42 protein-coding genes are annotated in these 51,638 nt (G+C 72.2%); 22 read left to right on the top strand and 20 right to left on the bottom strand.

The window, feature by feature from the left end; translation table 11 throughout:
- The 6 genes from ACFYY6_RS35060 to ACFYY6_RS35035 all read left to right on the top strand — a co-directional run.
- On the top strand, positions 1-2,778 hold a 2,778-nt coding region (locus ACFYY6_RS35060; RefSeq protein WP_389197304.1), incomplete at its 5' end, for an acyltransferase domain-containing protein.
- A gap of 847 nt (positions 2,779-3,625) precedes the next feature.
- Positions 3,626-4,429, top strand: coding sequence for an ABC transporter ATP-binding protein (locus ACFYY6_RS35055; RefSeq protein ID WP_351520392.1), 804 nt, complete (start codon positions 3,626-3,628; stop codon positions 4,427-4,429).
- The gene (locus ACFYY6_RS35050; RefSeq protein ID WP_389197302.1) at positions 4,429-6,939 is read left to right on the top strand and encodes an FtsX-like permease family protein; all 2,511 of its coding nucleotides are present in this window, start codon (positions 4,429-4,431) and stop codon (positions 6,937-6,939) included. Before ACFYY6_RS35055 ends, ACFYY6_RS35050 begins: the two co-directional genes overlap by 1 nt.
- Positions 6,940-7,112: 173 nt before the next feature.
- Entirely contained in the window at positions 7,113-8,387 is a 1,275-nt protein-coding gene (locus tag ACFYY6_RS35045) for a sensor domain-containing protein (protein ID WP_351633631.1), read from the top strand.
- Positions 8,351-8,995, top strand: coding sequence for a response regulator transcription factor (locus ACFYY6_RS35040; protein WP_073788021.1), 645 nt, complete (start codon positions 8,351-8,353; stop codon positions 8,993-8,995). The genes ACFYY6_RS35045 and ACFYY6_RS35040 overlap by 37 nt, the downstream gene beginning before the upstream one ends.
- A 249-nt stretch (positions 8,996-9,244) precedes the next feature.
- Positions 9,245-10,015, top strand: coding sequence for a thioesterase II family protein (locus ACFYY6_RS35035; protein WP_389197300.1), 771 nt, complete (start codon positions 9,245-9,247; stop codon positions 10,013-10,015).
- 43 nt (positions 10,016-10,058) lie between these two features.
- Here the strand turns inward: ACFYY6_RS35035 and ACFYY6_RS35030 are convergent, their stop codons facing one another.
- The 6 genes from ACFYY6_RS35030 to ACFYY6_RS35005 all read right to left on the bottom strand — a co-directional run bounded on the left by ACFYY6_RS35030 (position 10,059) and on the right by ACFYY6_RS35005 (position 15,413).
- Positions 10,059-11,144 carry a branched-chain amino acid aminotransferase gene (locus ACFYY6_RS35030; RefSeq protein WP_351520386.1) on the bottom strand — a complete coding sequence of 362 codons (1,086 nt, stop codon included), beginning with the start codon at positions 11,142-11,144 and terminating at the stop codon, positions 10,059-10,061.
- 79 nt (positions 11,145-11,223) lie between these two features.
- Complete coding sequence (locus ACFYY6_RS35025; RefSeq protein WP_351520384.1) at positions 11,224-12,042, bottom strand: SDR family oxidoreductase; 819 nt, start codon at positions 12,040-12,042, stop codon at positions 11,224-11,226.
- A 73-nt stretch (positions 12,043-12,115) separates the two neighbouring features.
- Complete coding sequence (locus tag ACFYY6_RS35020) at positions 12,116-13,288, bottom strand: beta-ketoacyl-[acyl-carrier-protein] synthase family protein (RefSeq protein WP_351520383.1); 1,173 nt, start codon at positions 13,286-13,288, stop codon at positions 12,116-12,118.
- Positions 13,285-13,533 (bottom strand): acyl carrier protein, encoded by a 249-nt coding sequence (locus tag ACFYY6_RS35015; protein WP_351520381.1) that lies wholly within the window; start codon positions 13,531-13,533, stop codon positions 13,285-13,287. The genes ACFYY6_RS35020 and ACFYY6_RS35015 overlap by 4 nt, the downstream gene beginning before the upstream one ends.
- Before the next feature lie 32 nt (positions 13,534-13,565).
- A complete protein-coding gene (locus tag ACFYY6_RS35010) occupies positions 13,566-14,678 on the bottom strand; it encodes a radical SAM protein (RefSeq protein WP_351520380.1) in 1,113 nt (370 codons plus the stop codon).
- A gap of 15 nt (positions 14,679-14,693) precedes the next feature.
- A complete protein-coding gene (locus ACFYY6_RS35005) occupies positions 14,694-15,413 on the bottom strand; it encodes a Phenylacetic acid catabolic protein (RefSeq protein ID WP_199883302.1) in 720 nt (239 codons plus the stop codon).
- Positions 15,414-15,769: 356 nt separating this feature from the next.
- Between ACFYY6_RS35005 and ACFYY6_RS35000 the strand changes: the two genes are divergently transcribed.
- A complete protein-coding gene (locus ACFYY6_RS35000; RefSeq protein ID WP_351633619.1) occupies positions 15,770-17,563 on the top strand; it encodes a beta-ketoacyl synthase N-terminal-like domain-containing protein in 1,794 nt (597 codons plus the stop codon).
- Positions 17,564-17,764: 201 nt separating this feature from the next.
- On the opposite strand, the gene ACFYY6_RS34995 is transcribed toward ACFYY6_RS35000, so the two are convergent.
- Genes ACFYY6_RS34995 through ACFYY6_RS34970 form a run of 6 tightly spaced genes read right to left on the bottom strand, consistent with a single transcriptional unit; the run spans position 17,765 to position 27,856 of the window.
- Positions 17,765-18,196: a PaaI family thioesterase gene (locus tag ACFYY6_RS34995; RefSeq protein WP_351520378.1), complete on the bottom strand. Its 432-nt coding sequence runs from the start codon at positions 18,194-18,196 to the stop codon at positions 17,765-17,767.
- Positions 18,189-24,275: an SDR family NAD(P)-dependent oxidoreductase gene (locus tag ACFYY6_RS34990; protein WP_389197298.1), complete on the bottom strand. Its 6,087-nt coding sequence runs from the start codon at positions 24,273-24,275 to the stop codon at positions 18,189-18,191. Before ACFYY6_RS34990 ends, ACFYY6_RS34995 begins: the two co-directional genes overlap by 8 nt.
- Positions 24,265-25,740 carry a FecCD family ABC transporter permease gene (locus ACFYY6_RS34985; protein WP_389197296.1) on the bottom strand — a complete coding sequence of 492 codons (1,476 nt, stop codon included), beginning with the start codon at positions 25,738-25,740 and terminating at the stop codon, positions 24,265-24,267. The genes ACFYY6_RS34990 and ACFYY6_RS34985 overlap by 11 nt, the downstream gene beginning before the upstream one ends.
- Positions 25,737-26,771 (bottom strand): FecCD family ABC transporter permease, encoded by a 1,035-nt coding sequence (locus tag ACFYY6_RS34980; RefSeq protein ID WP_389197294.1) that lies wholly within the window; start codon positions 26,769-26,771, stop codon positions 25,737-25,739. Before ACFYY6_RS34980 ends, ACFYY6_RS34985 begins: the two co-directional genes overlap by 4 nt.
- Positions 26,772-26,774: 3 nt before the next feature.
- Complete coding sequence (locus ACFYY6_RS34975; protein WP_351520370.1) at positions 26,775-27,209, bottom strand: hypothetical protein; 435 nt, start codon at positions 27,207-27,209, stop codon at positions 26,775-26,777.
- On the bottom strand, positions 27,176-27,856 hold the full coding sequence (locus ACFYY6_RS34970; protein ID WP_389197292.1) for an ABC transporter substrate-binding protein: 681 nt from the start codon (positions 27,854-27,856) through the stop codon (positions 27,176-27,178). Before ACFYY6_RS34970 ends, ACFYY6_RS34975 begins: the two co-directional genes overlap by 34 nt.
- Before the next feature lie 108 nt (positions 27,857-27,964).
- On the opposite strand from ACFYY6_RS34970, the gene ACFYY6_RS34965 reads away from it, so the two are divergent.
- The 4 genes from ACFYY6_RS34965 (at position 27,965) to ACFYY6_RS34950 (ending at position 32,380) form a co-directional block, all read left to right on the top strand.
- A complete protein-coding gene (locus tag ACFYY6_RS34965) occupies positions 27,965-29,638 on the top strand; it encodes an ATP-binding cassette domain-containing protein (RefSeq protein ID WP_389197290.1) in 1,674 nt (557 codons plus the stop codon).
- Positions 29,635-31,305 carry an ATP-binding cassette domain-containing protein gene (locus ACFYY6_RS34960; protein WP_386609781.1) on the top strand — a complete coding sequence of 557 codons (1,671 nt, stop codon included), beginning with the start codon at positions 29,635-29,637 and terminating at the stop codon, positions 31,303-31,305. Before ACFYY6_RS34965 ends, ACFYY6_RS34960 begins: the two co-directional genes overlap by 4 nt.
- Positions 31,306-31,311: 6 nt before the next feature.
- The gene (locus ACFYY6_RS34955; protein WP_389197288.1) at positions 31,312-31,713 is read left to right on the top strand and encodes a hypothetical protein; all 402 of its coding nucleotides are present in this window, start codon (positions 31,312-31,314) and stop codon (positions 31,711-31,713) included.
- Between the two features lie 70 nt (positions 31,714-31,783).
- Positions 31,784-32,380, top strand: coding sequence for a GNAT family N-acetyltransferase (locus tag ACFYY6_RS34950; RefSeq protein ID WP_351633593.1), 597 nt, complete (start codon positions 31,784-31,786; stop codon positions 32,378-32,380).
- 613 nt (positions 32,381-32,993) lie between these two features.
- On the opposite strand, the gene ACFYY6_RS34945 is transcribed toward ACFYY6_RS34950, so the two are convergent.
- Together ACFYY6_RS34945 and ACFYY6_RS34940 are read right to left on the bottom strand one after the other, a co-directional pair.
- Positions 32,994-33,398, bottom strand: coding sequence for a hypothetical protein (locus ACFYY6_RS34945; RefSeq protein WP_388652306.1), 405 nt, complete (start codon positions 33,396-33,398; stop codon positions 32,994-32,996).
- 160 nt (positions 33,399-33,558) lie between these two features.
- Positions 33,559-34,155, bottom strand: coding sequence for a TetR/AcrR family transcriptional regulator C-terminal ligand-binding domain-containing protein (locus ACFYY6_RS34940; RefSeq protein ID WP_351520359.1), 597 nt, complete (start codon positions 34,153-34,155; stop codon positions 33,559-33,561).
- Between the two features lie 93 nt (positions 34,156-34,248).
- Here ACFYY6_RS34940 and ACFYY6_RS34935 point away from each other — a divergent pair, with 93 nt between their 5' ends.
- Genes ACFYY6_RS34935 through ACFYY6_RS34925 form a run of 3 tightly spaced genes read left to right on the top strand, consistent with a single transcriptional unit; the run spans position 34,249 to position 37,651 of the window.
- Entirely contained in the window at positions 34,249-35,637 is a 1,389-nt protein-coding gene (locus tag ACFYY6_RS34935) for a carboxylesterase family protein (protein ID WP_351633589.1), read from the top strand.
- A gap of 41 nt (positions 35,638-35,678) precedes the next feature.
- Positions 35,679-36,851, top strand: coding sequence for an NAD(P)/FAD-dependent oxidoreductase (locus ACFYY6_RS34930; RefSeq protein ID WP_351520356.1), 1,173 nt, complete (start codon positions 35,679-35,681; stop codon positions 36,849-36,851).
- Positions 36,852-36,859: 8 nt separating this feature from the next.
- Entirely contained in the window at positions 36,860-37,651 is a 792-nt protein-coding gene (locus ACFYY6_RS34925) for an alpha/beta hydrolase (protein ID WP_351520354.1), read from the top strand.
- 90 nt (positions 37,652-37,741) lie between these two features.
- Here ACFYY6_RS34925 and ACFYY6_RS34920 read toward each other — a convergent pair whose 3' ends face one another.
- A complete protein-coding gene (locus tag ACFYY6_RS34920) occupies positions 37,742-38,086 on the bottom strand; it encodes a hypothetical protein (protein WP_351520353.1) in 345 nt (114 codons plus the stop codon).
- A gap of 939 nt (positions 38,087-39,025) precedes the next feature.
- Here ACFYY6_RS34920 and ACFYY6_RS34915 point away from each other — a divergent pair.
- Positions 39,026-39,601, top strand: coding sequence for an N-acetyltransferase (locus tag ACFYY6_RS34915; protein WP_351520351.1), 576 nt, complete (start codon positions 39,026-39,028; stop codon positions 39,599-39,601).
- Positions 39,602-39,721: 120 nt separating this feature from the next.
- Here ACFYY6_RS34915 and ACFYY6_RS34910 read toward each other — a convergent pair whose 3' ends face one another.
- Together ACFYY6_RS34910 and ACFYY6_RS34905 are read right to left on the bottom strand one after the other, a co-directional pair.
- A complete protein-coding gene (locus ACFYY6_RS34910) occupies positions 39,722-41,020 on the bottom strand; it encodes a hypothetical protein (protein ID WP_351520350.1) in 1,299 nt (432 codons plus the stop codon).
- On the bottom strand, positions 41,017-43,047 hold the full coding sequence (locus tag ACFYY6_RS34905; protein WP_386609774.1) for a transglycosylase domain-containing protein: 2,031 nt from the start codon (positions 43,045-43,047) through the stop codon (positions 41,017-41,019). The genes ACFYY6_RS34910 and ACFYY6_RS34905 overlap by 4 nt, the downstream gene beginning before the upstream one ends.
- 691 nt (positions 43,048-43,738) lie before the next feature.
- Between ACFYY6_RS34905 and ACFYY6_RS34900 the strand changes: the two genes are divergently transcribed.
- Entirely contained in the window at positions 43,739-44,425 is a 687-nt protein-coding gene (locus tag ACFYY6_RS34900; protein ID WP_389197285.1) for a DUF4328 domain-containing protein, read from the top strand.
- A 281-nt stretch (positions 44,426-44,706) separates the two neighbouring features.
- Here the strand turns inward: ACFYY6_RS34900 and ACFYY6_RS34895 are convergent, their stop codons facing one another.
- Positions 44,707-45,114 (bottom strand): nuclear transport factor 2 family protein, encoded by a 408-nt coding sequence (locus ACFYY6_RS34895; protein WP_389197283.1) that lies wholly within the window; start codon positions 45,112-45,114, stop codon positions 44,707-44,709.
- A complete protein-coding gene (locus ACFYY6_RS34890; RefSeq protein ID WP_351520345.1) occupies positions 45,111-45,512 on the bottom strand; it encodes a hypothetical protein in 402 nt (133 codons plus the stop codon). Before ACFYY6_RS34890 ends, ACFYY6_RS34895 begins: the two co-directional genes overlap by 4 nt.
- Positions 45,513-45,588: 76 nt before the next feature.
- On the opposite strand from ACFYY6_RS34890, the gene ACFYY6_RS34885 reads away from it, so the two are divergent.
- From ACFYY6_RS34885 to ACFYY6_RS34870, 4 genes are all read left to right on the top strand, one after another.
- Positions 45,589-45,765: a hypothetical protein gene (locus ACFYY6_RS34885; RefSeq protein WP_351636014.1), complete on the top strand. Its 177-nt coding sequence runs from the start codon at positions 45,589-45,591 to the stop codon at positions 45,763-45,765.
- 67 nt (positions 45,766-45,832) lie between these two features.
- Positions 45,833-46,180: a helix-turn-helix transcriptional regulator gene (locus ACFYY6_RS34880; RefSeq protein WP_351520343.1), complete on the top strand. Its 348-nt coding sequence runs from the start codon at positions 45,833-45,835 to the stop codon at positions 46,178-46,180.
- Entirely contained in the window at positions 46,177-47,394 is a 1,218-nt protein-coding gene (locus tag ACFYY6_RS34875; RefSeq protein WP_351520342.1) for an MFS transporter, read from the top strand. The genes ACFYY6_RS34880 and ACFYY6_RS34875 overlap by 4 nt, the downstream gene beginning before the upstream one ends.
- Before the next feature lie 251 nt (positions 47,395-47,645).
- Complete coding sequence (locus tag ACFYY6_RS34870) at positions 47,646-48,422, top strand: methyltransferase domain-containing protein (protein ID WP_389197281.1); 777 nt, start codon at positions 47,646-47,648, stop codon at positions 48,420-48,422.
- A 221-nt stretch (positions 48,423-48,643) separates the two neighbouring features.
- On the opposite strand, the gene ACFYY6_RS34865 is transcribed toward ACFYY6_RS34870, so the two are convergent.
- Positions 48,644-49,564: a LysR substrate-binding domain-containing protein gene (locus tag ACFYY6_RS34865; protein ID WP_351520340.1), complete on the bottom strand. Its 921-nt coding sequence runs from the start codon at positions 49,562-49,564 to the stop codon at positions 48,644-48,646.
- Positions 49,565-49,825: 261 nt separating this feature from the next.
- Here ACFYY6_RS34865 and ACFYY6_RS34860 point away from each other — a divergent pair, with 261 nt between their 5' ends.
- Together ACFYY6_RS34860 and ACFYY6_RS34855 are read left to right on the top strand one after the other, a co-directional pair.
- Positions 49,826-50,317 (top strand): GNAT family N-acetyltransferase, encoded by a 492-nt coding sequence (locus ACFYY6_RS34860; RefSeq protein ID WP_351520338.1) that lies wholly within the window; start codon positions 49,826-49,828, stop codon positions 50,315-50,317.
- Positions 50,318-51,255: 938 nt separating this feature from the next.
- On the top strand, positions 51,256-51,638 hold a 383-nt coding region (locus ACFYY6_RS34855), incomplete at its 3' end, for a transposase (RefSeq protein ID WP_389197279.1).

Below are 51,638 nucleotides of genomic sequence, written 5' to 3'. Positions count from 1 at the left end.
GAGCCGTCGCGGAAGGTCGACTGGGGTTCGGGGCGGGTGCGGTTGTTGACGGAGGGGCGGGAGTGGGTGCGGGGGGATCGTCCCCGTCGTGCGGGTGTGTCGTCGTTCGGGATCAGTGGTACGAACGCGCATGTGATCCTGGAGGAGGCCCCCGACGAGGACACCCCCGTGCACGACGGGACCGAACCCCACGCCCCCGCCGTGGTGTTGCCGCTGTCCGCCCGCTCCGCGCGCGCCCTTCCCGCCCAGGCCGAACGGCTGCACGCCTTCCTGGAGGATCGTCCCGGGCTGCCGCCGTCCGCCCTCGCACGTGCCCTGGGCACCCGCCGCGCCGCGCTCGGCCACCGGGCCGCCGTCACCGGCACCGACCGGGACCGGCTCCTGGCCGGCCTCCAGGACCTCGCCACCGGCCGCCCCTCGCCCGGCGTCGTCACCGGACGGGCCCGCACCGGCGGACGCACCGCCTTCCTGTTCACCGGGCAGGGTGCCCAGCGCCCCGGCATGGGTCTCGAACTGCGCGCCCACTACCCGGTGTTCGCCGCCGCCTTCGACGAGATCGATGCCCTCCTCGGGCTGGACCTGGTGGGCGTACTGGGTGGCGACGACCCGGAGGCGGTGCACCGTACCCAGTACGCGCAGACCGCCCTGTTCGCCTACGAGGTCGCCCTGTTCCGGTTGCTGGAGTCGTTCGGCGTCCGGCCCGACGCGCTGGCCGGGCACTCCGTCGGCGAGATCGCCGCCGCCCATGTCGCCGGGGTGCTGGACCTGGCCGACGCGTGCGCCCTGGTCGGTGCCCGCGGCCGGCTCATGCAGGCGCTTCCCGAGGGCGGCGCGATGGTCGCCGTACAGGCGGGCGAGGACGAGGTGCTCCCGCTGCTGGACGACCGGGTGGGGCTCGCGGCGGTCAACGGACCGGATTCGGTGGTGCTGTCCGGGGAACGCGACGCGGTGCTCGCCGCCGCCGCGACGTTCCCGAGGACCAAGCGGCTCAGTGTCTCGCACGCCTTCCACTCGCCCCTGATGGACGGCATGCTCGACGACTTCCGCGAGGTCGCCGGACGCCTGGCCTTCCGCGAGCCGCGCGTCGAGGTGGTGTCGGCCCTCACCGGGCGCCCCGCCACCGGGGAGCAGCTGCGCGACCCGGAGCACTGGGTGCGACACGTGCGCCGCACCGTGCGTTTCGCCGACGCCGTCTCCGCCCTCGCCGCCTCCGGCGTCACCCGGTACGTCGAGCTCGGCCCCGACGCCGTGCTGACCGGCCTCGCCCGGGATGGCGCGGGGGAGAGTGGCGGCGCCTTCGTCGCCCTCGGCCGACGCCGCGGCGGCGAACCGGAGGTCCTGCTGTCCGGCCTCGCCCGCCTGCACACCGACGGACTGCCCCTGGACTGGGCCGCGCTCTTCCCCGGTACGGTCCGCGCCGAACCGCCCACGTACGCGTTCCGGCACGAACGGTACTGGCTGAACGCCGACGTTCCACTCGTTCCCGACCGCCCGGCCCCGCAGGGCCCCGCCGGCGCCTCCCGGGCCACCGGATCCGTCGACGCGGACCACCTCACCGACACCATCGAGTCCGCCGACGCCACCGGATCCGCGGACGTCGCCGACCGCACCGACGCCGTCGGTCCCACCGGCGCGCCAGCCCTTCGGCAGCGCCTGGCACAGGCCCCGCCGGCCGAGCAGGAGGCCCTGCTGACCGATCTCGTGCGCTCCCGGGCCGCCGTGGTCCTGGGACACCGGGGACCGGAGGACGTCGAACCCGACGCCGTCTTCCTGGAGATCGGCCTGGATTCGGTCTCGGCGGCCGAACTGCGCGGCGCGCTCGGCACCGCGCTCGGCCTCGACGTCCCGGCCGGTGCGGTGTTCGACCACCGCACCCCTCTCGCACTCGCCGCGCATCTGCGCGAACGCATCCTCGGCGGCGGTGACGGAACGGAACCGGCCGACGCCGATGACCTCCGGACCGTCGGCGGACTGGTGCGGCGCGCGGCGGCCGACGGCCGGTGGGAACGCGCCCTGACGCTGCTGCACGCCGTGGCCGACATCCTGCCCGGCTTCTCCTCGGCGGCCGAGTTCGGCGACGTGGCCGAACCGGTGCGCCTGGCCACGGGTGACGCGGGGCCGCGTCTCGTCTGCCTGCCCTCGCCGATGGCGCTGGGCGGGGCCCACCAGTACGCCCGGTTCGCCCGGCACTTCCACGGACGGCGCGACGTCCTGGTGCCGGACGTGCCCGGCTTCGTGCCCGGCGAGCCGCTGCCCCGGTCCGTGGACGCGGTCGTGGAGGTGGTGACCGAGGGCATCCACAGGGCCGTCGCCGGGGACGAACGGCCTTACGTGCTCCTCGGCTACTCCTCCGGCGGACAGCTCGCCCACGCGGCGGCCGAGGTTATGGAAAAGGCCGGACGCCCGGCCTCCGGCGTGGTCCTGCTGGACACCTATCTGCTGGGTGACGGCGACACGGAACACCTCCGGCGCGAGATGTTCAACGGACTGCTCGACCGCGAATCGGCCGTCGGGGGCTTCGGCACCGCGCGCCTCGCCGCGATGAGCCGCTACAGCGACCTGATCCCGTACTGCCTGCCGGGCGCGCTCACCGCACCGGTGCTGTTCGTACGGCCCCGGGACCCCTTCGCATCCGGCCTCGACGACTGGCGGGCCGTCTGGAACGGCGCACACGAACTCGCCGAGGTGCCCGGCACCCACTTCACGATCCTGGAGGACCGCGCCGGATCCACCGCCGAGGCCGTGGAGAACTGGCTGACCGGCACCGCGGCGCCCTGACGCGGCGGCGCACGGGAGAAGGCCCGCGGACCGAAGGAGGCCCCTGCCGCCGGACCTGCCGCGGGGCGCCACGGGTCTTTCGACCCGCGGCGCCCCGCGGCTTCCTCATCCGCCCGCCAGTGGCTTCTCCGCCCGCCCGCTCGCGGCCTCTTCACCGCGCGCCCGCGGTTTCTTCACTCACCCGCCTCACGAAAATGCGACATCCAGGCATCTATATCGCACCGAATACTGTCCGGATCCACACCCAATCGAAAAGCGACTTCTTCCGCGGCTAATTCTGACCGCCAATCGCTCCGTTGCAGGGCCAACCACATCGTCGTGCCCCGCGGGCCGCACCTGTGACGCTTTCCGGTGCGCGGTGAGAACAGTTCCAGGTATCCGTCGGGGCGTACGCTCGCGATCAGCCCCTGGTCATTCCCCATACCGCACCGACCCCGTGCATGACGTGCGGTGCTGCCTCTCGGCCGTGAGGAGGCCGGCTGTCCTGGACACAGAGAATCCCATCCCTAGAGGGTTCGTCGGACGCCTCGACGTTACCCGTTTCCCATGCGCCCGGGCACTGGCGGTGCCTGCATTTTCCGAGGGGGGAAATGATCCGGACAAGGTGGTGGAACATGCCGTGGCCGACGGCCATTTCCACCCGCTTGACAGATCGCCCGTACGGCATTCGAAGACCTTTCCGTAGCGGGTCGGAAATCGTCGGACGACTCCGCTTACGTGCCGGATCGAGGTAGAGAAACCTCTACCTCGAATCGGCGGGATAAGGCCAATGTGCGGCGGCCTCCCCCCGCCTAATCTGATCCGCAGAAACCGCGTGGCAGGCGCGTCATCTCATTGGGGAGCCCGAGTGCACACAACACACGACCTCCGCCGGGCAGAGGCGGTACGGCTGGACGCCGTGTCGAAGATCTACGGCCGAGCCGACAGCCGGGTGACGGCGCTCCGGGAACTCTCCATGAGCTTCGCCGACGCCACCTTCACCGCCGTGATGGGACCCTCCGGTTCCGGCAAGAGCACCTTCCTGCACTGCGCCGCGGGGCTCGTCCGGCCCACGTCCGGCACCGTCACCGTCGGCGGCGCCGACCTCGACGGCCTCGACGACACCCGGCTGACCGAACTCCGCCGCGACCGCATCGGCTTCATCTTCCAGTCGTTCAACCTGCTGCCCGCCCTGACCGTGATGCAGAACATCATGCTGCCGCTGCAACTCGCCGGACAGCGGCCCGACAAGGCCCTCATCCGTTCCGTGGTGCAGCGCGTCGGCCTGGGCGAACGCCTCGGCCACCTGCCGTCCCAGTTGTCCGGCGGCCAGCAGCAGCGCGTCGCCATCGCCCGCGCCCTCGTCACCCGCCCCGCCGTCGTCTTCGCCGACGAACCCACCGGGGCGCTCGACACCCGCACCGCCGCCGCCGTGCTCGCCCTGCTGCGCGAATCCGTCGACACGGCGGGCCAGACCCTGGTCATGGTCACCCACGACCCGGTGGCCGCCTCGTACGCCGACCGCGTCGTCTTCCTCGCGGACGGCAGCCTCGCGGGCGAACTGCACCGGCCCACGGCCGACGCGGTCGCGGCCCGGATGACCCGGCTCGGCGCCTGGGAGGACGAGACCCGCGAGCAGCCCACGCCGCTCACCACCGGAGGACTGTACTGATGTGGCGGCTCGCCCTGCGCACCCTGAAGTTCCGGCGCACGAGCTTCGTCGCCACCTTCCTCGCCATGTTCCTCGGCGCCGCGATCGTCATCGGCTGCGGCGGCCTGATGGAGACCGGCATGCGGATGGCCGCCGACCCGCAGCGCCTCACCGGCGCCCCGGTCGTGGTCACCGGTGAACAGACCTACGATTCCCATGCTCTGACGGAACGTCACCGCATCGATCCGCGCCTGGTCGACGAGGTCGCCCGCGCCGAGGGCGTCCGCGAGGCCGTCGCCGACGTGTCGTTCCCCGCCACCGTCCTCAAGGACGGCAAACCCCTGACCGGTGAGGACGCCTCCTACGGCCACGGCTGGGCCGGCGCCCGCCTCACCCCCTATGCCCTCGCCGCCGGTGCCTCCCCCGTCACCGGCGGCGAGATCGCCCTCGACACCCGGCTCGCCGAACGCGCCGGCGCCCGCCCCGGCTCCTTCGTCGACGTCGTCGTCCGCGGCGAGACCCGGCGCTACCGGGTCAGCGGCACCGCGGCGCAGCGCGGCGGCCACAACCCCGACGCCGCCGTGTTCTTCAGCGACGACGAGGCCCGCGCCCTGGCAGGCGGACGCATCGACTCCATCGGCGTGCTGCCCGAGACCGGCGCCCCCACGTCCGCCGTCGCCGCCGCCGTACGGTCGGCCGTGGGCGACCGGGCCGAGGTCCTCACCGGCGAGCGGCGCGGCCTGGCCGAACTGCCCGGCACTCTCTCCAGCCGGCGCACCGTCGTGATCCTCGCGGCCATCTTCGGCTCCTCCGTCGTGCTGATCGTGATGTTCGGAGTCGCCTCCACCCTCGGGCTCTCGCTCCAGCAGCGCTCCCGCGAGATGGCCCTGCTGCGTGCCGTCGGCTCCACCCCGCGCCAGCTGCGCCGCATGATCCTGTGCGAGACGGCCGTGCTGTCCGCGGGCTCGGTGCTGCTCGCCCTGTACCCGGGCCAGTTGCTCGGCCGGCTGCTGTTCGGCGTGCTCACCTCCAGCGGCGTCGTGTCCTCCTCGATCGTCTACCACGCAGGCTGGGTGCCGATGGCCGTCGGCGTCGTCGTCACCGTGCTCGCCGCGGCCGGGGCCACCCGCTTCGCCGGCCGCAGGGCCGCCCGCACCGAACCCGTCGCCGCCCTGGCCGAGAACGACGCCGCCACCCGCTGGTTCAGCGTGCCCCGTCTGCTGCTCGCGGTGTTCTTCCTCGTCAACGGCATCGGCCTCGCGGTCGCCACCGCCACCGTGATGGAGGACGGCCCCTCCCTCGCGAGTACCGCCGGGCCCGCCTCCGTGCTCTTCTGCATCGGCCTGGCCCTGCTCGCCCCGGGTATCGTCAAGGCGATGACCGCCCTGCTGTGGCTGCCGGTGCGCGCCCTGACCGGGGTCTGTGGCCAACTCGCCCTGCGCAACGCCACCACCGCCAACGTCCGCATGGCGGGGGCTGTCGCCCCCATCGTCCTGCTGATCGGCATCGCCACCGGCACCCTCTACATGCAGGCCACCGAGGACGCCGTGTCGCAACGCTCCTACGACCGCAACATCCTCGCCGACTACGTCCTCGACTCCACCACCGGCGGCTTCGCCCCCGACGTCCTCGACCGCGTCCGCGCCACCCCAGGCGTGGCCGCCGCCTCCGAGTTCGTGACCAGCCGCGGCTTCGTCGACGCCCCCGACGGACCGGCCGACGTCGACCTGCGCGGCGTGTCCGCCGACGGTGTGGCCCGCAGTCTCGATCTGCGTCCCGTCGCCGGCTCGCTGACCGACCTGCGGGACGACACCGTCGCCCTCTCCGACAAGAAGGCCGACGAATACGGTGTACGGGTCGGTGACCGGCTGCCCATGCACCTCGGCGACGGCACCGCCGTACGCCCCACCGTCGTCGCGCTCTACACCGACAACCCCAAACAGCAGTACCTCACCCTGCCCGCGTCGGCACTCGCCCCGCACACCGGCGACGGGCTCCCGCACCAGATCCTCGTCCGGTCCGCGCCCGGTGCCCTTGCCGAGGTCCACGACCACCTGGCCCGGCTCGCGGCCGCGGTGCCGGGCACCGAACTCGACGACGGCTCCTCACTGGCCGGCCGCAACGACCAGATCCAGCAGATCCTGGTCGCCGCCAACTACACCATCGTCGCCATGATCGTCGGATACGCCGCCATCACCGTCGTCAACACACTGGTGGCCGTCACCCGCAAACGCCGTGCCGAGTTCGGCCTCCAGCAGCTCACCGGAGCGACACGTCGTCAGGTGCTCGGCATGCTGACCGTCGAGGGCGTGCTCGTCGGAGTCATCGCGACCGTCCTCGGCACGATCGCCTCCGCGACCACCATCGTCCCGTACAGCATGGTCAAGGCCGACTCCTACCTGCCCTCCGGATCCATCGGCATCTACCTCGCCGTCGTCGGCGGATCGCTGCTGCTGGTCTTCGGCGCCACCCTGCTGCCCTCGTGGCGCGGCATGCGCACGCCCGCCGTCGAGACGGTGAAGGCAGCGTGAGCCGAACCGGAGCCGGGCCGTCCCCGTCGCCCCCGTGCGGGGACGGCCCTTCCGCCGTCGCCCCGTCCCCCGTGGCCCCGTCCCCCGTGGCCCCGTCTCCCGTCGCCCCGTCCCCCGTGGCCCGGTCTTCCGCCCCCCGGTCCACCGCGGCCCGGGGATGGAATCATGGACGCATGCGACTGCGCCGCGCCGCCCTCGACACATTGATCGGCGTGCTGATCGCCGCCGGATCCCTGATCTCGCTGGTCCTGTTCCTCACCACCAGTTACTTCATCATCCTGTGCCTCATAGGGATCGGCTTCCTCGCCCTGCCCTACCTGACCACGGCGGTCCGCCGGGTCTGCGACCTGAACCGCCGGGCCGCCGCACGCTGCGGCGTCCCCGTGGAACGGCCGTACCGGCCCGAACCGGAGGAGGTCGAACGGGACATCGTCGGCTGGTCGCGCCGCTGCAAGTGGATCCTCGCCGACCCCGCGACCTGGCGGGACCTGCTCTGGCTCCTCCTCAATTCCGCCGTCGGGCTGCTCCTCGGCTTCGCCCCGGCCGCACTGCTCTACTACGCGGGCGAAGGACTGGTGCTGGCCTGCGGGCTGTGGCAGCCGCTCGCCGCCGACGGCGTGGGCCGGTGGTACGCGTTCATCACCGTCGACAGCGGGTCCGACGCCCTCGCCGCGGCTCTGGCGGCGCTCCTCGTGCTCGCCGGCTGGCTCCTCCTCAGCCCCTGGCTGCTCAAGGGCCACGCCTACTTCGTCCGCTTCCTGCTGGGCCCGACCGAGCGGGCCCGCCTGGCCTCCCGGGTGCGGCACCTGTCCGAGACCCGCTCCGGGGCGCTCGACATCCAGGCGGCCGAACTGCGCCGCATCGAACGCGATCTGCACGACGGCGCCCAGGCCCGGCTGGTCAGCCTCGGTCTCGAACTCGGCGCCGTGGACCGGAAGCTGGACCAGGACACCGAGGAGGCCCGGCGGCTGCTGCGCCAGGCACGCGCCTCCTCGGTCCAGGCCCTGCGCGAACTGCGCGACCTGGTCCGCGGCATCCACCCCCCGGTCCTGGCCGAGCGGGGCCTCGCCGACGCCGTGCGCGCCCTGGGCCTGGCCAGCCCGCTGCCCGTCACGGTCGTGGCGGACCTGCCCGGGGACCCGCCCGACCCCGTGGCGTCGGCCGTCTACTTCTCCGTGTCGGAACTGCTCACCAACGCGCTCAAGCACGCCGAGGCCCGGCACGTGGACGTGGTCCTCGGATACGCCGACGGCGTCCTCCACGGACGCGTCACCGACGACGGCCGCGGCGGCGCCGCGATCTCGGCCGGGAGCGGTCTGGAAGGCATCCGGCGACGGCTGGCATCCTTTGACGGGGCGCTGGAGATCGACAGCCCCCCGGGCGGCCCGACCGTGATGAGGATGGAGTTACCGTGCGCGTTGTCCTCGCCGAGGACCTCTTCCTGCTGAGGCAGGGGATCATCCAACTGCTGGAGGCGTACGACTGCGAGGTGGTCGCCGCGGTCGACAACGGGGAGGATCTGAGAGCCGCCCTCGCCGAGCACCGGCCCGACGTGGCCGTGGTGGACGTCCGATTACCTCCCACCTTCACCACCGAAGGGCTCCAGGCGGCCCTCCGCGCCCGCCGCGAACAGCCCGGCCTTCCCATCCTCGTGCTCTCCCAGCACGTCGAGCAGATGTACGCCCGCGAACTCCTGGCCGACGGCACCGGCGGCATCGGCTACCTGCTCAAGGACAGCGTCCTCGACGACGAGCAGTTCATCGACGCGGTGCGCCGGGTCGCCGCGGGCGGCACGGCCATGGACCCCGCCGTCGTGGCCCAGCTGATGGTCTCCCACTCCCGCGACGAGCCCCTGTCCGCGCTCACCGCGCGGGAACGCCAGGTACTGGAACTCATGGCGGAGGGATGCTCCAACACCGCCATCGCGCAACGGCTCACCGTCACCGAGGGCGCCGCGGCGAAACACATCTCCAGCATCTTCTCCAAACTGATGCTCCCGCCGTCGAGCGACAGCAACCGCCGCGTCCTGGCGGTCCTGGCCTACCTCAACGCGTGAACGCCGCACCCCGCCGGACCCGTTCCCGGTCGCGCCGCCACGGGCTGGGGACGGTAGGGGTGGAGATCCGCCCCCGCCCCGACGAGACTGCCGGGGCCCACCCCGTATCCACCGGCCCCGCAGCCCATCTCCCGTGCCCCCGCACCTCCCGTGCCCCCGGCACCACACCGCACCTCCCGTGCCCCCGGCACCACACCGCACACCCCGTACCTCCCGGTACCGCGCCGCCACGAAGGGAAACCGCGCCCCATGACCACGCCCGCCGAGCAGGACCGCCTGTGGATTCGCCGCTACCACCCCCGCCCCGACGCGGCGGTCAGGGTGGTGTGCCTGCCGCACGCGGGCGGTTCGGCGACCTTCTACCGGCCGGTGTCGGCGGCCCTGCCCGCCTCCACCGACGTACTCGCCGTGCAGTACCCGGGGCGCCAGGACCGGCGCGCCGAACCCTGCGTCGCCACCATCGAGGAACTCGCCGACCGGGTCACCCCCGTACTCCTGGCCTGGACGGACCGCCCGCTGGTCCTGTTCGGCCACAGCATGGGTGCCACCCTCGGCTACGAGATTGCGCGCCGTCTGGAGCACGAACACGGCATCGTCCCGCACGCCCTGTTCGCCTCCGCGCGCCGCGCCCCCTCCGTGTCCCGCACGGAGACCGTCCACCTGCGCGACGACGACGCACTCGTCGAGGAGATGCGGCTGCTGAGCGGGACCGAGTCGGCGATCCTCGACGACACGGAGCTGATCCGCATGGCCCTGCCCGCGATCCGCGCCGACTACCGGGCCGCCGAGACCTACGTCCACCGGCCCGGACCGGAGCTGCGCTGCCCCGTGTGGAGCCTGGTCGGCGACAACGACCCCAAGGTCGCCCTCGACGAGGCGCGGGCCTGGTCCCGGCACACCGAGGGCGCCTTCGAGTTCCGCGTCTTCGAGGGCGGACACTTCTACCTGACGGAGCATCAGCAGGAGATCGTCCGGCTGATCACCGACCGCGCGGCCGTCCCGGCGGCCACCACCGGCTGAACGCGGCCGGGGCGCGGTCCCCGGCCGCCGCGCGCGTGCCGGCTCAGAGCACCCTGCGCAGCCAGCCGTGCTTGTCCTCGGCGCGCCCGTACTGGATGTCCAGCACGTGCTTGCGCAGGGCCACGGTCTGCTTGCCCGGGGTGCCGTCCCCGACGGTGAACTGGTAGCCGGTGCCCTTGAAGCCGGTGATCGGGGTGATGACCGCGGCCGTGCCCGCGGCGAACACCTCGGTGATGGAGCCGTCGGCGGCGCCCGCGCGCAGTTCGTCCAGCGTGACCGACCGTTCCTGCGGGGTCAGGCCGAACTCGGGGGCCAGGGCCAGGACGGTGTCGCGGGTGACGCCCTCCAGGATCGTGCCGAGCTCCGGGGTCACGAGGTGCCCGTCCGAGGTGACCAGGCACAGGTTCATCGTCCCGGACTCCTCCAGCTTGCCGTCGCCCGCGCTGTCCAGGTACATGACCTGGTCGCAGCCGTGCTCCTCGGCCTCGATCTGCGCGGCCAGGCTCGCGGCGTAGTTGCCGCCGCACTTGGCGGCGCCGGTGCCGCCGTCCGCCGCCCGGGTGAACCGTTCGCTCACCCACAGGGTGACCCCCGTGACACCGGACGCGAAGTAGGGACCCGCCGGGCTCGCGATCACCGAGTAGACCACGCGGGCGGCGGGCCGCACCCCGAGGAACGCCTCCGAGGCGAACATGAACGGCCGCAGGTACAGGCTCTCCTCACCGGACGACGCCGGGACCCACGCCTCGTCCGCGCGGACCAGTTCCTCCACGCTCGTGAGGAAGTCCTCCTCCGGGAGCGCCGGCAGCACCAGACGCTCGGCCGAGCGGACGAAGCGCCGGGCGTTGGCCTCGGGACGGAACAGCCAGACGCTGCCGTCCGCGTGGCGGTACGCCTTCAGCCCCTCGAAGATCTCCTGCGCGTAGTGCAGGACGGCGGCGCTGGGGTGCAGCGAGAACGGCTCCAGCGGCCCCACCTTGTGATCGTGCCAGCCGGCTTCCCGCGTCCACACGGCCGAGGCCATGTGGTCGGTGAAGTGACGGCCGAAGCCCGGGGCGGCGAGAATCCTCTCGCGCTCGGCCGCCGGCGTGGCACGCGTGGTCCGGGACAGGGGGAAGCCAGTACTCATAGCCAATTCCTTACGCCGGAGCGGTCCTTCGGCGGGTGCGGATGCCGCCCGCCGGATCGGGCCCCCATGGTAATGGCCGTCACCCCCGGGAGGACCGGCGTGGGGGCTCGCCGATTCCGCCCACGACGGCGTGCAATCCGCCGTCGGCGTGGACCACTTGACCGGTGGTGCACCGTGCCAGGTCGGACAGCAGGAACAGCACCGCGCCCACCACCTGCCGGGGATCGGCGCGGTCCCAGCCCAACGGGGCCCAGCGCTCGTAGTGCTCGGCCAACGCGTCGAAGGTGCTGATCCCGCGCGCCGACAGCGTCTCCAGCGGCCCGGCCGCGACCAGGTTGACCCGTACGCCCAGGGGCCCCAGATGCAGTGCCAGGTAGCGGGCGACCGCCTCCAGCGACGCCTTGAAGACACCCATCCAGTCGTAACCGGGAAGGCTGCGGGCGCTGTCGACGGTGACGCCCACGACGCTGCCGCCGTGTTCGCCCGCGGTCAGCAGCAAAGCGAGCGACGCAGCCAGCCGCTGGAGCGAGTACGCCGAGATCTCGAACCCGCGCAGGGCGCTGGGGGCGGGCGTGTCGAGGAACCTGCCGCCCACCGCGTCGGGGGGTGCGTGGGCGATGCCGTGCAGCACGCCGTCGAGCGTGCCCCATCGCCGCCCCAGCTCCTCGGCGACCCCGGTGAAACCCGTCTCGTCCGTCACGTCGAGTTCCAGCACGTCCGGCGGGGACGGCAGCAGCGCCGCCGCCTTGCGGGTGATCCGCGCCGCCCGTCCGTACGAGCTGAGGACGACCTCGGCGCCCGCCTCCTGGAGCGCGGCGGCGACGTGCCAGGCGATCGACTCCTGGTTCATCACCCCCGTGACGAGGTAGCGGCGGCCCTGGAAGTCGAATCCGGTCATGGCGTCCCCCGTTCGTTCCCGGTGCTCCGGTCCGGTCGTGATCCCCGCTCCGGTCGCGGTGCCGCAGGCCCGCTCATGGTGCCCCCAGCACGAGAACGGCGTTGTGCCCGCCGAAGCCGAGCGAGTCCGACAGCCCGAGCGCCCCGCCGGGGCCCGGGGCGAGCCGACGGGCGGTGCGCACGTGGTCGAGCGCGCCGAGACGTTCGTCCGGACGGGCCAGGCCGTGCGTCGGCGGGGCGAGGCCGTCGCGCAGCGCGGCGAGCGTGACGATGGCCTCCACCGCGCCGCCCGCGCCGAAGAGATGCCCGGTCGCCGCCTTGGTGGACGACAGCGGCACCGACCCCAGGGCGTCGCCCAGGGCGAGCCGCAGCGCACGGATCTCCGCCTCGTCGTTCAGCGGCGTCCCGGTCCCGTGCGCGTTGATGTAGCTCAGGTCCTCGGCCGCGACGCCCGCGTCGGCCAGCGCGCGCCGGACGGCCCGTGCCGCCGGGATCCCGTCCGGGGACGGTGCGGTGAGGTGATGGGCGTCGGAGCTCGCGCCGTAGCCCCGTACCAGCCCGAGGATCCCGGCGCCCCGCGCGCGGGCACCGTCCAGGCTCTCCAGGACCAGGATGCCCGCGCCCTCGCCCATCACGAAGCCGTCGCGGTCCGCGTCGAACGGCGCGCACCGGCCCGTGGGGGAGAGGGCACCGGCCTGCGCGAAGGACTCGCGGACGAGCGGCACCGACGCGGCCTCGGCCCCGCCCACGACCGCGGCCGCCGCCTCGCCGCGCCGGATGGCCCCCAGGGCCGCGCCGATGGCCTGCGCCCCGGCGGCGCAGGCGCCCGCCGTCGCGTACGACTCGCCGCGCAGCCCGTAACGCCTGCTCAGGCTCGCCGCGGCGGCGTTGGCCATCATCAGCGGCACCGTCAGCGGTGTCGCGTCCGCCGCCCGCGGGCTCTCCGGGACGCCGCCCAGGCCGGTGCCCACAACGCACATGATCCCGTCGGCCGGGTAGGGCAGCCCCTCGGACCATCCCGCCCGACCGAGCGCCTCCGCGGCCGCGACGAGCGCCAGCCGGGCGAACCGGGCGTTGCGCCTGCTCTCCCGGCGGGTGAGGAAGTCCCCCGCGTCGAAGTCCGCGCAGCGCCCGTCCCCGTCCACCAGCCCCGGCCCGCCCGCGACGAGGCGGGAGACCAGGACGTCCGCGCCGACGCCGAGCGGGGTGACCGCGCCGACGCCGGTGACCGCGACCGGAACCGTCAAAGGCCGGCCTTCTCCGCGACGTCGGAGGCGAGCCGACCGACCGTGACGTCGGCGAGCTCGGCGCGCGGAATGGTGACCCCGTAGGTGCGCTTGATGGTGGCCATCAGCTCGGCCGCGTCGAGCGAGTCGATGTCCAGGTCGTCGAACTTGGCGTCGGGCTCGATGGTGTCCTCCTCGACACCGGAGTCGACGAGTTCGGCGCGGATGAGGTCCAGGACGGCCTCGGCGGTGACGGTCGCGGGCATGATCGCTCCTTGTGTGTTCAAAGGGCTCGGGTTCAGCGGCTGAAGTTCGGTGACTGGTGCTGCGCCCAGTACCACTGGCGCCAGTAGCTCTCGGCCAGGTCCATCCAGGTCTCCAGGCGCCGCTCGCTGTCGAGGAACCAGTTCAGACCGACCATCAGCCAGCTGTAGACGGCCTGGCTGTCGCGGCAGCCGCCGCAGTCGCCGGAGGTGCAGCAGAACTGCAGCGTCTCGTAGTCGGCGCCGTAGACGGCGAAACCGTCCAGCACCGGGTTGCCGTTGTTCACCCGCTGCTCGTGCTCGGGCATCTCGACGCTGATGCTGGGGCAGACGTCGTAGCCGAACCGTCCGCCCCAGTGTCCGCGCCCGGTGATCAGGGCCTCGATGAAGTACGGGTGGCTGACCACGGTGTCCGGGTACAGCTCCTTGACCCGCAGCGCCTCGGCGAGGGTGCGCTTCTCGTTCTCGATCCGCAGCGGATGGTCGGAGCCGTGCTCGCTGTAGAAGTTGAACGTCACCTGGTTGCCGTTGTCGCGGATCGCCCGCACCGTCGGCTCGACGTACGGGAGCCCCTCCTCCGACAGGGCGAAGACGAAGGTGACGCGCGGGTCCTCGCGGTAGTGCCCGAGCGCCTTCTCGAACAGCCCCGTGAACGAGGAGCCGTTCGGGCGGTGCGCGCGCAGCGCGTCGTCGAGCGGCCCGCCGCCGAACAGGCTGATGCCGACGGCGACGTTCTCGAACCCGTCGCGCGGCAGCGGGCGCAGGCCGTTGGTGGAGAGGGTGATGTAGGGCAGCGTCTCCACGAACGGGCGGACCCGGTCGAGGACGATGGTCGGCTCGCCGCCGATGAGGGTGGCCTGGGTGACGCCGTCCGCCGCCAGTTTCTCGGCGAACGCCCGGATCCGGCCGGGATCCGAGACCTCCTTCACCGCGGTGTCGAAACCGCCCTCGAAGTACCAGCAGCCCTTGCAGCGGATGTTGCAGGCCGTGGTGAGGTGGACCTCGCAGCCGCGCACCCGGACGCCCATGCCGCGCAGGGTCTTCAGCCGGGCGGCCAGGTCGGGACGGTCGGCCAGCAGTCCGCGCAGCCGGGCCTTGGCCTCGGCCCGGGAGGGCGGACGTGGGGTGATGAGCACGGGTATGGCCATGACTGCCTCCGCGGCTTATTCGGGGACGCGCAGGCCCAGGTTGGTGACGCGCGGAGCGACCTTCTCGCGCCACAGTGCGACGGCCTCGCCGTTGGTGGTCCTGCGCAGGCCGTAGCGCACGGCCTGCCGGGAGCGCTTGGTGTTGGCGCTGCCGAAGATCCCGACGAACATCGGCCACAGCCGGTCGAGCGCGGCCTGGAGCTGTTCGCGGCCCTCGTCCGTGGCCGCGAGGTTGCGGCAGACCCGGGCGCCGTGGGCGATGTGGATCTTCTCGTCGAGGACGATCGTGCGCACCGCCTCGGCCCACGGCCGGTAGCTGCTCTCGGCGAACTCGCGGAGCATCACCATCGCGGTCTCCTCGCCGATGTACGAGTAGATCCCGCGCTCGGCCCAGGTGGTGCAGGTGTGCATGCGCTCGTCCGCGAACAGCATGCGCTCGGACAGCGGCTGCGTCTCCATGTACGTGGTGTCGACGCCGATGTCCGCGAGAACGCGTTTGCCGATCTTGTAGTGGTCGTACTCCTCGGCGGCCCGTTCCGCGCACACCTGGCGCTCCTCCGAGGACGGCGCGAGCGGCAGGAACATCAGCGCGTAGTCGTCGCCGCCGGACAGTTCGCCCTCGGTGTTGATGGTGATCTGGCTGATCAGCATCTTCTGGTAGTCGCGGGGCATCCGGTGGAACTCCTCCGGCGTGCGCACCACGACTTCTTCGTCGTCCAGTACCGCGAACGTCATCGGCGACCTCACCTTCTCACGGACGAACAGAGCAGGACGAGAAGCGGAGGGAGCGCGGCGCACGCGCCGGGGACCGGTCCCGCCCCCGACGTGCGGCCCGGACCCCCGTACCCGCGGAGCGACACCTTGTCACACCGAGGACGGGCAGCACCAGGCTTCGCCGCCCACCCGTTGTTCTTCGCCAACAGATGTCCATTGCAAGGGAGTTGAGTGATCCATCCGTATGCGCGGGAAGTCGATCGGATGGAATGTGTATCGACACGCCCTTTGCAATTCAGGTAGTTGATGACCAAAGAATCTCAAATTCCTTTGCGGTGAGGGGTGATCACGCGATCGAACTGTTAACCTCACCGGCGATGTCATCGACTTCGGACACCGCCACCGCCGCCGGTCCGCTGCGCCGGGCCATGGAGACGATCAGGTCGCTGCGCGCGGAGCTGGACGCCGCCCGCGGCACGCGGCGCATCGCCGTCGTGGGCACCGGACTGCGCGCGCCCGGCGGCATCGGCGACCGTGAGACGTACTGGCGGGCCCTGGCCGAGGGGCGCGACCTCACCGGCGAACTCCCCGGGCAGCGACGCGGCGTGTTCGGCACCGCCTGGGACGGGCTGCTGTCCCGCGGCGGATACCTGGAGGACGTGTTCGGCTTCGACGCGAAGTTCTTCGGCATCTCACCCCGCGAGGCGAGGAACCTCGACCCGCAGCACCGCCTGCTGCTCCAGGTGGTCTGGGAGGCGTTCGAGGACGCGGCCATGCCGCCCGCGACCGTCGCGGAGTCCACCGGGGTCTACGTCGGCATCACCGGACAGGACCACCGGCACTGGGCCGAACCCGAACCGAGCGCCTCATGGCTGATCGGCAACGGGCACTGCTTCGCCGCGGGCCGGATCGCCTACACCCTCGGCCTGCGGGGACCGGCGATGGCCATCGACACCGCCTGCTCGTCCTCCCTGGTCGCGGTGCACACGGCGTGCCGCGCCCTGACGGCGGGGGACTGCGATGTGGCCGTGGCCGCCGGCGTGAGCCTCGTCCTCGCGCCGCGCTCCACGGCGGAGATCCAGCGCACCGAGGCCCTGTCGCCGGACGGCCGCTGCCGCCCCTTCGACGCACGGGCCAACGGCTTCGTCCGGGGCGAGGGCTGCGGTGCCGTGGTGCTCAAACGGCTCACCGACGCCGAACGCGACGGGGACCGCGTCCTCGCCGTGATCGAGGGCATCGGCGTCAACCAGGACGGCCGTTCCGCGGGCTTCACCGCCCCGGACGTCACGGCCCAGACCCTGCTCATCACGTCCGTGCTCGACGCCACCGGACTCACCGCCGACGACATCGGCTACCTGGAGGCGCACGGCACCGGAACCCCGCTGGGCGATCCCATCGAACTGGAGGCCGCCCGCACCGCGCTGGGCGGCACCGGCCGCACCTGGTACGTCGGATCGGTGAAGGCGAACATCGGGCACACCGAGGCCGCCGCCGGCGTACTCGGACTCATCAAGGCCCTGCTCTGCCTGGAGAGACGGCACATCCCCCGGCAGGCACGCTTCGAGCGGCTCAACCCGCGGATCGTGCTCGACGGCAGCGGCATGACGGTACCGACCGAGACGGTCCCCTGGGACCCGACGGCCTCGGGGCGGTGCGCCGCGGTCAGTTCCTTCGGCATGAGCGGCACCAACGCCCACGCCGTGCTCTCCCCGGCGGCCACCGCCCTCGCGCCCGCCCCGACCCCGGAGCACCCGTCGGGCCCGGCCCGGGAGAATCCGTCGGATCCGGAGACACGGCCCGTCACGCCCGCCTCCGCCCCCGGCGGACTCCTCGTCTCCGCGCACACCGCGACGGCACTGCGCGCCCTCGCCCTGCGCTACGCCACGGCACTGTCCGGGCCCACCGCCGAGGCCGACTACGCCGCCTTCGCGTACACCGCGACCCACGGCCGCACCCGGCTGCGGTGCGCCGCCTGGATCACGGCGGACAGCGCCGCCGAAGCCCGCGAGGCGCTGACCGCGCTGGGCCGCGGCGCCGACGACCCGCGGCTGCGGACGCTGCACGGGACGGAGACCGTCCCGGCCGGCCCGGCGCCGCGCACCGTGCGCTCGCTGCCGCTCTACCCGTGGGAGGAGACCACCCACTCCATCCGCCCGCTCGGCGGAGCCTGAGAGCCTGTCGGGTGACCTCCGACCGGGCGGCCACGCCCTGGCACGCACGCTTCCGGCGTTGCCGGAATGCCCTGGTAGCTCCTTCCCCAAGCTCTCAAGGAGCAGGGGAGACCCCATCCGAAGACATCCCGGCGCCTTGGAATCGCACGCACCATATCGCGTCCGCTTTCCGGCCGAAGGTCACCCGACAGGCTCTGAGTCTCACGGCGCGCGCCTCCTGCTGCCGGGAAAGGCGAAGTGCAGTGTGGCCAGGGCGACCGGGCGGCCCGGACCGTCCTCCACCCGTGCCGTGAACACGCCCGTCCGGCGCCCGATGCGCTCGGCCCGGACCCGGGCCCGCAGCTCACCCGGCTCCACCGCCTCCAGAAAGCTGATACTGCTCGACGTCAGCGTCGCCGACGGGGTCGCGCCCAGATAGGCGCTGACCGCGACGTACCCGGCCACGTCGGCGAACGCGAAGAGGGCCGGCCCGGACACCGTGCCGCCCGGCCGCACCGGCAGCCGCGACGGACACACGGTGAGGACCAGACCGTCGGCCGACACCTCGACCACGTCCAGTCCCTTCTCGCCCGGCAGATACTCCGCCAGCAGCAGACGCGTCTCCTCGACGCCGAGGACCGGGCAATCACCCATGCGCGGCGGACTCCTCCGTGTCGGACGTGCCGGACGTGTCGAACAGCTCGGACAACGCGGCACCCAGCCGCGCCAGACTGCCGTACTTCCACAACAGCGTCGGACTCAGCCGCAGCCCCAGCGACGCCTCCAGCCGGTTGCGCAGCTCCACCGACATCAGCGAGTCCAGCCCCAGCGACCTCAGCGGCACGTCCCGGGCCAGCTTGTCCCCGTCCACGCGCAGCACGAACGCGGCGTCACGGCGCACCACGTCCTCCACCAGCTCCCTGCGCCGCCGCGCGGGCACGTTCCGCAGCCCCGTGTCGACCACCGCCCGGTCCGCGGCCGCGAGCGACTGCCAGCTGGACTGCGAGGCCGTGGCCGGATACGTCTCCCGCCACCGTTCGGGGTCGAGCGCGGCATACGCGACGACCGCCTCGTCCGTCTCGATGAACCGGCGCAGCGCCCGCCAGCACGCGTCGACGTCGACTCCGCCCAGCCCCCGGTCCGCCAGCCGGTCGCCGCGATCGGCCGACCGCGCCGCGAGCCCGATGCCGGACACCGGACCCCACTGCACGCTCAGCCCGGGCAGCCCGGCCCGGCGCCGCTCCACCGCCAGGGCGTCCAGCGCGCTGTTGGCCGCCGCGTAGGCCGCCTGACCGGCCGTGCCGACGTACGCCGCCGCCGACGAGAACAGCACGAACAGGTCGAGGCCGTCGTCGGCGGTGAGTTCGTGCAGCACCCGGGCACCGTGCGCCTTCGGGCGCAGCACCCGCTCGATCCGGCCGGCGTCGAGACCGAGCAGGGTCGCGTCGTCCAGGACGCCCGCCGCATGGAACACCCCGCGCAGCGGAGGGAACCGCGTACGGAGCTCGTCCAGCACCTCCCGCATGCGCCGCTCGTCGGCCACGTCGGCCGACCACACGCCCACCCGGACCCCGGTGGCCCGCAGTGCCTCGATCCGGCCGGGATCGTCCGGCGCGGACCGTCCGAGGAGCGCGATCGCCCCGGCCCCCGAGGCCGCGAGGAACTCCGCCAGCGACAGGCCCAGCGCGCCGAGACCACCGGTGATCAGATAGGTGCCCCCGGCGCGCAGCCGCCCGTCCGGCAGGGGCTGCGGCCGGACCGGTCCCGACCGGGCCGGAGCGGTGAGCACGACCTTGCCGATGTGCTCGCCGCGCGCCATGGTGCGCACCGCGTCCTCGGCGTCGGCGAAGTCCCGGGCGCGCACCGGCAGGGGCCCGAGCTCGCCCGCCTCCACCAGATCCCACACGGTCCTGAGCAGCGACGCGAAACGCTCCGGGCGGCGGCGCAGCAGACCGGCGATGTCGACGGCCGTCACGGAGATCGACTTCTTGAACACTCCGAGGCCGACGGAGGTCCCGGCGTGGATGTCCCGCTTGCCGACCTCCACGAAGCGGCCGTCCTCGGCCAGCACCTCCATGCCGAGGGGCAGGGCGGCGCCGGACAGGGAGTTGAGCACCACGTCCACCCCCCGCCCGCCCGTAACCTCCCGCACCCGCGCGGCCCAGTCGAGACCGCGCGAGTCGAAGACGTGCGCCACACCCATGTCCCGCAGACGGCGGCGCTTGTCCTCGGTACCGGCCGTGGCGATCACCGTCGCGCCCGCCCGCCGAGCGACCTGCAGCGCGGCCAGACCGAGACCCCCGGTGGCGGAATGCACGAGCACCGTCTCCCCGGGCCCGGTCCTCGCCACCTCGACGATCGCGTAGTGGGCGGTGACCAGCACCATGGGCAGGGCCGCCGCCTCGACGGCGCTCAGCGCGGCGGGCACCGGCACGACATGCCGGGCGTCGACGGTGACATGGCTGGCGAGCGTCCCGAAACCACAGGCGACCACCCGGTCCCCGACGGCGGTCCCCGTCACCCCGGGTCCGACGGCGGTCACCTCGCCCGCGCAGTCCAGCCCCAGGAGTTCGCGGTCCGCCGAATCGTCCGGGTAGACGCCCATGGCCTTCATCACGTCGATGAAGTTCAGCGACGCCGCGTCGACGGCGACCTCCACCCGCCCCTCGCCGGGTGCCGACCGGTCCAGCGGCCACCGGCACAGCGAGTCGAGAGCGCCCGGCCGTGCGATCCCCTGCCGGAACGGCTGCCCGGCCCCACCGGTGCGCCACGGCGCGGGCGTACGGGGGGAGCCGCCCCGCACCCGCTGCCCGACCAGGCGTTCACCACCGCGCAGGACCACCCGGTCCTCGGCGGCCGACAGTTCGTCCACCAGCTCGGCCGAGAACGTGTCCGTCTCGATGAGCCGCGCGTCGAACTGCGGGTACTCCGCCTGCACCACGGCCACGAAACCCGCGTACAACCCGGCGGACTCCGTGCCCTCCCGGACCACCACCGCCAGTCCCGCCGAGGGGTTCTCGTCCAGGCAGCGGCGGATCAGCTCCGTCAGCTCCACCAGGCCCGCCCATCCCCGCTCGGGCGCGACGAAGACCACGGTGTCCGCCCCGCCGAGGTCCTCCGGACCGAGCGCGTCCCGCAGCGCCTCCGCCATCGCGCCCGCCCGCCCCCGGACGACGACACGACCGGCCGGACCCGTACGACCCGCCGCACCGGCCGGACCCGCGGAACCCGCCGCGTTCCCCGCACCGGCCGGATCGTTCCCCTCGTGATGCGGGGCCCGCCGCGCACGGGGCTCGAAGACCATCCGGTACACGTGGCGGCCGATGTCGTCCCGCTCCCCGCCGCCGCCCGGTACCTCGGCCAGCACCACCCCCGTCAGCCGGCCCACCGGCTCACGGTCGTCGTCGAACACCGCGAGGTCGAAACCGTTCCGGTCCGCCGTGCGCGCCGCGTGCACCCACAACCGCCGCGCACCGGTCACGGTCATCGCCGCGCACTCCACGGCGACCGGCACCGACGGCCCCTCGCCCAGGGCGAGAGCGGCCTGCAGAACGCCGTCCCACAGCACCGGATGGAGCGCCCCCGCCATGTCCCCGGACCGGCTCCCGGGCGGCAGCTCCAGCCGGACCAGGGCCTCGTCCCCGGCGAGGTGCCCGCCGGTCACCGACCGGAACGCCGCACCGTACGGAAGGTTCCGCCGCGCACAGTCCCGGTAGAAGCCGTCCGCGTCCAGGTCCTTCCCGTCGAGCAGGTGGTCCGGGAACGCGCCGGAGGACACCGGGGCACCCCAGGACGCCACCGCGCGGAAATGCCGCGTCCATCCGCCCTCGCCGTCCTCCTCGCCCCCGGTGCGCGAGGCGACGGACACCACACCGGCCGGGCCCGCACCCGGACGCCAGGTCACGGCGAGCCTCGACGGTTCCTCACCGACCGCCAGCGCCGTCGGCAGAGCGATGTCGCGCAGCACGAGCGGGCCGTCGCCACGCCCGCGCAACGAGTGCTGCGCCAGGGCGAGATGGCCGCCCGCCGGGAAGACGGCCGTGTCGTGCACCCGGTGATCGGCCAGCCACGGGTGCGCCCCGACGGACACCTCGACGGAGTCCTCCCACACCCCCGCCGCCGTCGACGGCGCCGGAGACACCGCCAGCCGGCCGCCCGTACCCGTCGCCGCCCGGCCGTGCCGGGGCGCGACCCAGTGGCGCTCGCGGCGGAACGGGTACGGCGGCACGGCCACCGGGGGACGCCGCGGCGGACGCGGACCCCGCGCGTCCAGACCGGAGACGTACGCCTCGCCGAAGGCCCGGTACAGATCCCGGTGCGTGCCCTCGCCGCGGCGCAACGTGCCCAGCACGACGGGCGGTTCGCCGCGTTCCTCACCGATCTGGCGCAGCGCGGTGCCCAGGCCGGGATGCGGACTGACCTCGACCAGATGCGTCACCCCGTCGTCCAGCAGCAGCCCCACCGCCTCGGCGAAGCGCACCCGGCCGCGCAGGTTCGCCGCCCAGTACCCGGCGTCCATCTCCGTGCCGTCGAGCCGCCGCAGATCCACCGTGGACAGCAGGGGAGTGTGCCCGCCGCGCGGGGCCACCGGTGCCAGCGCCTCCCGGATCGCCGGCACGATGGCGTCGATCTGCGGGCTGTGCGACCCGTAGTCGACGTCCACCAGACGGCAGAACACGTCATCGGCGCCGAGTATCTCCTGGAGCAGCAGCACCGAGTCCTCGTCACCGGACAGCACACAGGACCGCGGCCCGTTGTGCACGGCCAGCTCGACCAGCCCCTCGAAGCCCTCCAGCGCCTTCGCCGCGCGCTCCGGACCGAGGTCGACGGCCAGCATCCGGCCGCGCCCGGCGACCCGGCGGAGGATCGCACTGCGCCTGCTCACCACCAGGGCGGCGTCCTCCAGCGACAGCGCACCGGCCACCGCCGCGGCCGCGATCTCACCCTGGCTGTGGCCCACCACCACGTCCGGTGTCACACCGGCGTCCGCCCACGCCGCCGCGAGCGACACCGACATGGCCCACGACGCGGGCTGCACCTGCTCCACCCCGGACGGCACCACCCGGCCCGTGACGAGGTCGCGCACGTCCCACGGGACGTGCCGCAACAGGGCCCGGGCACACCGGTCCATGGCGTCGGTGAAGGCCGCGTCGTGCCCGTACAGGCCCGCGCCCATGCCCGTCCACTGCGCGCCCTGCCCGGGAAAGAGCAGGGCGACCCCGCCGACCTCCCGGGCCCGTCCGGACACCGTCCCGGCCGGCTCGGGGCCGATCAGCGCCCGCCGCTCCGGGAAGTGGTCCCGGTGCCAGGCCAGGGTCCGTGCCACCTCCCGGACGCAGGCACCCTTGTCGACCAGCTCACGTATGTCCGTGGCGCGTTGTTCCAGCGCCTCGGCGGAGTGCGCGCTCAGCGGCAGCAGGAACGGGGCGCCGGAGCCGGAGCCGGACTCGGACTCGGAGGAGTCGGCGGCTCCGGGCGGTCCGGTCAGGACGACGTGCGCGTTCGTCCCGCCCCAGCCGAACGAGTTGACACCGATGTGGCTGCCCGGCACCAGAGCGAGGGGTTCCCGGGCGACGGCCAGGTTCAGCCCGTCGAAGTCGATGTCCGGACTGAGCTCCTCGGCGTGCAGACTCGGTGGCACGACACCGTGCTCCAGGGCGAGCACCGACTTGACGATCCCGGCCAGCCCCGCCGCCGGTTCGAGGTGGCCGATGTTGGTCTTCACCGAGCCGATGTACAGCCGGCGCCCGTCCACGGCCCGGCCCAGCACCTCGCCGAGCGCCCCGGCCTCGGCGCTGTCGCCGCGCACGGTCCCGGTGCCGTGCGCCTCGACGTACGCGAGCCTTTCCACCGGAACGGTGCCCGCCCCGTACACCCGCCGCAGCAGATCCCGCTGGGCGGCCGGGTTCGGAGTGACGAGGCTGTCCCCGCCGCCGTCGTTGTTCACGGCACTGGCCACCACCACCGCGCGCACCCGGTCGCCGTCGCGCAACGCATTGCGCAGGGGCTTGAGATACACGACGACGACACCCTCGCCGCGCACGAACCCGTCCGCCCCGGCGCCGAAGGCATGGCAGCGCCCGGTGGGCGAGAGCCCGCCGAAGTGGGTGAGCCCCACCGTCACCTCGGGTGTCAGCATCAGGTTCGCCCCGCCCACCAGCGCCGCGTCGACCTCGCCGTGACGCAGCGCCTGACACGCCTGGTGCAGGGCGACCAGGGATGACGAGCAACTGCTCTCGATGGTCAGGCTGGGCCCGGTCAGGCCGAGCACGTAGGAGATCCGGGACGAGACGATGTCGAGCGAGTTGCCGACGATGCTGTGCTGCGTGGCCCCCGCGCCCGCGTCCTTGCGCAGCAGCTCGTAGTCGTGCCACAGCCCGCCGACGTACACCCCGGTGCGCGATCCGCGCAGCGAGCCGGCCGCCTCACCGGCGTCCTCCAGGGCCCGCCAGACGGTCTCCAGCATCAACCGCTGCTGCGGGTCGAGGACTTCCGCCTCACGGGGCGAGATGCCGAAGAACTCCGCGTCGAACAGGTCGACGCCGTCGATGAACCCCCCGACCGACTGGATCTCGCGCGTCGGATCGAGCACGTCCCCGGCGTCCCACCGCTCCGGCGGTACCGGTCCGATGGCGTCACCGCCGTCGATCAGCAGCTCCCACAGAGCGTCCGTGTCCGGCGCCTGCGGGAACCGTCCCGCCATGCCGACGATCGCGACCAGATCAGACCCCACGCCGTGCAACAGCCCTCCCCAAGTGGCCCTGCCGCCCCAACGGCCCCCCATACTGATCCGCCCCACCGCTCTTGTCGACCCCCGCGTCCGGGCGCACCGACGAGCGCGGTCGGACCGGCCTCGCCCCGCCCGGACCCCACGGCGTGCTCATCCCCGTCGTGGCCACCGCCGCCACGGCCGGCCCGACCACCGGACCTCGCGGACACGCATGCCGAACCGCACCTGGACGAAGAACCGGCGCCCCTCCAGGCGCAGTTGATCCATACGAACGACGCCCGTCGGCGGACACTCGGACGCGCTCGGCACCAGGTACTTCAAACGCACCCCGCCCAAGGGGGAGGACGGTCGTCCGGCCCCCGGTGGACGAAGCGACCTCCGAGGCCATGACGGATCTCCTGGCGGCGTTCGCGAGCGTCTCCGGGACCCGGCACGGGTGCCAGGTCTCCTGACGGGCACCGGTGAGTGACGGTGCGTCAGCGTGTGGTCGGCCGCGCCGTACGTGCGCGGCGGGCGGCCCGGTACGCCTCGACCGGTCGGCGGAGCATCCGGCGGCCGGCCGCCACTCCTCGCCGAACGAGGTGAAGGGGAACCAACGGCCGTCCGGCCCCGGGCGGAGCTGGACACCGGCGGTGGTGTCGGTGAGGGCGCCGTCGACGACGTCGATGCCGCCGAGGGACAGCGCCCGGGACGCGCGGACGGCGTCCCGGGCCCGTTCCAGGACGGCGTCCGGGACCGGGGTCGGGGCCAGGGCGGCATGGGCCCCGGCCGGGCCGCCGTGCCGGTATCCGATCATCGACGTGCGCAGCGCGGCCTCGTCCAGGGCCGGAAGGGCCTGTTCCCAGCCGAGCGCGTCGAGGCTGCCCGCGGTCCAGTGGGTGGCGCGGGCGGCGACGGACGTGTCGGCGCCGTACATCAGCCAGGTGTTGACCGAGGTGAGGACCGCGTTCACGGCGATGCCGGTGACGACGAACCGGTTGGTGGCCATGGAGCGCCGACCGCCGAGCGCGTACACGAGAGCGGCCGTGGCGAGGCCGCCGACGAGGGCGCCGAGCGCGGTCCGGGCGTATCCGGCGGCGCCGGTGAGCAGGACGGCGAGGGCGCCGGTCGGCGCACCGGTGTTGAAGCCGATCACGTCGGAGCTGCCGAGCGGGTTGCGGGTCAGGGTCTGGAAGACCGCCCCGGACAGCCCGAGGGCCGCTCCGAGGACCAGGGCGAGGAGCGCGTGGGGCAGGCGCCAGGTGAGGACGACCGTGGTGGTCGGCCGGTCCGCCCGCCCGCCGAGGGCGCGTACGACATCGGCTACGGGAACGGTGATGTCGCCCGCCCCGAGGGAGGCGAGCAGTACGGCTGCCGCCAGGGCGGTCAGGGTCACCGTGGTGGCGATCGCCCGTCGCCGGTGTGCGCGACGCCGGGCGCCGGAGACGGGGTCGGGTGCGGGGGCGGTGGTGGTCGTGGGGCCGGTCACCGGCTCCGCCTCCTCTCGGAGCGCAGCAGCAGGATGAGCAGAGGCGCCCCGAGGAAGGCGGTGACGACCCCGACGGGGAGTTCGCCCGGCCGCACCACGAGCCGGGCCGTCACGTCGGCGGTGAGCAGCAGGACGGGACCCGCGATCAGCGCGCCCGGCAGCATCCGCCGGGTGCCGGGACCGACGAGCGGGCGCAGCAGGTGAGGGACCATCAGTCCGAGGAACGACAGGGGACCGGCCAGCGCCGTGGCCGAGCCCGCGAGCAGGGTGATCGCGACGACGGCGACGGCCCGGGTGAGGTGGGTGCGGGTACCGAGGCCCGTGGCCAGGTCCTCGCCCATCGCCGTCAGGTCCAGGCCCTTGGCGACCGTCCGCGCGGCGAGGAGCCCGGCGGCGACGAAGAGCGCGAGGAAGGCGGTGGCGTCGGGCGGGATTCCGTTGAGCGTGCCGGCGCTCCAGGTGCGCATCGTGTCCAGGCTCTCGGGGTCGAGCAGGGTCAGGGCGGCCTGGATCCCGGAGAAGACGGCACCGAGCGCGACTCCGACGAGGACCAGTCGGCCGGGGTGGCGGTTGCCGGTGGCCGCCACGGTGACGACGATCAGCGCGGTCACGGCGGCGGCCCCGGCGAAGGCGGACCAGACGGTGCCGGTGACCCCGGTGGTCCCGGTCAGGGTGACGCCGAGGGTGACGGCGAAGCCCGAGCCGCTGTTGACGCCGAGCAGTCCGGGGTCGCCGAGCGGGTTGCGGGTCACCGCCTGGATCAGGACACCGGCCGCGCCGAGCGCGGCCCCGGCGACGAGCCCCGCGGCCGTGCGCGGTATCCGTACCTCCCGTACGAGGGTGACGACATCGGCCGGCCCGGTGTGGGCGAGCCCCTGGGCGACCTGATGGACCGTGAGGTTCCGTGAGCTGAGCGCGACGCTGGCGGCGACGACGAGCAGCAGGACGCCGCACCCGGCCCCCGTGAACGCGAGGGGGCGGTACCGGGACCGGGGGCCGCGCGATCCGGCCGCCGGAGAGAGAGCGGTCATGGGTCAGGAGACGGAGGTGAGGGCGGGGCGGAGTTCGTCGATCAGCCAGGGCACGGCGGCGGCGTTCGGGGACTGGAGCGCGGTCGCCGCCTCGATCCCGAGCGGCAGGTACCGGTCGGACTTGAGGATCCGGAGGCGGGATACGACGGGGTCCTTCTCGAACTTCTCCTTGAGCGCGTCGCTCTGGTACGTCATGAAGAGGACGTCGGCCCGGTCGAACAGGGCCGCGCGCTCGTAGCTGACGTCGACGGCGCCCGGGACGGAGCCCCTTCCGCCCAGGTTCGCGACGGCGGGCAGGGGGGTAGGGCCGAGCCGGTTCATGAACCGGGCGGTGGCGTTGGTCTCCTCGGTGACCATCACGGCGAAACCGTCGCGGGCCTGGCCGTACAGGTATGTCTTGCCGGTCAGACCGGGCAGCTCGGACTTGAGGTCCGCCACCGCCCGGTCCGCGGTGTCGAGGATCTTCCGGGCGCCCTTCTCGTCACCGAGGGCGCGCCCGATCCGCAGGTCTCCTCGGTGGTGTCCGCCCCGTAGAGCTGCTTCTCGTACGTGACGACGGGCGCGACGGTGTTCAGGCGCCGGTAGGTGGGCTCGTCGAGGGTGAACGCGGTGCTCGCGAGGATGAGGTCGGGTTCGAGCCCCGCTATCCGTTCCGTGTTGATCTTCATCGGGTCGAGCCAGGTCACGGACTTGTCGAGCGGCTCGGCGTAGGGAAGGTTCTCGTCCTTCGTCTCCCCGCTGACACTGCCGTAGCTCCTGACCGCTCCGACGATGTGCGCGCCCAGGGCACTCGCGACGGCGGTGTCCGCGTAGCCGAGGGTGACGACTCGCCGGGGCGCGGCGGGGACGGTGACGGTGCCCCAGGCATTGGTGAAGGAGACGGGGAAGCTCCCGCTCGTGGTGCTCCTCGCGCCCGGGGCGGAGGAGTTCTCCGAGTTCTGCGGGGCCTGCAGCCGCTCAGGACGACGGTGACGGTGAGCAGCGCACCGAGCGGGAGCGCCCGGCGGCTGGAGGGGCGGTGCATGGTTCTCTCTCTCGCGCAGGGGGACGGTGTCCGCGTCGAAGGCGGGGTGGTCGCCGGGCATCGGCGGGGCCGGGGACCGTGACGTCCCCGGATGTCGTCCCGCGCACCCGTCCCGGATAAGTAAGGGTGACCTTACCTTACGCGTACAATTACGTGTACGGTAAAAGGCATGCTCACTCCTGAGAGGCCCGGCACCTTACGGGCCCTGAACGGCTCGGTCGCGCGTCTCGCCGCCGGGGTAGGCTGCGCGGCACTCGCCGCCGGAGCGGGAACCGCGCTCCTGGTGGCCGTGGTCGAGTTCGTCCGTGCCCCGGCCACCCGCTGGGTGTGGTGGGGCGCCCTCGCCCTCACCGCCGCGGGGGCCCTGAACTCCCTGTCGTCCTGGCTGGCGCACGGAGCGGAGGCCGAGTTCGAGCACCGCCTCCGCCGCGCCCTGGCCGTACACGTCTCCCGGCTGCCCACGCCCGCACTGGCCCGGCTCGGCACGACGGGGCTGCGAGCCCGGCTCGACGGCGACGTCACGGCACTGCACCACGCGGTGGCCCACCTGCCCGGCGAGATCGCGACCATGCTGACCGCCCCGTTCGCCGCGCTCGTCCTGCTGACCGGGTACGCCGGACCGCTCGGGCTCGTCGCGGTCGTGCCCGCCGCCCTGGCCGCGGTGTTCCACCTCGTGGTCATCCCACGGCGGTCACGGCGCTTCGCGGCGGACCGGGGCCGGGTGGTCGCCCGTATTGTCGCGGCGGTCGACGACATGGTCCGCGGCGCGGTGATCACCCGGGTGCACGGCGACGAGTCCGGGGCCTCCGCCCGCTACACCGCCGCGACCCGGGAGTTCGCGCACGGATTCCGGGACTGGGTCGGGCGGGTCGCCACCCCGGCCGCGGTGGCCACCGCGCTGCTCCAGCCGAGCGCGACCCTGGCCGTGGCCTTCTGCGTCGGTCACCGGATGCCGGTCTGGCAGCTCACCGCCGTCTGCGTCTTCGGTCTCGCCGCCCTCGCACCGGTCCTGCGCCTCGGCCACGGCCTCGACCATCTCGGCGCCGCCCGGGACGCGGCCGGGCGCATCGACGCCCTGCTCGCCGAACCCGTACTGCACCCCGGTCCCGCCGAACAGCCCCCGGCCTCCGGGACGGACTCCCCGCCACCACCCCCGACCGGACCCCCCGTCACCTCCATCACCACCGGCACTTCCGTCACTCCCGTTGATGGCGACGCCGCTTCCGCCCCCGCACCGGTCCTCGACGCGGTCACCGTGACGGTGGACGGGCGGCCGGTCCTCGGCCCGCTGGACCTGGTGGTCGTGCCGAACGCGGTAACCGCGGTGACCGGCCCCAGCGGTTCGGGCAAGACCACGCTCCTGCGCCTGCTGAGCCGGGGCACCGACCCCGACGACGGCACGATCAGCCTCGGAGGCACCCCGTACCGGGACCTGCCGCTCGCATCGATGGCACGACGCGTGGCCACCGTCCCCCAGTCCCCCGGAGTCCTTCCCCGCAGCATCCGCCAGAACCTGCTGCTCGCCCGCCCGCACGCCACCGACGAGGAACTGCGGGCCGCGCTGGCGGCGGCGGCCCTGCCCGTTCCGCTCGACGCCCCGGCCGCACCCCTCTCCGGCGGAGAACGCCAACGCCTCGCCCTCGCCCGCGCCCTGCTGACCGGGGCCCCGGTGCTCGTGCTCGACGAACCGACCAGCGCCCTCGACCCCGACACGGCGCGGACCGTCATGAACACCCTGCTCTCCCTGCCCGCCCGCACCGTCGTGCTGGCCACCCACGATCACGGCCTCGCGGCGCGGGCCCACCACCGGATCGTCCTGGAACACGGGGAAGTGATCGCATGAAGTCCGCACTCGGCACCTCGGCCGTGCGGCGCGTACGCGCCGTGGCACTTGCCTGGACCGGTGTCACGGCCCTCGAAGCGGCGGCAGCGACGCTCCTCGCGTCCACGCTCGTACGGGGAACACCCCTGGTCTGGGCGGTGGGCACGGCACTCCTCGTCCTGGGTGCCACCGTTCTGGCCTCCCGCGGCGGCTACCTCGCCGGGGCCGCCGTCGCCACCGATCTGTACCGCCGCCTCGGCCACGCGCTGATCCGGCTGCCGTTCGGCCGGTTCAGCCACGACCACCGCGCACGCGCGAACCGGATCGCGGGCGAGGGCGTCCTCCGGCTGATGGGCATCCCCGCCCACCTCGTGGAACTCGTCGTCCGCGGCACACTGACCCCGCCGCTCGTCGTCCTCGGCCTCGGCATCGTCGTGGGCTGGACCCCGGCCGCCGCCCTGCTGGGCCTCCTCGCGGTCTCGGGCACGGCGCAGACGCTCGCCCAGCGGGCACTCGCGCGTACGGACGCACGCCGTCAGGCCGCCCGCACGTCCTCGGCCGAGGCGCTCCTGGAGTTCTCCGAGCACCAGGAGCTGTACCGGTCCGTGACCGGAACCACCGGAGCGGTACGCCGACTGACGGACGCCTGGAACCACGAGCACGCCGCCCTGCGACGCCTCAACGACGTCAGCGCCCCCGCCACCTTCGTCTCGGCGCTGGCCACGGCCCTGCCCACGGTCGGAATGCTCGCCCTGTGCGTCACCCTCGGCACCACCCCCCACGAGGCGTTCGCCGTGCTGCTGCTGACCCTGCGCGCCACCGCGCCGCTCGACGGACTCGCGCTCCTCGGGGTGACCCTCAGCGACACCCGTGCCGGAATCGACCAGTACGCCTCACTCGTGACCGCACCGCCACTGCCGGAACCGCCCCACCCCCGCCCCCTGCCGGAGGACACCGGTCTTCACATCGACCGCGTCACGCTCGCCCCCGCCCTGCACGAGGTGTCGCTGACCGCCCCGGCCGGATCGACCACCGTCATCACCGGTCCCACCGGCAGCGGCAAGTCCACCCTGCTCCACCTCCTGCTGCGGGGCGACGACCCGGACAACGGCCGCATCACCCTGGGCGGCACCGATCTGCGGGACCTCTCCAGCGCGGACCGGCTCAGCCGCTTCGCCGTGCTTCCCCAGGACCCCACCCTCTTCGACGGGACGATCGCCGACAACATCCGCGTCGGCGACCCGCACGCCGACACCGGCGCGCTGCGCGACGCCGCCCTGCGCGCGGGCCTCGGCGACCTGATCGACGCCCACCCGGACGGGCTGGACCTCCGTACCGGCGCCCGGGGCACCGCACTCTCCGGTGGAGAGGCCCAGCGCGTCGCACTCGCCCGCGCCCTGCTCAGGAACGCCCCCGTCCTACTTCTCGACGAACCCACGTCCGCCCTCGATCCCGCCACCGACGCACTCGTCACGGCCACCGTCAACGGCCTCGACTGCACCCGGGTCATCGTCACCCACCGCGACCCCGCACGCTGGCGACCCGACCAGATCGTCCGCCTCGCCGACGGCGCCGCCACCGTGTCGGGTCCCGGGACCGGGTTCTCCGGCCCGCTCGACGGGCCGGGGCGTCAGGCGGGCCCATGGGAGGCGGCCGTGCGGGAACGGCGTGGCGACGCGCTTCGTTGACGGGGCATGAGCATGAGCGAGGAGGAACACGGGGCGGGCGAACCACCGGTGCTGGCGGGTGTCGAGGACCTCGGTTCCGAGGGACGTTTCCGGCAGGCCCGGGCCACGGGCGGCACCGGAGCCGCCCCGCTGGAGATCTGGCTCGGCGAACCCGTCGTGCTCCAGATCGACTTCGTCCCCGCCCGCGACCACACCGCGGCGCCCGTCCGGATCACGGCGGAGACGTCCACGGGCCCCACACCGCTCGTGGACTCCCTGACGGGCCCGCTGACCGCCGGTGAGCCCACGACTCTCGTGGAATCGCTGCGGTTCGGCGCCCGGCACATCGAATCGCTGCGTTCCGTGCACGTGACCGTCGCAGGGACCGAACTGGCCCTCCGGTTCCCGGCACGGGTTCTCAGGATCTGAGGGGGGAGGGCCGACCGCCCCGACCCCGGGCCGCCGCCCTCCCGTACAACGACTGGACTGGTACAGACACATGACCGAGCAAACGCCCGTTGTCCGCGCAGCCACGCGCGAAGACCTGCCACGCGCCGTCCGCACCCTGGGCCGCGCCTTCCTCCACTACCCCCTCACCCGCCACACCATCGCCGCCGACGACCATGCCGCGCGGCTGGAGCGGTTCAACCACCTCTTCGTCTCCCGTATCGGCCTGGAGCACGGCAGGGTGTGGGTGAGCGACGACTGTGCCGCCGTCGCGGCCTGGACGACCCCGGCGACGGACCCCGCGGTCTTCGGTGAGATCGGCCCGGAGCTGGGCCGACTCGCGGGCGACCGCGCGCCGTTCGCGGCCCGCGCGGAGGAGACCATGCGCCCGCACCGGCCGACCGTGCCCACCTGGTTCCTCGCCACCATCGGCGTCGACCCCGGCCAACAGGGCCGGGGCCTGGGCCGTGCGGTGATCCTTCCCGGGGTGGAGGCCGCCGAGCGGGCGGGCGTCCCCGCCTTCCTGGAGACCTCCGACGAGCGCAACGTGCGGTTCTACCAGGGCCTCGGCTTCGAGGTGACCGCCGACTACGCCCTTCCGGACGGCGGCCCGCACACCTGGGCCATGACCCGTGAGCCCGGCGCCTGACCGACGGAGCCGGGCGCGGTCCGGCTCCACCGACGCCCACCCCGCGACGCCTGGTGCCTGAAGCGGGGGATGTCGTCCGCGGTGAGGTCCGTGCGGATCTCGCCCTGCTTCTGCCCCTCCCCGTCGTCATCCCCGTGATGGCCGCCGTCGGCTTCCTGCTCTGCTCGGCATCGCCGCCGCCATCGGCGTCACCACGGCGTTCTTCCAGTGGGGCTGGCTGCAGGCCCTGCTCGGTCTCGACGCGACCGTCTCCGTGGTCTCCCACGCCGGTGCCTGACAGGCCGTCGGCCCGTCCCGTTCCCGTCCGCGCCCCATCGAGATCTCCAACGGGAACGGACCGCGGCGGGCCGCTCGTACGCCGGCCGGTTCCGGCCGACGCCCCGCATGCGCTATAGTTGATCTTGTCAGTCCGCAGCAACTCGCGGCGGCCGGCAATGCGTTGGTGGTCCAAGGAAAGGCGCCCCGCTTCCTGCGGGGAGATGCAGGTGCAAGGCCTGCCCAGCGCTCGCTCACGGAGCCCTTCCCTCGCGGGGGAAGGGCTCCGTCGCATTCTCCGTGCGTCCCGAATTCGCGCGTCCGAACGGTCGCGCCCGCGAGCAGCGGGTCTACCGCGTCACCACCTGTCGACTCCCATCGCCTTCGCCGCGCTGTGAATCGCGTTGTAGTGCGGAGTCGACATGTCCGACTTCTTCTGGTTCGCCGGGAGATTCCGGTCGGCCTGCCGGAACTCGTCGCGCGCCGCGGCCAGCAGGCTGGTTCCGTAACCGACCGGCACATCGTCCTTTCCGTGCACGGGATGCGACTTGGCCGCCGTCTGGCTCCCGGCGTTGGCCAGGATGCTCCGCGCCTGGTTGTACGCGGCCGGCTTGATCGCCTTCGGATTGGCCGCGACGGCGTGCGCACCGGCAACTGCGCGGGCCCTCCAGGGGCCGAAGGCGGCGGAGGCGGGGGCGACGGCCGCCGCGACGACTCCGACCGCCACCACCGCGGCGAGCCCGGTCCGGACGATGAGTTTCATACGATGCCTCTCTTGCGCGACGGCAGGACTCCAGGTTGTTGCAGGAGGAATCCTGCCCACACGGGCGAAGGACCTCTGGTGTCGCCGGCCCGGTGATGGCTTCGAACCACCCGACCGGACGCCACATCGCCCGGGACCGGCGCTGACCGCCGTACTCCCATCAGGAGTTCGTACGGGGCCCGATCCCGGTCAGGGCGAGGTCGACCGCGCGTAGCACGGTCTCGGCCGGCAGCACGGTTCCGATGTGGGTGACATGGATGTGCAGCAGCCCCCCGAGTGTGAACAGGACCAGTTCGGGGTCGACGTCGTCGGCGATCTCCCCCCGGGCCTTGCCGCGGTCCAGGATGACGGCCGCCTTGCCGATCCGTTCGACCCAGAACTCCTTCCGTGCCGCCTCGACCTCGGGATCCCGGTCCGAGACGACCGTGCCCCGGACGAAGGCGATGCCCGTCGGCGTCGACACGAAGGCGGCGAGGTCGGTGAAGAAGTCGATCAGGTCCTGCCGGACCGACCCGGTGTCGGGGATCGGCACCGACTTCTCGGTGTGCGTCAGCAGCGCGTCGATGAGGAGGCGGGGGCGGGTCTTCCAGCGCCGGTAGATCGACGTCTCGTGCACGCCCGCCGTCCGGGCGATGTCGGCCACCCGGGTGTCGTCGATCCCGACCGTCTCGATGCGGGCGATGGTCGCGTCGAGCACGGCGGCCCGCAGCCGGGCCCCCCGCATTCCCCGGACCCGGTCGTCGGCAGAGGAAGTCATGCGAAGAAGTATCGCAGGTGCACTTGCGATACGTCTCGCGGAGGCTTTTACTTCACCTCAACGCAAGTCGACTTGCGTAAGGAGGCTGATCCGATGACGGTGGTGTCCACCGAGGCCGGAACATGGCGGGGAACCCAGGGCGACAAGGGCCGGGTCACGGTCTTCCGGGGGATCCGGTACGCGCAGGCCGGGCGGTTCGGGCCCCCGCGGCGGCCCACGCCGCACCCCGACGAGCCCGTCGATGCCACCGAGCCCGGCCGTATCGCACCGCAGACACCATCCCGCCTGGAAGGGGTGATGGGTGCGGCCGGCACGCTGCCGCAGTCCGAGGACTGCCTGCGCCTCACCGTCACCACACCAGGCATCACACCGGACACCGGACCGGAACCTTCCGGACCGTGGCCCGTCATGGTGTGGCTGCACGGCGGCGCCTATCTGTCGGGCAGCGGCGAGTGGGACCTCTACGACGCGCGACGGCTGAGCACGGAGGGCGGCATCGTCGTGGTGTCGGTCGGCTACCGCCTCGGAGCGCTCGGCTACCTGCGCGCACCCGGCGTGTCCGGGGGCAACCTCGGACTGCTGGACCAGATCTCGGCCCTGGAATGGGTCCAGGACAACATCCACGCGTTCGGCGGCGACCCCCGCCGGGTGACGGTGGCCGGCCAGTCGGCGGGCGCGCATTCGATCGCCGCGATCCTCGGGACGGCCGGCTCGGCGCGCCTCTTCCACCGTGCCGTGCTCCAGAGTGCGCCGCTCGGTCTCGGCTTCGCCACGCACCGGGAGGCCGAGAGGGTCGGCGAGTTGTTCCTCCAGCAGCTGGGGACCGACCCGTTCCGGGCGACGGTCGCCGAGATCCTCGCCGCGCAGGGCCGTACCGCCCGGTTGTCCGCCGGACGGCTGGGGCTCAACTCCGCCCCGCCGTTCCTGCCCGTGGCCGACGCCGGTCCGCTGCCGGACCCGGAGACCTGGCGCGCGTCCGTGCTGGACCGGGCCCACGAGGGACTGGACATCGTGCTCGGCACCACCCGTGACGAGATGAAGGCGTTCTTCGGTCACCACCCCGTCTTCCACAAGGTGAGAAGCGTTCCCCTGGCCGGGAGCCCGGTCGCCGACGGCGCGGAACGACTGATCCGGCGGAAGGTCTTCGACGCCCCGACCCGGAGCCTCGCCGATCTGCTGTCCGGGGCCGGTGCGTGCGTCTACCGCTACCAGGTCCACCGCTTCCCCGTCGGCGGACCGTTCGGCGCCTGCCACTGCATCGAACTCCCGCTGCTGTTCGGACAGGCCGAGGACGGGGACGACGGTGTCGGCGCCGCCTGGCGCGGTGCGCCGATGCTGTCCGGGGTCCCTCCTCGGACACTCGCGTCGGCCGGGACCCGGATGCGCGCGTTGTGGAGCGAGTTCGTCCATTCCGGCGTGCCCGACGGCTCCCGCTGGCGGCGGCACACCCCGGGCTCCCGATACGCGGCGGAGCTCCCGTAGAGGCACGGACGCACGGACGGCAACCACGGAGAGGATCTGACATGGGCAAACAACGGCACGCGGAGGTCATCGGCGCCGGCCTCGGCGGCCTCACCGCCGCCGCCGCACTCGCCAGGAACGGTTGGAGCGTTCGCCTCCACGAACGGCAGTCCGAGATCCGCGCGGCCGGAGCCGGCATCTACGTCTGGGACAACGGCCTCTCCGCGCTCGAAGCCGTCGGAGCGTTCACCGAGGCCACCCGGGGCGCGCACATCGGACCCGCCGTGGAGGGGCGGTCCCATCTCGGGAACACGCTCTACCGGATCGGCATCAACGCGGACGGCGCACCGCGCTGCTTCACCCTGCTGCGCGACCGCCTGATCCGCTCCCTCGTGGCCACCGCCGAGGACGCGGGGGTGGAGGTGGTGACGGGGTCCACGGCGACCCGGGCCCATCCCGACGGCCGGGTCGAGTTCAGGGGTTCGCCCGATGTCACCGCGGACCTCGTGGTCGCGGCCGACGGCGTCCATTCCCGGCTGCGCGACCAACTCCGGCTCGTGGAACGGCGCATCCGGATGAAGCAGGGCGCGGCCCGGATGATGATCCCGGCGTCGCCCGAGCACGTCCCGGCCGGGGACGCCCCCCTCCACCTGGAGTACTTCCGTGGCCGTCGCCGTCTCCTGTACACCCCGTGCACCCCGGACTCGACCTATGTCGCGCTGGTCTCGGACACCACCGACGACGCGACCCGCGAATCCCCGGTCAACGCCCTTTCCTGGCACCGAAGTTTTCCCACCCTCGGCCCGCTGATCGAGGAACTCGGCAGGGCGACGGCCCGGTGGGACACCTTCGAACTGATCAGACTCCGTTCCTGGTCGTGCGGCAGAATCGCCCTTCTCGGCGACAGCGCGCACGCCCAGCCGCCCTACCTGGGCCAGGGCGGCGGTACGGCGATGACCAACGCCGTCGCCCTGGCGGCCGAGGTGTCACGCCGTGACATCCCGCTCGGCAGCGCGCTCGTCGCGTGGGAGAACAAGCGGCGCCCCGGCGTCGAACAGACCCAGCGCACGTCGTACCGCATGCGGCTGCTCAACGCGGTGCCCGACGTGGTGCGCAACCCCCTGCTGTCCGCGGTGGGCCGGTCCCCGTTGTACGCCCGGCCACAGCTCGCGGCGACCCGCATACGTACGTCCCTCTCCTCATCCGCCATCCATGAACCGGAGCGCTCCCGATGATGAACACGATGACCGTCAACGGCGTACAGATCGCCTTCGACGACCAGGGGCTCGCCCAGGGCCCGGCCCTCGTCCTGCTGACCGGGTGGGGCCACGACCTGCGTACCTGGGACCGGCTCCTGCCCCACCTGCGCGAGGACCACCGGGTGGTGCGCGTGTGCTGGCGCGAGCACGGCCCGGACCGGACGCCCGTGGGGGACTTCGGCGTCGCCGAGCAGGTCGACGACACCATCGCCCTGCTCGACGCCCTGGAGATCGAGTCCTTCGTGCCGGTCTCGCACTCGCACGGCGGCTGGGCGGCGATGGGCATCGCCGAGAAGGCCGGCCGGGCCCGGGTCCCCCGGCTGATGCTGCTCGACCTGATCATGACGACGGCGCCGCCGGAGTTCGTCGCCGGGCTCCACGCGATCCAGAACAAGGAGACGTGGGTCGCCGGACGGCAGGCGCTGGTGGACGCCTGGCTCGCGGGCAGCGACAACGAGCCGGTCCGCCACCACATGATGTACGAGGCCGGCGGCCACGGGTTCGCGATGTGGGCGCGCGCGTGCCGGGAGATCGAGAACGCCTACAACACCTGGGGATCGCCCATGGGCCGCCTCGAGAAGCTGACCGAGCCCCGCCCGGTCCGGCACGTGTTCTCGCACCCGAAGGACGAGAGCTACCACGTTCTGCACGACGAGTTCCGCGCGAAGAACCCGTGGTTCAGCTACACGCGACTCAACGGTGAGACACACTTCCCGGGAGTCGAGCTGCCGCGTGAAGTGGCCGCGGAGATCGAGGACTTCCTCGAAACGGAGTGATCTCGTCTCCCCGGGCCGTTCTCCACCCGACCCCGGATGCCCGGCCGGCCCACTGGGCCGGCCGGGCATCCGGGTCTGCGGCGGAGGTGGTCAGACGATGGCCAGGCGAACCTCGGCCTTCTTCCCCGGGAAGGTGAAGGCGAACTGTTCCCGGACACCCGAGCTGCACGCCTTCTTCGTCTTCTGCGTGCCACCGCCGACGACGCGAACGACGGCACACTTGCCGTCCATACGGGTGTCCTCCACCCAACCGGACACCCGTACGCCCTTGTTGGTGCAGGTCAGGCTCCACGAGGCCTGCGCCCCGTCGATCTTGGCCTCCTTGGACGTGTTGCACGTGGCGGCATTCGCCTGGCCGGCGGCACCGACGGCCAGACCGCCGGCGAGCACGATCGCCGACAGGAGGGAGGTGAGGGCCTTGCGGGCAGTGGGCATGGTGCACTCCTTGAGGAAGAAACGAAGGGCGGAACGCGCGCAACCAGGCCCGGACGCGTACCTTCGATGCCCTCCGACGAGGGAGGTCCGTCCGGGGCCGTTCGGCGCAGCATCAGACTGCCCCACACGAACGGCCGGGAAGGCCTGTCACCGTCTGCCCTTGTAGGCACGTGTATGCAGGGCGTTTGAGCTGCGGTTATGCAGTAAGGCAGCGGAGACGGGGCCATCCCGGACCGTCGGCCCCCGTCCTACTGGGGCACCAAGGCCACCGCCGCCCGTCACTGGCCGACCCTGCGCGATTCCGGCATCACGCGCGAGCAAGAGCACGGGCGCCACATGGCCGTCGCACTGCGCCGCGACGACCTCGGCACCCGCTTCCCCGGCCCGCTCGACACCGTCCTGGCCGCCGTCCACCCGCCATGGACCTCCCGGGCACGTCCTCGCCGGGTTGGTCGTCCTGCGCTTTCCCCGGGCGGGTCGGTGACCGGAGGCGTCCGGGCCTCGGCAGGGGTGGGGCGGTGTGGGTGCTCACCGCCCCTCGGCGGCCGTGCCGCGGAGCGTCATGACGGTGCTGGTGACCGTGGCGACCGGCTTGTTGTCGCCGGTGCGTAGATCTCGCGGATGTAGTGGCTGATCGTACGTCCGGGGTGTTCGGGGCGGGGGCGGGGAGAGGAGCCGCGCGTGCTCGGCTCCCCGGCGACCGGGCAGCGCGCCCGCGATGCCGGAACAGCGGCATCCAGATGCTCGTTGCAGGGCGATTCATCGGGCCGACCGCTCTGCGGCTCCTCGACGAGCGCGAGTCGACCGTCCGTGACGGCACCGGGCACCCTCGGGCATGCCTTGGCCCGCCGGCCCGACCTGGAAGAGCCCGGCACGGCTGTACGGAGTCCATTGAGATCCAGGCCGGGTACGGGTCTTGGCCTGGATAAGCTGCTCGTCATGAAACCGGCGACAACCAGCGGTGCGACCACTGAGCCCACCGTCCTCGATGCCACGGGGCTGGCTTCGGATCCGGAGCTGGAGGCCCGGTTCGCGGAGTCGGCTCACCGGATCCTGGCGGACCTGGTCGGTGGAGGTGCCGCACTGGGCTGGGTCGAACCACCCTCGCGGGACGAGGTGGCGGAACTTCTCGGCCACGTCCTCTCCGCGGTGCAGGCCGGGGACGCGGCCCTGCGTGCCGCCTACCTCGACCGTCGGCTTGTCGGGTTGGGGTACTGGCTCCGCTACGCTCGCCCGACCCATCGGCCACACGCTGATCTGGAGAAGGTCGCGGTGGCCGCCGCTGTCCATGGTCGTGGCATCGGCCGGGCGCTGACGACTGCCTTGATCGCTGATGCCCGGGAGGCGGGCATCGAAGTCCTCACCCTGGACGCCCGCGGCGACAACGCCAATGCCTTGCGCCTCTACCGGTCGCTGGGCTTCACCGAATACGGCCTTCTTCCCCGGTTCGTGGCTGTCGGCGAACAGCGCTACGACAAGGTCTTCTACATGCTGGATCTTCGTCAGTACGGCTGACTGCTGCCACGCACGAAGGCTCGGCGCAGTGGCGCCGCCCGACCCGCCCAGTGCCTCGAACGGACCCGTGGGCACCGTCGGCACCGGACGGAGCCTCGCCGTCCGGTGCCAACGTGCCGTCTACTGCTTCCAGTTCGCGGGCTGGCCGGGATCGAGTGTCCGCCAGTGGGCGAGGACCTCGGGGTCCTGTGCATCGAGCCAGTCGGTCAGCTCGCGGAAGGACACGCAGCGGACCTCCTTGCGGGGACAGATCTCGCGCATGGTGTCCTCGACGGCATCCATGTAGATCCCGCCGTTCCAGTCCTCGAAGTGGTTCCCGATGAACATCGGCGCACGGCTTCCGTGGAACACCCGCTCGAAGCCCGCGACGTACGAGTCCCGTGCCTCCTTGCGCCATGCCTCGTACTTCGCGGGGTCGCCGTCGGTGCTGCCCTCCGACTGGTTGTAGAGGAAGTTGAAGTCCATGGACAGCACCTGGAAGTCCTTGCCGGGGAACGGCAGCATCTGCAGCGGCAGGTTCCAGATGCCGTTCTTCTTCGACGGCCAGACCTGGAAGTCCCCCGGGGAGCTCGCGTCGTAGCGCCAGCCGAAGGGCTTGAGGGCGGGCAGCAGGGTCTTCTGGCCCTCCAGGCAGGGGGCACGCCCGCCGACGACCTCACGGGTGGGGTCGAACGGCAGCGGATCGAGGTCCTTGAAGCCCGTGTTCGTCTTCCAGTTCTGGACGAAGGAGTAGAACTGGTTGATCTCGCTGGTCCACTCGTCCTTGCTCCAGTCCCCGCCGCCCTTCTTCTCGCAGAAGTGGCCGTTGAAATGGGACCCGATCTCGTGGCCTTCCTTCCAGGCGCCGCCGAGCTGCTCCAGCGTCGTGCGGATGTGCTCGCGCGTCGGGTACGAGATCGCGGCGGATCCGGCCTTGTGCTGGGGCGGCCGGTAGAGGTTTCTCTTCTCCTTCGGGAGCAGATAGATGCCGGTGAGGAAGAACGTCATGTGCGCGTTGCTCTCCTTCGCCACACGGCGGAAACGCGAGAACGTGCGGTCGTCGCCCTCGAGCGCACCGTCCCACGAGAACACCACGAACTGGGGCGGCCGTTCGTCCGGCTTCAGGCGTTTTGCCTTCACCCGGCCCGGCTGCGGTCCGGTGTAGGACGTGGAACCGTCCCCCAGGATCTCGACCTTGCCGTCCCACTCCTCGTCCTTCGCGTCTCTCACGTCGCGACTGTCCCGGCTGGTCGGCGTCGGTGCGGCGACGGTGTGCGTGTCCCGTGCCGGCGTACGGCTGTCCGCGGAATCGTCGGGCAGCAACGGGACGAGCGCCGCGGAGCCCGCCACCGCGAGGCAGGCCGCGAGTCCCAGGGCGACACGGGGGGTGAGACGGATCCGCTTGCGGCGGGACGCGGACTTCGCTCGTGCTCTTGTCATTTCGTCATGGCCTTCGTGTACGTGTTCCAGATCTGGGCCGGGAAGTCCCGGTCGCCCGCGGAGGCACCGCCGAGCCCCTTGAGCGGCAGCGGCGCGAGGCTCCGGTTCAGGTCCATGCGGTACACGACGACGGCGGTGGCGGCGGCCGGGTCGTATCCGACGTACCAGCGCGCGGTGTCGTCCTCGGTGGTTCCGGCCTTGGCGGCGACCGGAGCGGACAGGTCCCCACCGCTTCCGCCGGGCCGGGTGAGTGCGGCGGTCACCTCGTCGGCGACGTCGGACCGGACGGCGCGCTTCGCCCGAGGCAGGTCGAGCCGGACCGGCGCGCCGTTGCGCGTGGCCTTGCGGACCGAGTACGGGTCGGTGTGCATGCCGTGGGCCGCGAACGTTCCGTACGCGTCGGCCATGCGAATGGCGCTGGGCGTCGAGTTGCCCATCGCGAACGCCGGAACGGGCGGACCGAAGCTCGACGGGAGCAGTCCCGATGCCTCCGCGGTGCTGCGGATCCGCTTCAGGCCCGTGTCCATGCCGAGCTGGAGGAAGGGGGAGTTCACGGATTTGGCCATGGCGTCGTGCAGGCTGATGCGACCGTAGGAGCGGTCGCCGTCGTTGTTGCCCTTGACCATCTTCCCGCTGCGGTCCCAGTAAGGGCCTTCGGGAGTCGTGATGGGGATGTCGTCGTCGCCGTCGTACACGGTCGACGGGGTGACGGCGGACCGTGGACCGTTGCGCTTGCGCGCGATCCCGTGCTGCAGACCGGCGGCGTAGACGAAGGGTGTGAACGCCGAGCCGGCCGGGACGGTGCTCGCGTTGGACTCGTTGAAGGCCTGGCGCTCGAAGTCCGGCCCGCCGTACACGGCGAGGATGCGGCCGTCCGGGGCGACGGTCGAGGCCCCGAACCGAACATGCCGGTCGGCCTTGCGTCGCTCGGGATCGAGCGCGCCGCGCGCCTCGCGTACGGACCGGGTCAGCGCGGTCATCCGCGGTTTCTCGAAGGTCGTGTAGATCTGGTAGCCGCCGAGGTCGAATCGCGCGTCGGAGATGTGCCCGGCCCGCTTGGTGTACGACTCGGCGAGCTGGACGAGGTACCCGGTCTGCCCGCCCGTGCTGCTGGGCCCGTGCGGCCGCTTCGGCTCGGGGAAGGTGGTGTACTTGGCGCGCTCGGCCCGGCTCAGCCTGCCGATCTCCACCATGCGGTCCAGCGTCCACCGCCACCGTTCGACGGCCCGTGCGCGGTTGCGGGGGTTGACGGCCGGATCGTAGAGCGAGGCCCCCTTGAGCAGGGACGCGAGGAACGCACCCTCGCTGGCGTCGAGCTCGGTGACCTCCTTGCCGTAGTACGCCTGCGCGGCACGCTGGAGACCGTAGGTGCCGCGGCCGAACCAGCTGGTGTTCAGGTACTCCTGGAGGATCTTGTCCTTGGCCACGTGGCGGTCCAGTTTGACCGCCAGCAGCATCTCGGTGAACTTCCGCGAGAAGGACTGGTCCTGCGACAGATAGACGTTCTTGACGTACTGCTGGGTGATGGTGGACCCGCCCTGGGTGTCACCGTCACTGACCGTGCGCCACAGCGCGCGGGTGATCCCTTGCATCGATATGCCGTGGTCGGAGTAGAAGTCGGCGTTCTCCGCCGCGAGCACGGCCCATCGCACGTGGTCGGGGATCTTCGACAGCGGCATCTCCTGGCGGCTCACCCAGCCGGTACGGGCCATGGGGGTGCCGTCGGCCCAGTAGTAGACGGTGTCCTGCTGGGTGGCGAACGCGTTGAGGTCCTTGGGAATGTCCGTACGCGCGTAGGCGATACCCACCACCGTCAGCAGTATCGCGACGAGCGTCAGGCACGAGCCCAGGACCAGCCGCCACGAGGGCACCCATCTCGGCCAGCCGCTCCGGCCGGCGCGCGGATAATCCGGTCTGCGCGGCAGACGGCCGCGCGAACGCCTCGCCTGCTTGCGACGCCCCGTCCCTGGGGCCGGCATCCCTCGTGAGGCCCGCTTCGTCCTGCCAAATAAGTTGTGCTGCGTCATTCCGTCCAGCCATGACAGTCCGGGCCGGCCTCGAACTCTGACAGTGCCCGTACACGTGCAGTGGTCATTGCCCGTCCGCCGCCCCGAGCCGGCACGGCCGGCCCTCCCCGGGGCCTGCGGACGCCTGCCCGCGTCGAGCGGGCAGCGGGGTCACTCGTCCCGGCCGGTGCGTGCCATGCGCATCCTCAGCTTCAGGCCAGCCCGTTCGGCTGCAGGTCGGGACCGAAAAGCGCCGGGGGCAGTCGTGCGCTTCGCCCCGTCGACTCCACCACAGCAAAGGCCAAAGCATGACCGAGAGTTCCGTGGCGAAGTCACGCAAAGATAACAGGCATTCGGGAGCCGCTCCGCCCCCTGTCGTCATCGGTGGGCGCACCGAGCCGGCCGGGGCACCGGGCATCACGCCACCGAACCGGTCAATTCGGTGCACCGACCCGCCTCCGGCCCGACGGAACACCGCGGCCGGGCGCCGCAGGCTATGCGGGGCGCGGATCGGTGGCATGTCTGGCACAACCTGAGCGAGACCGCCGAGCGGAGGCGTTACCCAGTACCGCTGGGGCCGAACACTGTGGCGAGATCGTCCAGTTGGCAGTCCGGGGCAACGGCGAGCAGGTCGTGGTGGAGTCGGCTGGTCGGGGCCGGTGAAGCGATCGCGGCCTGGCACGAGGGGCTTGCCGTAGGTCAGGATGACCGGGTGAACGATGACATCACGAAGCCGGCTCTGCGTCCGGTCCGGGGAGCGGCGCGTTGGGCGGTCGCCGGTTTGGCCCTCGCCGGCGCCGCCTGGGTGGCGCGGGCCGTGTGGCAGGTCCGGCTTGCCACGGCGGGGATGCCGTCTTCCGGGCCGCCGGACCAGGGCGACGGCCGGCACCGTCCGCTGACCGGGCTGGAGGACGCCTACCACGTCGTCAGCGACCTGGGGGACGCCGCCACGCTGCTGTGCGCCGTCACCTTCCTCGTCTGGCTCTCGCGCATGAGGGACAACGCGCTTGCTCTTTCGGGCCAGGCGCCGAGCTACGCCCGGCCATGGGTCTACGCGGGCTGGATCGTCCCCGTCATGAACCTGTGGGTGCCCCGCGGGATCGTCGCGGACGTCCACGGCAAGAGCGCCCCCGGCCAGCCGCTGCCGCGGGCCGTGAACTGGTGGTGGGGGCTGTGGCTGGCCGGGATGCTGAGCGGACTGGGGCTGATGTACACCGGCTCCACGGACGGCCTCATCCAGCGTGCCTACACGGACGCGCAGTTCCTGGTGATGGTCGACGCGGCCGTCGTGGGCGCAGCCGTGGCAGGCATCGTCGTCGTCCGTGCACTCACCGGGGTGCAGCAGGAACGCATGGATGCGGCGGGACGGCACGGCGAAAGCCCCGCGGCACTGCCCTGATCCGGTGCTCCGGCCGATCGGTGGCGCCGGGCCGGGCCCGCGCCGAAGCACCCGCCGAGGGCGGCCGAGTCGACGGGTGCGGATCATGCCGACGAGAGTGAACGAGGCATGGAACGGCCACTGGGAAGGTCGGCGGACCAGCGATCGCCACGGTCTCGCCGACCCGGACCGCTCCGCGACGCGACCTGCTCGGCGCGCTGCCCCCGACGTCCGACTGACGAACGCCGACGACGGCACAGCCCTTACCGTTTCCTGCGAGAGCTTTGAGACGTGCCCGGCACTCAGGAAAGAGAATCCTCGGTCAGCAGGTCCTCGTCGTCGTCGGTGGCGACCTGCCGGGCCACCTCCACGAAGGACTCGGCCCTGCCGCCGCTGACATGGGCGAACAGATGGGACTCGAAGGTCAGCTCCGCCCCTTCCGACGAGACCGTGCGGAACAGGAACCGGCCGGCCGCCATGTCGTCCGTGTCGATCAGTTGCAGCGTGCGCAGCTCTCCGCCGTCGGCGATCCGCGCCCGCATCTCGCGCACATGCGCGGCGAATTCGGAGCGCTGGTGCACACGGCCGTTGATGCGCTGCACGAAATCCGGTGTGAGCCACCTGTCCAGGGTGTCTTCGAGCGGCTCGGTCGCTTCGTCTCCGTAGAGCAGTTCGGTGAGCACGGCCTTCAGATCGAATTCCTGGTTCATGGGCATCTCTCCTCCGCTGTCCAGTGCTTGATGAAACCGAGAAGTGCGTGGCCGACTTCGTCGCGCGCCACAGCGGTCCGTGCGGTGCGCCGTCGATCTCGACGTATTTCCGCGGCTGGTACGACGCCCTCGAAGCGCCCGCCGGTCGCGTCGACCGGCAGGACACGGTCCGCGGTCTCGTGCGGAATCATGACCGGCTCGCCGTTCTCCCGTGGGGCCGGTGCCACGACGTGGGCGACAACCGGGGCCGAGCGCGTCGCCGTGCTCCGATGGGCGGTGACCACCTCCTGGCTGATGCGTTCGCCCAGGTTCACGTCCGGATTGTAGAACTTCCCGTAGAAGGCGGTGAACCGCGCATACCGGTCAGTTTGCGCGGCGTGAACGATGTCGTCGAGCATGGACCGCGGCACGCTCTGCGGGTCGTCCTCGCGACCAGCCGGCCGCAGCCTTCACAGGCCACTGACCACGTCGGAGGTGAGGGGAGAGGTTGCCGACCGCTACGACCTGGTCGGCATGGACCCGCGCTTGGTCGCCCGGCTCTCCCCGTTCGTCCACCACCGCATCAACATGCTCGGCCGCTACTCCTTCGCCCTCCCCGAGCTGCCGGGCGGTCTACGGCTCCTACGTGACAAGGACGCCGCCGAGGGATGAGAACCGATCGGCACCGCCGTTGGACCGGCGGTGCGGAACCGTGCTGCCAGGGGATTGGAGTGGTGTCATGGCTGCCGCCCGCACGTACCACCATCCCGACGCGGATGAAATCGCGCTCCCCCGCGTGCTGTTCGCGCTCAGTGAGCCCCTGCGCCTGACGATGGTCCGCATCCTCACCGAGCGCGGGGAGGTCGACAGTCTGGAGCTCGGCCCCGACCTGCCGCGCTCGACGCTGACCCACCACACGAGTCTGCTACGTGAATCAGGCGTGGTCTTCGTCCGCGCCGAGGGGCGCAAGTGCATGATCAGGCTGCGCGCCGAGGACCTCGAGGCCCGGTTCCCCGGCCTGGTACGGACGGTCCTGGCCGGCTACGAGGACGAGGGCACGGCCGGGGCCGAGGGGGGTGCCGTGTGATCGGGAAGGTCTGGCCGCTGGTCGTCGCCGCGGTCTCCCTGGGCATCGACGCCTACGTACTGGCCGGTGTCCTGCCGGACATGGCCGACTCCCTGGCCACCACGGCCGGTGCGATTGGGCTGGGCGTCACCGCGTTCACCGCTGCCTATGCGGCTGCGGGCCCGTTTCTCTCCCGCGTCCTGGTCGGCAGATCGACCCGTACCGCGCTGCTGGTCGCGCTCGGTACGTTCAACCTCGGCAACCTCGCCACTGCGCTCGCACCTACGCTGGGCGTCTTCCTGGCCTCTCGCGTCGTGGCGGGCGCGGGGGCCGGCGTGCTCACCGCGGTCGCCACGGCGACGGCCGGAGCCCTGGTGGCGGACCACGAACGCGGGCGCGCGATGGCGATGGTGACCTTCGGCTTGTCCACGGGAACCGTCGCCGGCGTGCCGCTGGGCATGCTGATCGGCGAACAGGTGGGATGGCGCGGGACGATGGGCTTCGTCGTGCTCATCGGCGTCCTGAGCATGTTCGCCCTCGCCCTGCGCTCCGGCACGCTGCCACAGCTTCCCGCCTCCCGCAGCTCCGGGAACGGCGCCGTACTCAGGAATCGGCGCGTCGCGCTCGGCATCGCGCTGTCCTTCGTCCTGGGGATGGCCAGCCTCGGTCTCTACACCTATCTGCTGCCGGTGGCCGACGAAAGCGGCCTGAACAGCTGGGGCTTCGCACTCGTATGGGCCTGGGGCATCGGCGGCGTACTCGGCTCCGGTCTGATCGGCAGACCGCTGGACACACTGGGCCCCCGACGGCTGATGCCGGTCGTCCCGGCCTTCCTCCTCCCCTCCTTCCTCGTCGTCTGGCTCGTCGACACCCCCGCGGCATGGCTGATCGCCACCGCGGTGTGGGGCGCGAGCGGCTGGATCAGCGTGCCCGTCCTGCAACAGGCACTCACCCGAGACCGCACCGAGCACGCCATGCCCATCGTCGCCTTCCAGATGGCCGCGATGTACCTCGGCTCCGCCGCGGGATCGGCTCTGGGCAGCGCCCTGCTCGCCGGAGGTGTCAGCGCCGACGCACTGCCGGGATGGGCCGCACTGGCCGTCGCGGCCGGCGTGGTGCTCGCCGTGCTGGTCGCCCGGCTGACGCCTCGGTCCGCACCTTCCGCTACGCCTGACGCCCTCGCCCCGCGGACCCCGACGGCACAACACACCCCAGCCGAGTCACGCTGCCCGTAGCAGCAGGCGGCGCCACCATCCGACAGCAACTCCTCGAACTGCCCCGCCCCGGTCGTCGCGGACGCTCTCGGCTACCACGACAAGACCACCAGCCGGCTCCTCAGAGAGACCGGTGGGACCTGGAGCCGGTATGCCCCCGGAGATCACGGACGATCGCTTCCAAGCTGAACCCACGGGTCACTCCCAGCGGTTGGCGCCGCAAACTCACCGCCAGGCCCCCGTCAGCTTGCCGGAGTTGATTGACTGATTCCATGACCTCAACAGCGTTCGAGACCGCCACCCCCGACCCGATCGCCTACCTCGATCGGGTCGCCGCAACCGACCTCGGCCGCGCCTATAAGGGGCGCATGCTCGACGAACTCGACATCCGTCCAGGCCAAACGGCGCTCGACCTGGGCTGCGGCCCCGGCACCGATCTCACCTCGCTCGCCCAAGCTGTCACCGCGACAGGCACGGTGATCGGTGTCGACCACGACCAGGCCACGGTCGGCGCCGCCAGGGAACGCACCGCCGACCAGCACACCGTCACAGTGCAACTCGGCGACATCCACGACCTGCCGCTGCCCGACCACACCGCCGACCGTGCCCGCACGGACCGGGTACTGCAACACATCGCCGACCCCGCCCGAGCGCTCCGGGAGATTCACCGCGTGCTACGACCCGGCGGGCGGCTCGTCATGGGGGAGCCGGACTGGGACACCCTGACCGTCGACCATCCGGACAGCGACCTTTCGCGCGCCTACACCCAGTACGTCACGGACAAGGTCGTCCGCAACTCCCGCATCGGCAGGCAGCTCCCCCGACTGGCAACAGAGGCCGGATTCACGGTGCCCTCGGTCATCCCGATCACCCCCGTATTCCGAGATGCCCAGGCAGCCGACAAAGTCCTTGGACTGGAGCGGACAACGCAACGCGCCATGGCCGCCGGGTATCTCACCGAGGAAGCGGCAGGACGCTGGCTGGAGCACCTCTCCACCGGGCCCTTCCTCGCGGCGGTGACGTTCTACATCGTCGTAGCCGAGTCGTAGTCGCCAGTCCGGCAACGACAGCCCGCCGGGAACAGCTCCCGGTGGGCACGGAAAGTGACCAGACCCGCTTGCACTCACCCCGAACTCACGACACTCGAATACGCGAGCCCACCAGTATCGACCCCCTTGCCCCAGCGGTGGGTGCTCCAGGTGCGGCGGGTGAGGTTGCGCACGGTACGCCTTCAAGTGGCCGTTGCCCTTGGAGGCGCTCGCTCGGTGGGTCAACGTGCTCTCGTCGTCCGGTCGTGGCCGCGACCTGTCACGAACTCAGATGCCGCGGTGAAGGCTTGTACGAGGGGACGGTCGTCTCCTCGGCGGGTGGCCATGAAGATCCGGCTCGTCGTGGGAGGCCCGTCGAGTTCGAGCCGTCGGGCGCCTGCGGGGAGCAGCGTCGTGACGCTGTAGGGGGCGATGGTGACGCCAAGGCCGGCGGCGACGAGCATGATGATGGTGTGCCAGTTCGAGCACTCTTGCGCGATCTGGACGTCGATGCCGACATCCCGCAGCGGCTGTGTGTTCACGTCGAACGCTTGAGCGCCTGCTGTACGTGGGAACAGGATCAGCGGGTCAGTGGCTAGGGCCGTTGCCTGCACATGGCTACCCCCTGCGGCGGGGTGCTCTGCGGGGAGGACGGCGACAAACCGTTCGGTCGTCAGCAGGGAAAGGTCGATATCGTCTCGCTCCTCGGCATCCCGCACGATCCCGATGTCGGCCGTGCCCCGCTCCAGGGCCGCCAGGACATCGACGGTGAAGCCGTCGTGCAGCTTGATCTGGACGTCTGGACGGCGGCGGGAGAATTCACGGAGCCGTTCGCTGATGATCGCGGTGGCGGACGTGATGAAGGCGACGTCCAGGCGACCGGCCTTGCCGCGCCCGACACGGCCGGCCTCGTCGAGGTCGGCCGCCAGGCGGCCCAGAAGGTCCCTCGCCCGTGGATGGAACGTCGCTCCCGCGTCTGTGAGGCGGACGCTTCGAGAGGTCCGCCGGAACAGCTCGACACCGACCATCTTCTCGAGCTGTCTGATCTGCTGGGACAGGGCCGGCTGGGCAATGCTCAGCCGCTGGGCGGCACGGCCGAAGTGGAGTTCCTCTGCCACGGCCAGAAAGTACCGCAGATGGCGGAGCTCGATGCGCTGATCCATAGCTCCATGTTATTGATGGAGAGAGGATGCTGTATTGGACATATGGGTGAGTGGGGTCAGAGGCTAGTGCTGTGGCCGGAAGGGTTTGCCGGGAAGCTCGCGGCGTCCGGTGCGGTGCATCGCAAGGCGGAAGATCCCCTCGTACGGGACGTACTCGGGTGATGCGACAACGCGGCGAGGTGCGCGCCGGGCGTCGCGAGCCGGTGGACCTTTCCGGTCGCAGCACCAGCGGGAAGCTGCACCGGAAAGGAAAACCGCCTGATGTCGTACGCCTCTGCCCCGACCGTGGTCTCCTCGATCGCTTCACAGAGTGATGCCGACGCGTTCCGCGCGTTGAACGAGGAGTGGATCTCGCGCCTGTTCGCCCTGCAGGAAGAGGACCGGGCGGTTCTCGGGGATCCGTTCGGCCGCATCGTGGGCCCGGGCGGCGACGTGCTCCTGGCGTGCGAGCCGGGCAACGGCACCGTCCTCGGGTGCGTCGCACTCCTGGCCTACCCGGACGCCGTGTTCGAGCTGGCGAAGATGGCCGTGGCCCCCGCCGCGCAGGGACGCGGCATCGGTCGCCAACTCGTAGCCGCAGCGATCGACCGCGCCCAGGCACTCGGCGGGGCCCGGCTGTTCCTCGGCACGAACAGCAAGCTGGCTCCCGCCATCCACCTCTACGAGGAAGCCGGGTTTGTCAGGATCACCCGCGACCGTCTCCCGGTGGCCGACTACTACGCCCGCGCCGACGTCCTCATGGAACTGAGGTGACGCCCCGGCCCGGGGCCCGCAGCCTGCCTTGCCACGGCCGTCTTCACCAGCACGTCGGTTCCCCCGCCGCTTTCGTACGCCGTGCCCGTTCTGATCGAGCGGACGGTCTCGGCCGGCACTGCCCCGATGGCCCGGCGCCCCTCCGGCCGACCGCTGATCACCCACGAGTCGCGACTCGAAGTGGTGATCATGGAGTGGGTTGATCATTGGTCGTGGGGACAGGCCGCGCGGAAGTTCTTCCGGGGTACGCGGAGAATGTGACGGAGCCCTTCCCCCGCGGGGGAAGGGCTCCGTGAGCGAGCGCCGGGCAGGCCTTGCACCTGCATCTCCCCGCAGGAAGCGGGGCGTCTTTCCTTGGACCACCAACGCAGTGTCAGCCGCACCGGGTTGCTGCGTACTGTCAAGATCAACTATACCGCATGCGGGCCGTCGGCCGGCCCTGAACTCCTGGATCTGCTCGGGGTCGGATCGATCACCGCAGCCCGGATCCTGGTCAGCCGGTAAGCGTCCGGGCCGATTTCGCTCCGAGGCCGCCTTCGCCTCGTTCGCCGATACCGCCCCGATCCCAGCCTCCTCGGGGCCGCCAGCTCTTCAGGGTCCTCGGACGAAGGAACCAGCCGGACGTGGAAGAACTCCCTCGAGCGGATCGCCACGGCATGGCAACCGCTTGGGGCGGCTGCGCGTTGGTTCTCGGCCCGGACGCCGATGGGGTGGTCGACGCCCCGCGCAGGTCCGCCTGCACCGGGCCGGCCTATTCGCGCGATTTCTATGACTGGTGCGGAGTCCACCGGGCGAATCGCATCCGGTGGGGGCGGGGAGCTGAGGCCCCGATCAGCGTGAACACCGGTGGCGGGCCTTTCCCTAGGGCACGTATTTGGTTGTGATCAATTTGCGGGACTGGCCCTCGCGGCTGGGCCTGATCCGGTAGATCTTGTTGTGTGACACGGATGCAACTGACTGATGCGGAGTGGGAGTTCATCGGCCCGTACCTGCCGATCGGCGAGTACGGGCCGTACCCCGAGCGGCTGAGGCAGCAGTTCGAGGGCGTGATCTGGCGGTTCCGGACAGGCGGGCAGTGGCGGGAGATGCCGCAGGAGTTCGGCGCCTGGTCGACCGTCCACAACCGCTTCCGGCAGTGGCGGGACGCCGGGGTCTTCGAAGCCCTGCTGGAGGGCCTGATCGCGGAAGCCGCGAAGCTCGGTGAGGTGGACTTGTCCCTGGTCAGCGTGGACTCCACCACGGCCCGGGCCCACCACGACGCCGCAGGGATGCACCTCGGTCCCGACGTCATCACCGCCCTGGAGAAGGCCGCTGCCGAGGA

The organism is Streptomyces sp. NPDC001750, from assembly GCF_042892615.1.
GTDB lineage: Bacteria > Actinomycetota > Actinomycetes > Streptomycetales > Streptomycetaceae > Streptomyces.
This window is presented reverse-complemented; position numbering and strand designations above follow the sequence as displayed.

Coding starts and splice junctions, on each gene's coding strand:
- ACFYY6_RS35050 (WP_389197302.1), top strand. CDS start 4,429: ATGTGGCGGCTCGCCCTGCGCACCCTGAAGTTCCGGCGCACGAGCTTC.
- ACFYY6_RS34925 (WP_351520354.1), top strand. CDS start 36,860: ATGACCGTCAACGGCGTACAGATCGCCTTCGACGACCAGGGGCTCGCC.
- ACFYY6_RS34865 (WP_351520340.1), bottom strand. CDS start 49,564: ATGGATCAGCGCATCGAGCTCCGCCATCTGCGGTACTTTCTGGCCGTG.
- ACFYY6_RS35025 (WP_351520384.1), bottom strand. CDS start 12,042: ATGACCGGATTCGACTTCCAGGGCCGCCGCTACCTCGTCACGGGGGTG.
- ACFYY6_RS34965 (WP_389197290.1), top strand. CDS start 27,965: ATGCTCACTCCTGAGAGGCCCGGCACCTTACGGGCCCTGAACGGCTCG.
- ACFYY6_RS35005 (WP_199883302.1), bottom strand. CDS start 15,413: ATGACGTTCGCGGTACTGGACGACGAAGAAGTCGTGGTGCGCACGCCG.
- ACFYY6_RS34960 (WP_386609781.1), top strand. CDS start 29,635: ATGAAGTCCGCACTCGGCACCTCGGCCGTGCGGCGCGTACGCGCCGTG.
- ACFYY6_RS35010 (WP_351520380.1), bottom strand. CDS start 14,678: ATGGCCATACCCGTGCTCATCACCCCACGTCCGCCCTCCCGGGCCGAG.
- ACFYY6_RS34940 (WP_351520359.1), bottom strand. CDS start 34,155: ATGACTTCCTCTGCCGACGACCGGGTCCGGGGAATGCGGGGGGCCCGG.
- ACFYY6_RS34950 (WP_351633593.1), top strand. CDS start 31,784: ATGACCGAGCAAACGCCCGTTGTCCGCGCAGCCACGCGCGAAGACCTG.
- ACFYY6_RS34945 (WP_388652306.1), bottom strand. CDS start 33,398: ATGAAACTCATCGTCCGGACCGGGCTCGCCGCGGTGGTGGCGGTCGGA.
- ACFYY6_RS34890 (WP_351520345.1), bottom strand. CDS start 45,512: ATGCTCGACGACATCGTTCACGCCGCGCAAACTGACCGGTATGCGCGG.
- ACFYY6_RS34910 (WP_351520350.1), bottom strand. CDS start 41,020: ATGACAAGAGCACGAGCGAAGTCCGCGTCCCGCCGCAAGCGGATCCGT.
- ACFYY6_RS34995 (WP_351520378.1), bottom strand. CDS start 18,196: ATGGGTGATTGCCCGGTCCTCGGCGTCGAGGAGACGCGTCTGCTGCTG.
- ACFYY6_RS35015 (WP_351520381.1), bottom strand. CDS start 13,533: ATGCCCGCGACCGTCACCGCCGAGGCCGTCCTGGACCTCATCCGCGCC.
- ACFYY6_RS34955 (WP_389197288.1), top strand. CDS start 31,312: ATGAGCATGAGCGAGGAGGAACACGGGGCGGGCGAACCACCGGTGCTG.
- ACFYY6_RS34905 (WP_386609774.1), bottom strand. CDS start 43,047: ATGACGCAGCACAACTTATTTGGCAGGACGAAGCGGGCCTCACGAGGG.
- ACFYY6_RS34930 (WP_351520356.1), top strand. CDS start 35,679: ATGGGCAAACAACGGCACGCGGAGGTCATCGGCGCCGGCCTCGGCGGC.
- ACFYY6_RS35035 (WP_389197300.1), top strand. CDS start 9,245: ATGACCACGCCCGCCGAGCAGGACCGCCTGTGGATTCGCCGCTACCAC.
- ACFYY6_RS34860 (WP_351520338.1), top strand. CDS start 49,826: ATGTCGTACGCCTCTGCCCCGACCGTGGTCTCCTCGATCGCTTCACAG.
- ACFYY6_RS35045 (WP_351633631.1), top strand. CDS start 7,113: ATGCGACTGCGCCGCGCCGCCCTCGACACATTGATCGGCGTGCTGATC.
- ACFYY6_RS34895 (WP_389197283.1), bottom strand. CDS start 45,114: ATGAACCAGGAATTCGATCTGAAGGCCGTGCTCACCGAACTGCTCTAC.
- ACFYY6_RS35000 (WP_351633619.1), top strand. CDS start 15,770: ATGTCATCGACTTCGGACACCGCCACCGCCGCCGGTCCGCTGCGCCGG.
- ACFYY6_RS35030 (WP_351520386.1), bottom strand. CDS start 11,144: ATGAGTACTGGCTTCCCCCTGTCCCGGACCACGCGTGCCACGCCGGCG.
- ACFYY6_RS34970 (WP_389197292.1), bottom strand. CDS start 27,856: ATGCCCGGCGACCACCCCGCCTTCGACGCGGACACCGTCCCCCTGCGC.
- ACFYY6_RS34915 (WP_351520351.1), top strand. CDS start 39,026: ATGAAACCGGCGACAACCAGCGGTGCGACCACTGAGCCCACCGTCCTC.
- ACFYY6_RS34870 (WP_389197281.1), top strand. CDS start 47,646: ATGACCTCAACAGCGTTCGAGACCGCCACCCCCGACCCGATCGCCTAC.
- ACFYY6_RS34920 (WP_351520353.1), bottom strand. CDS start 38,086: ATGCCCACTGCCCGCAAGGCCCTCACCTCCCTCCTGTCGGCGATCGTG.
- ACFYY6_RS34935 (WP_351633589.1), top strand. CDS start 34,249: ATGACGGTGGTGTCCACCGAGGCCGGAACATGGCGGGGAACCCAGGGC.
- ACFYY6_RS34880 (WP_351520343.1), top strand. CDS start 45,833: ATGGCTGCCGCCCGCACGTACCACCATCCCGACGCGGATGAAATCGCG.
- ACFYY6_RS34980 (WP_389197294.1), bottom strand. CDS start 26,771: ATGACCGCTCTCTCTCCGGCGGCCGGATCGCGCGGCCCCCGGTCCCGG.